Below are 56339 nucleotides of genomic sequence, written 5' to 3'. Positions count from 1 at the left end.
TGGTCATGGATCGCGGCCGGCTCGTCGCCGAAGGCCCTCTCGGCGAGCTCCTCGGCGACACCGACACCCTCCGGTTCGAGGTCGACGCGCTCGATCGCGCGGTGGCCGTGCTGCGCGATCTGCCGGGTATCACCGCCGTCGCCACCCGCGACGGCGAAGCCGTCGTGACCGCACCGGGCGTGCCGGCCAGCGACCTGGTCCAGTCGCTCGTGACGGCGGGCATCCGCGTCGCCGGCGTCCACCGGACCGGCAGATCGCTGGAGGACGCCTTCCTGGCCATGACCGAACCCACCTCGAGCACGGGAGAATCTGATGCTGCGCGTTGAACTGCGAACCCAGATCCTGCGGCTGCGCACACTCATCGCGCTCGGCTGCCTGGTCGCGGTACCGATCGCCGCCGGCCTGGCAACCGCCTCCTCCGCCGGCCATCGGTACAACAACCAGGACGGCCTGTTCGGCGCCTCTACCTACTCCGCCCTGAACCACGCGATGGCGAGTCTGCAGTTCACCGGGCCGCTACTGCTGCCCGTCGTGGTGGCGGTGCTGGCCGCTGCAGTCGCCTCCGCAGACCGGGACTGGGGCATCCTGCGCTACCTCTACGTCGCGCCGGTCACCCGCGGCCACCTGCTGGCCGGCAAGCTCGGCGCCGTCGTGGTGGCCGTCGCGGTGGCCGTCGCCTGCGACCTGCTCGCCGGCGTGCTCATCGGCCTCGCCGTGTTCGGCTGGCACCCGTTCCACATCATCGGCGCCCCCGACCTGTCCACCGGGGCGACGATCGGCCGGGTCCTGGCCGCCGCCGGTTACCTGACACTGTGCATGCTCAGCATCGCCGCGATCGCCTTCATGCTCGGTCTGCTGCTGCCGCGCGGCGCCGAAGCGGTTGCGGCCGCGATCGGCTTCGTCGTTGTCGCGAGCATCCTCAACGGGCAGGCGACCGGCCGCGGCGGCGTCCTGCACGCGATCGCGATCGCCCTCCCGGTCCGCTACTGGCAGAGCTGGCCGCGGCTGCTCGAGCGGGCCGGCTCGCCCGACGTGGCCTCGCTCCCGGGCCTCGGAACGGGTATCGCGGTGCAGATCGCGACCATCGGCGTCAGCATCGCGCTCGCCGCGCTGGTGCTGCACCGCCGGGACCCGGCGGCCTGAGCATGCCCATGCCCAGGCGATACGAGCACCGGTCACAACGGTGCCGGGGATGGGTCGGGCCGGTGCGGGCTCATCACCCGACCGACCGCCTTATAGCACGTCGCACCCGAACGTGCTGCGACGTTTCGAATACGACTCGCCGATGCATTACCACCCCCCATTCAAAGAAGACTCGCCGATTCCACCACGACGTCTTCAGCAAAAACTCAGCGCCGCCGACCTACCGTCCGATCCCTATTGAACCGACGTCTGACTGACTGTCGTAAGGGGAGAGCTGTGTCCGTTGCCGCTGGTCGGCCCATGACTTCGCGCGATTGGCTGACGAAGGTACCGGCGATCACCGCCGTGTTCTGGGTCATCAAGGTACTGTCGACAACAATCGGCGAGACATTCGCGGACTATCTGGCCGTGAATGTCGGTCTCGGCCCCGCGGTGACCGACGTCATCATGCTGGCGCTGCTCGTGGGCGCGCTCGTCGTGCAATTCCGGACGCGGCAGTACACTCCGTGGATCTATTGGCTGTGCGTCGTGCTGGTGAGCATCGTCGGCACCCAGCTCACCGACTTCTTCACCGACACGCTGGGCGTGAGCCTATACGTCAGTACCGCCGTCTTCACGGTCGTCCTCGCCGTCGTGTTCATCGTGTGGTACCGGCAGGAGCGCACGCTCGCGATCACCTCCATCGACACACCTCGCCGCGAGGCGTTCTACTGGGGCGCGATCCTAACCACGTTCGCGCTCGGCACTGCCTCCGGTGACCTGGCGACCGAGGCGCTCAACCTGGGCTTCCGCAACGGCGTGCTGATCTTCGGCGGGCTGATCCTGGCCACCTGGATCGCCAACCGCGCCGGGGCCGGTCAGGTGCTGACGTTCTGGATCGCCTACGTGCTCACACGGCCGCTCGGCGCGTCGCTGGGCGATCTGCTCACCCAGGACAAGGACCTCGGCGGGCTGGCGCTCGGCGCGAGCGTCACCAGCATATTGTTCTTCGCCGCCATCCTCGTGCTGGTCGCCCGTGAGCAGGTGCTGGCGAACCGCTATGGTGTCGTCGCCAAAGGCGCCGGACCGCTGGGCGGCCACCGTCAGGACTACGCCTGGGCCGGAGCGGCCGCCCTGGCCGTCGCCGTGATCGGCTTTGGACTCAGCATGACCCACACGTCCCAGCCGGCCACCGATCTCCAGGCCGCAGCCGACCAGAGCAGCGTCACCGTGGGTCAGCAGGGCAGCGGCACCGCGACCCCGGTCCGTCAGGCACACCCGACAACCAAGCTGGGTGACCTGAGCAAGTTCGCGGTGATCGTCGGTGACGTCCAGACCAAGGTCACGAAGAACGACCTGGCCGGAGCGAAGACCCGAGTGAAAGACCTCGAGGTGGCGTGGGACGACGCCGAGGCCGGGCTCAAACCGCGCGACGCCACGAAATGGCACCAACTCGACAGCCAGATCGACGACGCGCTCACGGCCCTACGCACGTCAACACCGAAGCAGACCGACTGCGCCTCCACACTCGCAACCCTGATGCACACCCTGAACAAGTTCGACGGCATCTGACCGTCCGTTCCGGCGCTCCGGCGTGCGGCGGCCCGCCGCGGACAGCGGCGGGCCTACCCCGTGGTGCTATACGGTCGCGAGCTCCGGCTCGGGCAGGTGCTCGTGCGCCCGGCCCTCGACGTGCAGCTCGGGCAGGAGCCGGCCTAGCCGGGCGGGCATCCACCAGTTGACCCGGCCGAGGATGTGCATGACCGCCGGGACCAGCAGGAGCCGCACGACCGTGGCGTCGAGCAGGATCGCCGCGGCCATGCCCACGCCGATGACCTTGAGGACCAGGTCCGGGCTGGGTACGAAGGCCGCGAACACGGCGATCATGATGGCCGCCGCGGCGGTGATGACGCGGGCGGTGCCGGCGAGGCCCTCGGTGACCGCGCGGCCGTTGTCCGACGTGCGGGTCCAGACCTCGCGCATGCGGCTGACCAGGAACACCTCGTAGTCCATCGACAGACCGAACAGCACGGCGAACATGAGTACCGGGACGAATGCCGGCAGCGGCGTCTCGGTGTCGATGCCGATCAGCCGGCCCGCCCAGCCGCCCTGCAGGACCAGCGCCACCACGCCGTAGGAGGCGGCGACGGAGAGCAGGTTCATGGCGGCAGCCTTCAGCGCGACGGTGATGCTGCGGAACGACACGAGCAGCAGCAGCATGGACAGCAGGACGACGCCGCCGATGAGCAGCGGGATCCGCCGGGCGATGTTGGCGGTGCTGTCGATCGCCGTGGCCGTGACACCGCCGACGTGCACGACGGCGCCGGATCCGGCGACCGCCGCCGGCAGGGTGTCACGCAGCCGCTCGACGAGGTCCTTGGTCCGCTGGTCCTGCGGGCCGGTCTTCGGCAGGACCGTGATGACGGCGGTGTCGCCGGCCTGGTTGACCTGCGCCGGCATGGCGAGCGCGACGCCGTCGGTGCGCTGCAGGGCCGTGGCGAGGGCGTCCAGCGGCCCGCGGCCGCCGGGCAGTTCCACAGCGAGGACGAGCGGGCCGTTGGCGCCGGGGCCGAAGCCCTGGGAGACCAGGTCGTACGCCTGCCGGGTGGACGTCTCGGCCCGGTTGTTGCCGGCGTCGGGGAACCCGAACCGCACGCCGAGGAACGGCGCGGCGAGGGCCAGCAGGATCGCGAGGCCGGCGAGGGCGGAGACGAACCGGTGCCGCTGGACGAAGGTGCTCCAGCGCAGCCAGGCGCGGCTCGGCTCGATGTGGCCGCCGGCGGCGACGGTGAGCGCCGCGCGCCGGCCGAGCGGCAGCCGGAGCCGGTCGACGTGCCGGCCGAGGTACCCCAGCAGCGCCGGGAACAGGGTCATGCTGGCGACCAGGGTCACGAGCACGCCGAGGATGGTGACGAGGGCCGCGCCGCGCATGAACGACAGGCCCATCGCGAACAGGCCGAGCATGCTGACGATGACGGTGCTGCCGGCGACCATGACCGATCGGCCCGCGGTGTCGAGCGTCGCCACGGTGGCGGCCTCCGGATCCAGGCCGGCGGCCCGCCACTCGCGGAAGCGGGTGACCATGAGCAGCACGTAGTCGATGCCGATGCCGATGCCCATCATGGTCGCCAGCGAGGTCGACCAGTCCGGCGCGTCGACGAACAGGATGAGCAGCGCGGTGAGGCTGCTGCTCACGGCCAGCCCGGCGACGGCGACGAGCACCGGCAGGCCGGCCGCGACGACCGAGCCGAAGGTCAGCAGCAGGATGATGATGGCCGCGGCGAGGCCGATGCCCTCGGAGCCGATGGCGCCCTGCTCGGCGCGCTGGATGCTCTGGCCGCCGAGCGCGACGGTCAGGCCGGGGTGCTCGGCCGCGTGCGCGATGTCGAGCAGCCGCTGGCTGTCCGCGACGGGCATGTCGTCGGGGTTGGTGACGTCCAGGCGCAGGTTCGCGACCAGGGTGCGGCCGTCGGCCGCGATCGCGCCAGGCGCCTGGAACGGGTCCTCGGCGCCCGCCACGTGCGGCGCCGCGGTCAGCGACGCGAGCAGCGCCTGTACGTCGCCGCGGAGGCCGGCGACGCCGCCGTCGGCCCGCACGACGACCGAGACGGTCGCGCCGGACTGGCTGGGGAAGCGCTGCTCCAACAGCTCCAGGGCCTGCTTGGAGTCGGAGCCGGGCGCGGAGTAGTCGGCCTTGAAGTCGCCGCCGAAGAACGTCGAGAGCACGACGGCGGCGGCGAGGGCGGCCACCCAGGCGAGCACCGTCACGCCCCGGCGCCGGTAGGACAGGCGGGCCAGGCGCCCGAGCGGGCCGAGTTTCGGCTGCGGTGCTCCCGGGCTTGCCTCGTCCGGGAGCGTCGCGAGGTCGGTCATGATTCCTGCCTCAGGTAATGTCAAGTTATCAGCGTTACGACTATTAACCAACATGACGAGACATCACTTGTCAAGCCGCTTCACGTCTGTAACGATGCTTAACAGAACGTTCATCTGGAGGAAGCACCATGGGCATCGCCCCGCGCTCGGCGCCCCGGCGGGAGAAGGCGCGCGCCGCGACGATCGAGGAGATCAAGCGGACGGCCGTCGCCCTCATGCGCGAGCACGGCACGGCCGATCTCAAGTTCGCCGACATCGCCCGCGCCATGGACATGACCGCGCCGGCGCTGTATCGCTACTTCGCCGACCGCGACGCGCTGCTCAGCGATCTGATCGCCGATGCGTACAACGACCTCGGCGACGCAGTGGCAAAGGCGCGCGACGCGTTGCCGGCCGACGACGTCGGCGGGCGTTTCCTGGCCGTCGCGCAGAGCTACCGGCGGTGGGCCCGGGAGGAGCCGCAGCAGTTCGCGCTGATCCTCGGCCTGCCGATCAAGGGGTACACCGCGCCCGAGGACGGCCCGACCACGGAGGCGGCGCAGCGGGCGATGTCACAGCTGTCCGCGCTGTTCGTGCAGGCCCTCGCGGCCGGCCGGCTCGCACCGCCGCGGGTGCGCGAGGTGCACCCCTCACTCGTCGCCTGCGCCGAGCTCAAGAGCCACGACCTGCCCGTGGCCATCCCGGCCGACACCTTCCAGGCGATGCTGCAGGCGTGGTCGGCGCTGCACGGCTTCGTGTCGCTGGAGGCCTACGGTCACTTCGCCTGGATCGACGAGGCCGGCCGCGACGCGCTGTTCGAAAGCCACGCCCGGCTCACGGCGCAGAACGCCGGGCTGCCGCTGGACTGAGCGCTGCGGCCCGCGGCTCACGGTCCGATGCCACGGCGTCGCCGAGATCGCTGAGCGCAGGCCGCGTTCGCGCGAGCGAGCGCCGGGACAGCAGACATCCGGTCAGCGCGGCGGCCAGGCCGGCCAGCCCGGCCGCCGCGAAGCCGCCCGCCGGCACGGAGAGGTCGATCGCCACCCCGACGAGCGGTGATCCGAGCGCGAAACCCGCGCTCAGCGCCGAGGATTGCAGACCGATCGCCTCACCCCGCACGCTGGCCGGCGCCAGCCGGCTCACCGCGTCGGCCACCGTGGAGAGGGTCGGCGCGGTGAGCAGCCCGGTGCCGACCATGGCCACGCACAACCAGGGCCAGTCGTGTGCGAGCCCGGCGGGGATGGTCACGAGCCCCAGCAGGCCGAGCAGCAGCCACGTGGGCAGCGGCCGGGACAGCGCGCCATAGATCAGTCCGCCGGCGACGGACGCCACGCCGAAGACGGCCACGACCCCGGCGGCCCAGGACACCTGTCCCGCCGCTCGGAGCGTGGCGACGATGGCGAGGTCGACGCCGCTGAGCAGCGTTGTGGCGCCGAGCGCCATCGTGAGTACCGCAATCATGCCGGCGCCCAGCCACTCTCGACGCGGTGGTCGTCCGGCCGCCCCGGCGTCCGCCTCGTTCGCGGCTCGCACCGGCGGGTTGAGCAGGGCGATCCCGGCCCCGCCGAGCGCGATCGCGGCGCCGACTCCCCACGCCACCACACCGGGGGACAGCGCCGCCGCGCACAGGATCACCACCGCCGGCCCCACGATGTACGACAGCTCGCCCTGCACCGATTCCAGCGCGAACGCGGCCCGGCGTTGCGTCGCCGTCGTCATCGCGGTGATTGCCTGCCTGGTCGCCGACTGGGCCGGCACCATCAGCAGGCCCGCCGCGAAGGCGGCGCCCAGCAGGATCCCGTACGGCAGGATCGGCACGCTCAGCCAGAACACGACCTGCAGCACGACGGTCGCCAGCAGCACGGTACGCAGCCCGCGCCGGTCGATCATGCGGCCGAGCAGCGGCCCGCCCAGCGCCACCCCGGCGGTCAGCGCCGCCGCGACGCCACCCGCTGCCGCATAGGTCATGTGCAGGCCCAGCACGATGTACATCGTCAGCGCCATCACGTCGGCCGTGATCGCGGTGCGGGCGAGCAGCGAGACGCCCAGGAGCGATGCCATCCCTGGCAGGGCGAGCACCTGCCGGTATCCGGTCACATACGTGACGCTAGATCGTCCGCGACGTTATAGGAACGCGTAATTTGCTGAGGTCAGGCATAATGAATTCTTATGCCCCGGGACCTTGAGACCGCGTTGCTGCGGGCGTTCGTGACCGCCGTGCGCTCGGGCAGCATCAGCCGCGCCGCGACCGTGCTCGGACACACCCAGCCCGCGCTGAGCCAGCAGTTGCGCAAGCTCGAGAGCGTGGTCGGCCGCCCATTGCTGCACCGCTCGCCGGCCGGCGTCTCGCCGACCCGGGCGGGTGACGAGCTGCTGCCCTACGCCGAACGCATCCTCGCGCTCTCCGCACAGGCACTCACCGAAACCGGACGCGCGCTGACCGGCCACTGCGGCGTCGGACTGCTCGAAGACCTGGCCGCGTCCCAGCTTCCGCAGGCCCTCGCCGACCTCGCCCGGCTGCATCCCGGCGCGACGCTGGAGGTGCTCAGCGTTTCCAGCGCCGCGATGCGGGAGGCCTACGACGGGGGCCGCGTCCACCTCGTGCTCGACGAGGTACCGGACCTTCCCGGCCCGCCGCGCTGGACGGTGCGCCGCCCGCTGGTCTGGGCGATCGGCCAGGGTGTGGACGTGGCCGCCGATCCCCTGCCGGTGGTGCTGTTCTCGAACACGTGCGCCTGGCGCACAGCGGTCGTGGAGACGCTGGACCGCACCGATCGGCATTGGCGGGTGGCGTTCGAAAGCAACAGCCTGGTCGGTGTGCTCGCCGCGTTGCGGGCCGGGCTCGGCGTCGCGGCGCTCATGCCCGCGAACCTCGAACCGGTCATGGCCTGCCACGACGCGGACGCCCTGCCCACCCTGCCGGACGTCGAACTCGGTCTCGCACGGCACCCGCGGACCAACGGCGATCCGCTGATCGATGCCGTGGAGACCGCGCTACGGCGCACGATCTGAGCTCAGCGGCCGTCCAGCGCTACGGCCTGGCGGATGTAGTCGGCCACGGCGTCGTTGTCGATGCCGCCGGCGCTCTTCAGCTTGATGTGCCTGGTGGTCTTGCCCGTGCCTTCGAGCAGCCCGTGGCTGTCGGTGAACGCCGCACCCCGGCCGAACGCCAGCGTGAGGTGCGTCTTGCTGCGGCTGATGATGGCCAGCAGGCCGCGGCCGGTCCACGCCGGCGAGCCGCGGCTGATCACCAGCTGGGCGTGCGGGGCGTGCCGGCACATGAGTTCGCGCAGCGACTCGAAGATCTCGCGGTGGTACGGCTCGAAGTTGGCGTTGACGTAGGCATCGACGTCGCCGGTCATGGCTCGGTGTCCGTTCTCTGGGTGAGGTGCTTGTCCGAGATACGGTGCGCCGGGCGCCTTACCGTTTCTTGACGGTCGCAGGTGAGTCGGCTGTGCCGATGACGAGGTCGCCGTAAGGAAACCGTAAACGGCGTTGGGCAGCGTGGGCGGTGTCGCAGGAACGGCACCGATCCGAGGGAGGCCCACGATGCCGGAACGTCGAGCGCTGCGCGTGGTCGTCATCGTCGGCAGCACCCGCAGCGGCCGGTTCGGGCCGACCATCGCCGCCTGGTTCATCACGCACGCCGAGCGGCGTGGCGACCTGGAGGTGGACCTCGTCGACCTCGCCGTCGCCGGGCTGCCCGAGACGCTCACCGACGACGAGGAGCCGCGACCGGCCGCGGTACTGGCGCTGGCGCCACGGCTCACGGCGGCCGACGCGTTCGTGGTGGTGACCCCGGAGTACAACCACAGCTTCCCCGCCCCGTTGAAGAGCGCGATCGACTGGTACGTCGAGGAATGGCGGGCCAAGCCGGTCGCGCTCGTGTCCTACGGCCGCGAGACCGGCGGACTGCTTGCGGCCGGGCAGCTGCGCCAGATCTTCAGCGAGCTCGACGCGGTGCCGATCCGCGCCGCCGTGAGCCTGCCCCGCTACTGGGAGCAGTTCGCCCCCGACGGCAGCTGGCCGCGGCACACCGCCGAGTGCAACGCCACGGCGAAGACGACGCTCGACCGGCTCACCTGGTGGGCCACCGTTCTGCGCGACGCCCGCACCACCTACCGGTACCAATGAGCAAGGGACTGATGATGGGAACACGTGAAGCCGCCCGCGAGCTCGGTTCGCGGATCGCCGGGCGGGTGCTGCTGCCGGGGTCGGCGGACTATGACGGCGCCCGGCATGCGCGCGATCCGGCCCTTGACCCGCACCCGGCACTCATCGCCGAGGCGGCCCGGATCGAGGACGTCCCGGCCGCGCTGCGGGTCGCCCGGGAGCAGGCGCTGCCGTTCGCGGTGCAGGCCACCGGGCACGGCACGCTGCGCGCCGCCGACGGCGCGCTGCTGCTGAAATCGACATCGCTGGACGGCATCGACATCGACGCCCGTCGTCGGATCGCGCGGGTCGGTCCGGGCGCCCGGTGGGCCGCCGTGGTCGCCGCCGCTGCGGCACAAGGGTTGGTACCGCTAGCAGGATCCTCGGGCGACGTCGGCGTGACCGGCTACACGCTCGGCGGCGGACACAGCTGGCTGTCGCGCCGGTTCGGCCTCGCCGCCGACAGCGTCCTGAGCGCCGAGATCGTCACCGCCGAGGGCGTCACGGTCGCAGCCGACGCCGACAGCCACCCGGACCTGTTCTGGGCGGTGCGCGGCGGCGGCGGGAACTTCGGCGTCGTCACGGCGCTGGAGTTCCGGCTGTTCCCCATTCCTGAGGCGTACGGCGGCACCGTGTGGTTTGCGCCGGAGCGGGTCGGCGAAATCCTCGCCTGGTACCGCGAGCACGCCCCGGGCCATCCGCCGCAACTGAACGTCGTGGTGGTCGTGCGGCCCGACGGGGTCGCCGTCCGCGGCCTGCACCTCGGCCCCGCCGCCCGGGCGGAGCGCCTGCTGCGTCCACTGTGGAACGCCGCGGGCCGGCCGGTGCGCGGCGGCTTCGCCGCGCTGGGCGTCGAAGCGATGTTCGCCCTCGGCGACGTGGCGCCGCGGCATGCGGAGCTGTTCGCAACGCTGCCCGACACCGTGCTCAAGCAGGTGGTGTCCGCCGTCGCGGACGGCGCCGACCCGGCGGTCGGCGCGGTCGAGGTCCGGCACTGGGGCGGCGCCATCGCCGAACCGGGCGGCGACGTGGGACCCGCCGGGCACCGCGACACGCCGTATTCCGTCGTCCTCGACGCGGCCGACGACGCGTTGGCGTCGGTGCTGCGCCCGCACGCCACGGGCGGATCGTTCCTGAACCTGCTCAACGACCCGGCCCGCGTCGCGGCCGCGTTCACCGGCGCGAACCTGCGCCGGCTGGCACGCGTCAAGCGGGCCTACGACCCGGACAACGTGTTTCGGTTCAACGCCAACATCCTGCCCGATCCTGCCGAAGGAGTGCTCCATGCGTAAGGTCATCGCCTCGGTCTTCACGACCCTCGACGGTGTGATGGACAACCCGCAAGACTGGTCGTTCTCCCATGTGAGCGACGGCTACCTGCGCTACGCCCGCGACCAGCTGTTCGCGGCGGACGCGCTGCTGATGGGGCGGGTGACCTACGAGGGCTTCGCCGGGTCGTGGCCGTCGCGGACCGGCGACGAGTTCTCGGACCGGATCAACAGCATGCCCAAGTACGTGGCGTCCACGACCCTCGGCAGCGTCACGTGGACCAACTCCCGCCTCCTGGCCGGCGACCTCGCCGACGCCGTCCGCGCACTCAAGCAGCAGCCGGGCGGAGACCTGCTGATGTACGGGTGCGGCCCGGTCGCCAAAACCCTCGCCGCGCACGGTCTGCTCGACGAGGTGCGGCTGTGGGTACACCCGGTCGTGCTCGGCACCGGCTCCGGGCCGTTCACCGGCTGGCCGCAGACCCAGCTGGCACACGTTGCCACCCATCCGCTCGACAAGGGCGTGCTGATCCTCAGCTACGCACCGAGCACCGTCAGCCAGCCGTGAACATCTCCAGGGGGAACACCGTCATGTCAGCACTGCAGCAGCAGGTGCAGTCCGTCGTCGACGAGCTGGTCGAGACCGGTGCCGAGCGGGGGTTGCAGGTCGCGGTGTACCGCCGCGGCGAGCCGGTCGTCGATGCGGTGGCCGGCGTCGCGGACGCGGCCACCGGCCGGCCCGTCACGTCGGGCACGCCGTTTCACGTCACGTCGACCGGCAAGGGTGTCACGGCCACCGTCATCCACGTGCTCGTCGAGCGTGGCGAGCTGGGCTACGACACGCGGATCGCCGAGCTGTGGCCGGAGTTCCGCGCCCACGGCAAGGATCGCGCCACGGTCCGGCACGCGTTGACCCACACCGTCGGCGTGCCCGGGGTGCCGGTGGACACCACGCCCGAGGACCTGTGCGACTGGGCGGGCATGTGCGCCGCCATCGCCGACGCCGCGCCGTGGTGGGAGCCGGGCACGAAGCAGGGGTACCACCCGCAGACGTTCGGCTACATCCTCGGCGAGGTCGCTCGCCGGGCCACCGGCCTGAGCATGTCCGAACTGCTGCGCCGGCACGTCGCCGGCCCGCTCGGGCTGGTCGGCGAGCTGTACTTCGGGGTGCCGGCCGCCGAGCAGCCGTCGGTGGCCCGGATGGAGGAGGCCGACGAGGCCGCGCAGATGACGCCCGAGATGTTCGCCGCGCTGGCGGAGCAGGTGCCGTTCTTCCGGATCGTCGACGGCTGGACCGCCGCCCCGCCGCACGCGATGCCCACCGCCGCGTACTGCAACCGGGCCGACGTGCTGGCCGCCGACATCCCGGCCGGCGGGGTGATGTCCGCCCGCGCCCTCGCGCGGATGTACGCCGCGCTGATGGACGGCGTCGACGGCGTCCGGCTCGTCGGCGCGGACCGGCTGCGCGAGGCGACGGCGCCGGCGATCAGCGGCGTCGACGAGGTCGTCGGCTTCCCCGGCACCCGCAGCCTCGGATACAGCCTCGGCTTCCCGGGCCCGCTGGACAGCCCGACGCTGTTCGGGATGGCCGGCAGCGGCGGCACGGCGGCCTACGCGGACACGGCCACCGGTCTCGCGGTCGCGGTCTGCAAGAACCGGGTCAGCGCCGGCGACTACAGCACGTTCAACCGGATTGCCGAGACGGTCGCGAAGACAGTGAGCTGAACGCGTCCTCCGCGCTCAGCTCGCGGCCCTGCGTCACCATCGCGTGGTAGTCGGCGTCGCCGAGCACCGACCGGGCCGCCGCGGCCGTGCGGTCCAGGTCATAGCGCTCGGCGACGCTGACCGGCATGCCGAGCCGATCCCGGGCGGCGGCAACGGCACCGAGGATGCGGGCGGCCCGGCCGGCGCCGGGCCGCCCGCCGTCCAGCGCCTCCACACCGGCCAGCCCGGCCAGGGCATGCACGGCGTCGCGGGCCGCGCCGAGCCGCTGCGCGATGGCGTACGACTCGGCGTGGCTGCGCCGGGCCGTGATCGCATCGCCCCGCTGCTCGGCGAGGTATCCCCATTCGACCAGCACACTGGGCACGTGCAGCGGCTGGCCGGCCTCGCCGTCGCGGTCCGCGGCGGCGGCGAGCAGGCTGTGCAGGTGCGCGTCGGCCGCCTCGAGGTCGCCGGCCCGGCGGGCGGCGAACGCCAGCCCCATCTCGGCGAAGATCGCGTTGAGCGGGGAGCCCTGCTCCTGCGACAGCCGCAGCGCGCGGGCGCTCAGCTCACGGGCCGCCGCGTAGTCGCCGCGCTGCAGTGCGCCCCATCCGAGCCAGGACAACCGCCCGGCAACCTCCGGCCACAGCCCCAGGTCCTCGGCGATGCGCAGGCCGTCCTGGTGCAGGTCGGCGGCGCGGCGGTGATCGCCGGTCAGCTCGGCGTGCGCCGCCAGCCACTCCGAGGCGTGCAGCAGGCCCCACCGGTCGCCGAGCCGGCGAAACAGCACCACGCTGCGCCCGGCGTCACCGGCCAGGGCGTCGAGGTCGCCGGTGATGTGGGCGTGCTTGGCCCGCAGGCTCAGCGCCGCCGCGACGCCCCACCGGTCGCCGATCTCCTGGAACTGCGCCAGTGCCTGTTCGACCAGTGCGCTGACGGCGGGCACGTCGCCGAGGTCCGTTTCGGCGAACGCCAGGAACCACAGCGCTCGGGCCCGGGCGCCGGGATCGTCGACCTCGTCGAGGCCGCGCACCGCGGCCGCGTGCCGGGCGGGCCAGTCCGCGATGTCGCCAAGCAGGAACACGATGCCGGTCAGCCAGGCCGATGCGGTGGCCCGCAGCGCCGGCCGGGTCGCGCCGGCCCCGGCCAGCGCGGCGCGCAGGGCTCGCTGCGCCTCGGTCAGCCGGCCGCGCAGGAACCAGTACCACGCCAGGGCGTTGGCCAGCCGCAGCGGGAGATCGTCGCCGGCGCGGTCCAGGGCGGTCCGCAGGTTGGCGGCCTCCGCGTCGAGCCGGCGCAGCCACTCGCGCTGACCGGGCCCGTAGAGCTGCGGCGCGGCCGCCTCGGCCAGCTCGGTGTAGTAGCGCCAGGCCCGCCGCGCGATCGGCTCGGCCTCACCGGCCTCGGCCAGCCGCTCGGCCCCGAAGGCGGCCACGGACTCCAGCAGCCGGTACCGCGGACCACCGCCGTCGACTCCCTCGGCCACGGCGACCAGCGACCGGTCGACCAGACGGCCGATCACGTCGAGGACCGCCGCGCCCGACAGTTCGCCGTCGGCGCACACCACGACCGCGGCCTCGCGCGTACAGCCGTCGGCATGCACCGCGAGCCGGCGCAGCACCAGCTGCTCCGGCCCGGTGAGCAGCTGCCAGCTCCAGTCGATCATCGCCAGCAACGTCTGCTGGCGGGGCGGGGCACCGCGATGCCCGGTGGCGAGCAGCCGGAAGCGGTCGTCGAGGCCGGCGACGAGGCCCTCCACGCCGAGCGCCCGCACGCGGGTCGCGGCCAGCTCCAGCGCCAGCGGGATGCCGTCGAGGCGCCGGCACAGCAGCGCGACGCCGGCCGCGTTGCCCGGCGTGAGGGCGAAGCCGTGCGCCGCGGCGGCGGCCCGGGCAACGAAGAGCTGCCCGGCGCCGGTCTGCGCCACCGCCTCGGGATCCGCGCTCGCCGGCACGTCCAGCGGCGGTACCGGCCACACCGTCTCGCCCGGCAGGCCCAACGGCTCGCGGCTCGTCGCCAGCAGCCGGACGCCGGGCGCCGCGCCCAGCAGCCGTCCGGCGAGCCCGGCGACCTGGTCGGCGAGGTGTTCACAGTTGTCCAGCACCAGCAGGAGCTGCCGGTCGCGCAGCACGGTGACGAGGCGCTCGACCGGACCCTGCGGTGCGCCCGGACCGGCGCTGTCGTGCACGTCGAGCATGTCGAGCACCGTGCCGGCGAGCAGCTCCGGCGGGTCCGTCGGGCCATGCGCCGCGAGCTCGGCCAGCCACACCCCGTCGGGACAGTCCGGTTCCAGGCGGCGGGCGACCTCGATGGCGAGGCGGGTCTTGCCGACACCGCCGGACCCGGTGAGCGATACCAGGCGGTGCTCGCCCACCAGGGCCCGCAGCGCGTCGACGGCGGCGTCACGGCCGATCAGGCCGGTCACCGCGGCCGGCAGGTTCGTCGCCGGGCGGTTCCTGCCGGCCCGGCCCGGCCCGGCGGGCAGGGACAGCGCCGGGTCCTGCCGCAGGATCGCCTGGTGCAGCGCGGCGATCTCCACGCCCGGCTCCAGGCCGAGCTCGTCCTGCAGCTGGACGCGCAGGCGCGAGTAGCCGTCGAGTGCCTCGGCCTGCCGGCCCGCACGGTACAGCGCGAGCATGTGCAACGCCCGCGGTCGCTCGCGCAGCGGGTGCTCGGCCACCAGCTCGGCCAGCTCGCCGGCGACCACGTCGTGCTCGCCCACGGCGAGCCGGGCCTCGGCGAGGTCCTCCCATGCCACCAGCCGCTGCTCGTCGAGGCGGGCGGTCACCGGCCGGGTGAAGTCCTCGTCACGGAAGTCGGCGAACGCCGGGCCGCGCCACAGCGCCAGTGCGTCGGCCAGCAGCGCGGCGCGCTCGGCCGGCGCGGGTGTCGCGCGCGCCGCCGTGGTCAGCTCCGCGAACCGGTGCACGTCCAGCGCGCCGCCGTCGACGCACAGCACGTACCCGGGCGGCGGCGACAACACCAGCCGCCGCGCCCCCGGCTCGGCGTCGTCGAGCACCCGACGCAGCTGCGAGACCTTCGCCGACAAGGCGGCGGGCGCGTTGCCCGGCGGGCGGTCGCCCCACAGGTCTTCGATGAGCCGGTCGGCGGTCACCGGCCGGCCCGCCTCCAGCAGCAGCGCGGCGAGCAGCGCGCGGACCTTGAGACCCGGCACCGCGACCGGCCGGCCGTCGTCGTTCCAGACCGTTACCGGTCCCAGCACCCCGAACTGCATGTCTCCCCCGAGTTTGTCGCGCGCTTTGCCAGCCGAAGACTATCGCCGGTCGGCCGCGTCATTGCGGGGTAGCGACCCGGGCCAGGACGATGCCGCCGACGATGAGGGCGAGCGCCGCCATGCGGGCGACCGTCACCGACTCGTCGTGTACCACGATGCCCAGGCCGATCGCGCCGATGGCGCCGATGCCGGCCAAGGCCGCCGGCGTCGGCCGGGCCACGCTGTACCGCCGGTACCCCGATCCGGCCACGGTCGCGGTGGCCCTGCTCGACGAGCACGAGCGAGACCTGCAGCAGCGGCTGCTCAGCGGGCCGCCGCCGCTCGGTCCCGGCGCACCGCCGCTCCAGCGGCTGGTGGCCTTCTACGCGGCGATGGTCGCGCTGCTCGAGCAGCATCTGCCGCTCGCCGAGACCGGCAGCGCGAGGTTCGCCGTCGGCGCATACGGGTTCTGGCGCGCGCACGTGCGGCACCTGCTCGACACCGCGGGCATCGCCTCGTCCGACGGCATCGTCGATGTGCTCCTGGCGCCATTGGCCCCCGAGTTGTACCGCTACCAGCGCTTCGAACGCCACCAGTCGGTCGATGAGATCGCCGAGGGTCTGGCCTGGCTCGCCCGACGCGTCCTGGCGCCCGACGCCGGGTAGCCACGCACGGCGACCCTCAGCGCTGTTCGGGCCTGGACGTCTGATGCGTCGCCGCCCATCCCCCGAGGGCGGCCAACTGGTCCCGCAACGACGCGCCGAGCTCGGTCAACGCGTACTCGACACGCATGGCCTTCCCGCCCCGAACCGTGCGGCTGACGAAGCCCTCGTCCTGCAAGCCGCGCAGCGTGCGGGTCAGCATGCGCCGGCTGATGCCCTCGATGGACCGGTCGAGCTCGTTGAACCCGTGCGCGCCCGTGGCCAGCAACCGGATGACGACCGGGCTCCACTTGTCACCGACCCGGCGCAGCAGGCGCGTCACCGGGCACGCCTCGTGCTCGGCCACGGTGACGAAGGTGCCTTTCGACGCTCGCGCCGCGTCAGTGGACATCAATGTGCCTTCTTTCCTCGGGCGTGGCAGGCCGTCGAGGATCAGGCTATGCACACCATTGAGCTGGGCGGCGTCTCGGTGACGCGGATCGCGGCGGCACCGGGCAGCACGTCCCGGCCTTTTCCAACGCCAGGTACCTGTTCGCCCAAAGCGATGTCGAGTTCTTCCGCGACCGCGGCGCCGCTTTCACCGAGTCGGTCGAGCCGATCCTTCGCGCTGCTCAGGCCGTCGTCTGGGACGGCACGTACACGATCGACGAACACCTTCGCCTGACGCTCGCGCCCGGCCACACCCCCGGGATTTCTTCCCAGTAGCAGCGGTACTGCTCGAGCCAGTCGGCCGCCGCCTTGAGCGGGCTGGCCTCGAGCCGGCACGGTCGCCGCTGTGCAGCGCGGCCGCGCGAGATGAGTCCGGCACGTTCCAGGACCTTGAGGTGTTTGGATATGGCGGGCTGGCTCATGTCGAACGGCGCGGCCAGCTCCGTCATCGTGGCCTCGCCCGCTGCCAGCCGGGCGAGGATCGCTCGGCGCGTCGGATCGGCGAGCGCGGCGAGCGTCACGTCGAGCGGCTTCGGGCTCATGCTTCCGTCAGGTCGAAGGGCTGGCAGCTACCGCGGCCGGCTGTCCATGCGTAGCCGCACCGCGATTGTCGTGAGCCATGCCGAAGTAGCCACTGCCACGCCCAAGAGCGGCAATCCGCCTTTGCCGGTGGCCGAGAGTCCCATGCCCGCAAACAGGAGGATGGGCGTGCCCAGTGCGGTCGCCACACAATAGTTTGCCCAAGCCCTCAGCTTGAGTGCGCGAAACCGGCGGGCGTACACGAAACACGCTGCGATCACCGCGAGGACCAGCCCGAAGAATGCGAGGGAGTGCAACGTGGCGTGTCCGCTGATCGTGGAGCCCGCGCCTTCAGGGGAGCCGGGTGGGAAGCCGAATGCGGGGTCGGGTTTGCAGCAGGCGGCGGCGATCAGCAGCACCCCGTACGCGCCGATGAGCAGCGATCCCCAGTGCTGCAGCCGCCATACCCCGACAGCAAAAGCGATGGAAAGGAGACCGGTCACACCGAAATTGGCGAACTGTACCCAGCCGGAATCTCCGAGGAGAAGCAGGCTGATCGCGTGGGTTGTGAGTGAGAACCCGCTGCGGGTCAGGGCCTGGACCAGCGATGCGCCGATGAACAGCGGGCCCGCTATGACGCCGCACAGGACAAGGCGTCTGGCAAGGGTTTCGCCGCTTTCTACCTGTTGGCCCATGGAGGTGATATTCATACTGCGCTCCTCGTAGTGGTGTCCGTGCTCAGCGGTGCGGCGGCGTCCACTCCGGATCGCGGCCGATGAACCCCAGCAACTTGGTCTGCGCGTCCGCGTCGTCCTTGACCGGGACCCGGACGCCGTAGTGTCCGGACGATCGGATGACCGCTTCCATCGACTCCATCCCGGCGAACAGCTCGGCACAGAAGTCCGGGTCCAGCCGGTCGTCCTGGCCGGTGGCCCGGGCGAGATCCCAGGTGTGCATGAAAACGTCCGTCGTGTAGAACTGGTCGATCGCGCCGTCCAGCGGCAGCTCGCCGATGTGCGGGTGGGCGAAGACCCGTTCGGCGGTCGCCGGATCGTCGAGCACCGCCTGCACGGCGTCGCAGTGGTGCTGCCACGCACCGACCGGGTCGTCGTCCACCGCCGGTCCGGGTGGCAGCTCGATGCCGGTGCCCGCGGTGAGGAAGGCCGGGAACAGCTTCGGGTCGGTGTGCGCGCGGAACAGTTGCTCGGGCGTGGCCGCGAAGTCGCGGGTCAGCCGAATGACCGGCACCCTCGAGTCGGCCTCGATCGTGGTCTCGGCAATGGTGTTCATGCCGCGCTTCCGTTCTGCTCGTCGGTTTCGTTCGTTGTCGCTTCGTCCATCGCGGCCAGGACCGTGTCGAGGCGGCGGTAACGCTCCTCGGCCTGGCGCCGATAGCGCTCGATCCACTTGTCCATCAGGTCGAACACCTCCGTCTCCAGGCGCACCGGCCGCGGCTGCGGCGCCGGCGGCCGACTCACCAGCCCCGCGTCCTCGAGCACTCGCAGGTGCTTGTACACCGCCTGCAGCGTCATCTCGTAGGGCTCGGCGAGCTGGTTCACCGTCGCGTCGCCCGCGGCGAGCCGGGCCACCATGTCCCGCCGGGTCGGATCCGCGAGAGCGGCAAAGACCCGGGACAGCGCGTCTGCAACCATCGGCACCTCGTTTCAACCCATTGGTTGAAAGTCACGATAGCCAGCCCACCTGTGCCAGTCAACCGTCAGGTTGAAAGAGCTGCTCAGTCTGGGTCAAACGCTCACCGCCGGTCGGAGATGAGGAAGATCGCCTGCGGGCCTGGCAGAGCACGATCGCCGAGTAGCCGTGGGAGGTGTCCTGAGCCGTCTGCCGGACTTCGATCGAACCATCGAACGGTTCGAACTCGGCTTGGAGCACCGTGCGGAGATCGTGTTCGTCGATGTCCGCCCCGGGGAAGAGCTTTCCCTCGACGGTGTACCCGCGGCAGCGGTGCAGGGCGGCGGTGACGAACAGGCCGCCCGGCTCGACCAGGCCGGTGATGTGGCGCATGAACAGCTCCCAGGTCGCGCGGTCGCCCGTGGCCGAGTCCGCGCAGTACGGGCTGATCACCGTTGCGTAGGGGCGGTCGACCGGACGGGGATGGTGGGCGTCGACCCGGACCAGTTGGGTGATCTTGCTCCTGGTGAGGTCTTCACGGGCGGTGACTTCCGCATCGGTCGGATGCGCGATCCCCTCGCACTGCAAGGTGTACCGCACGAACGGGCGCCAGTCGTGAGCACCGGGCCGGCGGTCGATCCACCGCCGGATCTCGGTCAGGTTCGCGGGGAGATAGTCGCCCAGGTGGATCTCCGATGCGACCTCGGCCGCAGCGAATACGTGGTGGACGGTGGGCCCGACCCCGAAGAACAGTATCGGCCGGTCGCGTTCGGCGCGCCGGATCGCGGCGACGAAGAACGCGATGGTGGCCAGTTCGTCCGGTTCCACGGTGCGGTAGTAGCCGGCGAGGTACTGCGCCGGCACCCAGTCGGTCTCGAAGGAGGCGTACCGGCGGGGGCGGCGGCGACGGAGGAAGGCACGCGTGAGACGGGCGAGCCCGTACTCGTACAGCGCGGCGGCGAGGTTGGCACCCGCGAGGAAGATGACGGCCTCGTCGGCGGTGATCGCATCGCTGACGGTCGCGGCGCCGAAGGCGCCCACGTAGTAGGGCACCTCCGCTGCGACCTGGGTGCCGGCATAGCCGGCGGCCGCCGCCAGCCGCGGTGCGCGGGCGTTGCTCGTGGCGTGCCGAGTAAGGTCGTAGGCCGCCTTGGACAGGACACTGGTGCTGGTCCCGGTGGCCACCAGCAGGGTCCAGTTTGCCCGCAGGTTGACCCACAGGCCGGACCCCCAGGCCGCATAGCTCACCACCAGCAACGCCACCGCCCACGGCTGGGCGAGGCCGGCGAGCAGTCCCGACGTGACCAGGGCTACCCCGGCGACCGCCGCGCAGGCGTCCAGTGCGTAGTTCGACGCCACGGTTGCGGCGAGGCTGAAGGCCCAGGTCCTGAGCCCGGTGGCGATGCCGCCACCATCGCCGGGACTCATGAGCGGGACACGCTCGGGGTGTGCTCAACGCCGGTCGCGTGGCCGGCCTGGCGGGCGGTGAGCCGACCTGTGCGGTGCAGCCATCGGATCGTGTCGCGGTAGGTGTCGCTCAGGGGGCGCGGCTGGATGCCGAGCTCGCCGCGAGCGCGGGAGTCGTCGCAGCGGGTGTCGCTGTGCACGAACACCACGCCTTCGTGGTCGACCGGGAGGTGGAACGGCGTAACGCGCTGGAGCGTGGACATCGTCCAGCTGAGCGGCAGCATGGCCGCGGAGGACACGATGAGCGATGGCAGGCGGCGGCCGGTCAGCGCGCGCAAGGTGGCGAACATGGTGTCGCCGTCGACGAAGTGTCCGGGTACCAGGTATCGACGCGGTCCGGATCGAGGCGTGATCACGGCCGCGTGGACGCGGGCGACGTCGCGGACGTCGACGACCTGGAGACCTCCGCTGGGCCACACCGGATAGCGACCGCGCAGGATGTCCCGTAGCCGGCGGGCCTGGTCGCCGCAGTACGGGTCGTCCGGGCCGAGCACGGCGCCGGGTTGCACGATCACCAACGGCGCGCCGGCGTCCTGCAACCGGCGGGCCACGGCCTCGGACGCGGCCTTCGACCGAATGTACGGCCCCGGTGTGCTCGACAGCGGCGAGTCCGCAGTGACGGTGGCCCGCCGGCGCAGCAGCGCGGCGGTGCTGGAGACGTGCACGACCGGGTCACATCCGGCGTCGACGGCGGCACGAAGCACCGTTTCCGCGCCGGCCGCGTTGGTACGGGCAATCGCCGGACGGGCGCGCGCGTCCAGGCTGTACACGGCGGCGGCATGCAGAACCGCGTCGCAGCCGCGCAGCGCCCGTTCGACCGAGTCGAGATCGGTGACGTCACCGACCGTGTGGTCCACCGCGGTGCTCACACCGAGTGGTCGTAGGGCCGGGCCGATGCGGTCCGGCGAGCGGACCAGGAGCCGGACGTCGTGGCCGGCGGCGATGAGCGCCGCCGCACTGTGTGCGCCGACAAAGCCGGTGCCGCCGGTGACAAGGACTCGCATGGATCGTCCCTTCCTGATGTGACGGTGCCGAGCCGGCCCCGCGGGCCGAGGAGGTGAGGATCGGACGGGGCTGCGCTCACTTGCCAGGTCAGATAGTTGTTAAACGCTGTCCAAATCGGGGCGCGGCGATGGACAGTGGAGCCGGCGGACGCGCAGCGAGCCCACGCTGGAGGTGACGACGTGTCGACGTCTCTTGGCGACGTGTTGGAAACCGCCCGGCGGCAACGGTTCGTGGGGCGACGGGAGGAACTCGCCGGTTTCGACGCCGCTGTCGGCGGGCACTCGACGCGGCGGGTGCTGTTCGTGCACGGACAGGGCGGCATCGGCAAGACCACGCTCCTGGCGGAGCTCGGCGGCCGGGCACGTGCGGCCGGCCGGACCGTGATCCAGGTCGACGGGCGCGACGTCGACCCGTCCCCGGACGGTTTGCGCACGGCCATCCAGGACGCCGCCGGCCGGCAAACCGACGCCGCACCGCTCGGGCCCCTGCTCGCCGGCGGCGTCCTGCTCGTGGACGGCTACGAGCAGCTCACCCCGATCGACGGGTGGCTGCGCGAGCAGCTCATCCCGAGCCTGAGCGCGGACACCGTGGTCGTGCTGGCCGGTCGCGAGCCGCCCACCGTGCCGTGGCGCTCCGACGCCGGATGGCGGGAGCTGGTGACGGTGTACCGTCTCGACCACTTCGACCCCGACGAGAGCGGACAACTGCTCGCCCACGCCGGCGTCGAGCCGTCCGTGCGGCCGCACCTGGTGGCGCTCGGCGCCGGGCATCCGTTGACCTTGGCGCTGCTGGCCGACGCCGCTGCCCGCGGGCAGGTGCCCGACACCCTCGCTGACGCACCGGATCTGATCTCGACACTCTTACAGTCGTTCCTCGGCGGGGTGCCGACCCAGGCCCAGCTGACCGGCCTGGCCACGTGCGCGATCGCCTGGGTGACCACGGAGGACCTGCTTGCCCACATGGTCGGCGCCGACGCCCCCGCGGTGTGGCAGTGGCTGGCCGGGCGCCCGTTCGTCACCTGCGGCCCGCGCGGACTGTCCGTCCACGACCTGGCCCGCGACGTGCTCAACGCCGAATTTCAGCGCCGCGTCCCGGAGCAGTACCGGACCTATGACCGTCGCATCTTCGACCACGCGGTGGCCGGTCTGCGCACCGCCACCGGCCTCCACCGGGAACCGGGCGCGCACCAGCTGCTCTTCACCCATCGCCGCGGCCCGTTCAGCGCGGTGATCTCGGCGCTGCGGGCGCGGGGCTCCGCCGCGGTGGTCCCGGCCCACCCCGACGAACACGACCAGGTGTGCGCGACCATCGAACGCTTCGAAGGACCGGCCAGCGCCGAGCTCGCCCGGGCCTGGCTGTCGGAACAGCCGGAGCGGCTCTACGTGGTCCGCACCGGCGAACGCGTCGCCGGGTTCGCCCACCACCTGCTGTGCCCGAGCGGCTCGGCGCTGGAGGACCGCGATCCGGTCGTGCGGGCCGTGCTCAACCACGTCGCGCAGGAAGGACCGGTCCGCCCGGGGGAACGCGTGTTCATCAACCGTTTCGCCAGCGGAGTCCGCGAACACCAACGCGACCCGTACATGATGGCGGCCGGGCCGGTGTCCAGCGTGATCGAATGGTTCGCCCGGCCGCTGGCGTGGTCGTTCGTCGTCGTGGTCGACGCCGAGTTCTGGGCGCCGAAGTTCGACTACCTCGCCTTCGCACCGCTGGTCCGCATCGACGTCGGCGGCCTGCGGCACGTCGCCTTCGGCATCGACTGGCGCCGCCTGCCGCTCGGCCCCTGGCTCGATCTGATGTACGAGCGGGGGCACGCCGGCGGCTCCGGACCCGCACCCGCCGCGCTGCTGCGCCCACCGGCGCTGGACCGGCACCGGTTCGAAGCGGCGGTCCGGGCGGCGCTGCAGACCCTGCACCGGCCCGACCTGCTCGCCGGCAACCCACTGCTCGGCTCCGCCCTGGCCGCAACGAGCGGCGGGCCCGACGCCGCGCAGCTGCGGGCCACGATCGAGGACGCCGTCGCCCAGCTCGGCAACCTGCCGAAAGGTCCGCAACTCCAGGCGGTCCTGCACCGCACCTACCTGCGCCCCGCGGCCACGCAGGAGGCCGCTGCGGAGGTTCTCGACCTACCGCTGAGCACGTACCGCCGGTACCTGGCCCGGGCCATCGAACACCTGACCGACATCCTCTGGGCGGTCGAGATCGGCGAGGTGCGGCCCACCCCGGTTCAACCGGCGTGAGGACCGTCGACGCGGGCCCGCGGACACTGCCCGGACCCCTCTCACGGCGTAGGCGTAGAGGGTGACCATGCAGATCAGGCTGGCGGTCGAGCCGGTGAGCAGGCCCCAGGCGGCGCCGCGCAGGCCGCCGAGTTCGGCGCCGAGGGTGAGGCCGCTGAGGGAGACGACGACGAAGATGACGTATTGCACGAAGAGCATCCGGGCGCGGTGCATGCCGCGCATGGCGGCGGTGAAGGGCACCTGGAGCAGGTAGAGCGCGCATTGCAGGGCGATGGGCAGGACCAGCGGGGCGGCTTCGGCGAACTTGTGGGTGTGGACCAGTGCGTAGGAGACGACGGGCCAGACGGTCAGCACCATCAGCGCGCCGACGACGGCGAAAGCGATCGCCAGCCGGCGGGTCTGGCGGCGCAGGGCGAGGGCGGCTCGGGCGCCTTCGGGCCCGGGTTCGGCGGCGTCGGCGGCGTTGCGGGAGACGCTGGGAACCAGCAGGCTCTGGACGGCGGTGACCAGGTTCTGCACGGGTTGGAGCTGGACGGTTTGCACGAAGCGCAGGTTGGCCAGTTCGATCTTGGACAGGCGGCCGGCGACGATGAAGCTGATCGCCAGGACCTGGACCTGGGCCACGATGGCGGTGACGGTGAACCAGCCGGACAGGTGCCTGGTGTCGGCCAGCCAGGCCGGCGGGCTGCCCTGCCAGGGCAGCCGGCGTTCGCGGACGAGGTAGACGGTGATGCCGGCGGTGGCACCGAGGCCCCAGGCGGTGAGCAGCCCGCCGGCGCTGGAGGTGTGGGTGAGGATCATGATGACGACCGCGACGGCCTGGGTGCCGGCCCAGACCAGGTCGATGCCGAGGGCCTTGTCCGGGCGGCGGTCGGACAGGTAGTCGAAGCGGGCGGTGTCGTGCAGCACGATCGGGACCATGAACGGCGCGAGCCAGATGAGCTGGCGCAGGTCGATCTCGCCGCGGCCGGGACAGAGGGCCCACAGGACCACGAACACGACGGTGGTGATCAGGCCGGAGCACAGCGCGGTGGCCAGGCCGTTGCGGGCCAGGCGCGCGCGGGGCTCGCCGTCGTGACGCGATGCCAGCGCGAGCAGCACGTCACCGACGATCGCCCGATTGAGGCACGTCGCGAAGTAGCCCACCGCCAGCGCCAGGGCGAGCGCACCGAACCTCGCTTTGGGCAGCAGGATCCCGCCCAGGAGGGTGTTCGCCGAGTTGGCGGCCGCGATGACCACCTGGTCGAGCAGCCCGGCACCGACGAGCCGGCCTCGGGCGCGCGCAACGCGCGTCCGCTCAGGCGTCGTGGGCCTGGCTGGCATGGTCGACCAGCCTCGGCAGCTGCCCGTCGGTCCGGCTCGCCGGCACGGTGGCGGGGGCGGGCGCAGTGAGCACCGGCTCGTCGTAGTGACGCTCGCCGCGGACCGTGGTCAGCACGGCGCGGACGAGCAACTGCAGGTCGAGCCGCACGCCCTGGTGCTCGATGTAGGCGAGGTCCTTCACCAGCCGCTCCTGCGGCGGCATGTGGAACTTCTCGATCTGGGCGAGGCAGGCGATGCCGGGCCGCACCGTGTGCCGTTCGGTGTAGCCGGGTACCGCCTCGAGGTGCTCGCGGACGAGCACCGTGCGCAGCGGCCGCGGCCCGACCAGGCTCATCGAGCCGCTGAGCACGTTGATCAGCTCGGGGAGCTCGTCGAGGTGCCAGCGACGCAGCCGGCGACCGACCCTGAGCGTGCGCGGGTCACCGGCGGGCGACACGACCGGTCCCGTGAGTCGCTCGGCGCCGTAGCGCATGCTGCGGAACTTGAACTGGCGGAACGTCCGGCCGCCGCGGCCCACGGAGTTCTTGGTGAAGAAGATCGGCCCGGGCTCCTCGAACCAGATGAGCAGTCCGATGATCGGCCACAGCGGCAACGTGAGCACCAGGCCGACGAGGGCACCGGTCACGTCCAGGACCCGCTTGCCCCGCGGCACCGGGCGAACGATGCAGGCCGTGTGGTACCCGAGGACCGCGTGCTGCACGGCGGGCGACGGCGGCGCGTTGTCCTCCACGATCCCGGCGGTGGCGCCGCTGAGCACGATCCCGCCGGCGAACGATCCGGTGATCAGGATCATGGCGACCCGTGCCGGCACCTCGTGGCCGAGGCGCAGCCAGATCCACGGCGCGGCGATCAGCGCCACGGTGACGAGGAAGGCGACCCGGCAGGCCCAGGCCCGAACCCGCGGGGGGACGGAGGAGGTGAGGACGACGGTTGGCAGCAAGGCCAGCAACAGCGGGAACAGCAGCCACCAGATTCTCACGGGATCTCGTACCTCCAGGGCAGGCGGGCGGGCGCCGTCGTCATCGGTATGCCTTCTCCTGCTCGGCCCACATGGTGAACAGCAGCAGGATCCAGATCTCACGTGCGTGTTCGGCCGCGCCGCTGAGGTGGCGCTCGACGATCTCGTTCACCGGGTCGAAGCGCAGATAGCCCTGCCGCCGCAAGACGTCCCGGCTCAGGTACTCGCGCACCAACGGCCGGAACTCGCCGCGCAGCCAATGCGGCAGCGGGGCGTTGAAGCCCTTCTTGCCCATGGCGAGCGTCCGCGGCGGCAGCAGGCCGGCCATCGCCTGCCGCAGCAGCCACTTTGGTTGCCGGCCCGGGAGCTTCATCGAGCCCGGCAACGAGAAGGCGAACTCGATCATCGACGTGGCCAGCAGCGGGACCCGTACCTCCAGGGAATGCGCCATGCTCACCCGGTCGACCTTCGTCAGCACGTCGTCGGGCAGGTAGACGTGGGCGTCGGTGTACTGGAACCGGGTCAGCCGGTCGAAGCCGGCGCCGGCTTCGTAGTGCGCCTCGTGCGTGTCGTACGTGTCGCAGAGCTCGGCGAGCACGTCCGGCTGCAGCAGCCGCGCCTTGTGCGCCTCCCGGAACACGACCCGCCACAGGTAGTGACTGCGGCCGGGCTCCTCGAGGGCGTTCTCGGCGAAGCGACGAGCCTTGAAGTCGAAGCTCGCCCTGGCGCTGGAGCGCGGCAGGAAGCGCAGCAGGCCCGGCACGATCCCGGCCGTCACGGCGCGCGGCAGGTGGCGGTAGTAGCGGGCGTACTTGTCGGCCTGGTACGTGTGGTAGCCGGCGAAGAGCTCGTCACCGCCGTCGCCGCTCAACGCCACCGTCACATCCCGGCGGGCGAGACGGCACAGGTAGTAGGTGGGCACCATCGACGGGTCGGCGAACGGCTCGTCGAAGGCCGGCAGGATGCCATCCACGACGTCGTCGGCCGCCGGTTCGACCACGAGCTCGGTGTGGTCGGTGCCGAACCGGTCCGCGGCGAGGGCCGCCTCGGTGCGTTCGTCGTACGACCGGTCGGCGAAGCCCACCGAGTAGGTCTTCAGCGTGGCGTCAGGCAACGCGCGCCGGGCGGCCGCGACGACCGTACCGGAGTCCATGCCGCCGCTGAGGAAGAAGCCCAGCGGCACGTCGGCCGCCAGTTGCTGGCGGACGCATTCGACCGTGAGGTCGCGCAGGATCGCGCACGCGCGGGCGGCGGTGAGGTGGGGCCGCTGCGGCACGTCGGCGAGCGCCCAGTAGCGCTGCAGTGTGCGGCGGTTGTCCTGCCAGACCAGCGTCGTGCCCGGTTCGAGCTTGCGGATCTCCCGGTACATCGTCCGCGGCGCGGGAACGTACATCAGCGACAGGTACGCGCTGAACGCCTGCAGGTCCGGTGTCCGATCGGGGATCGCGCACAGCACCGCCTTGATCTCCGAGCCGAACACGAGGCCGTCGGGGCGCTCGGCGTAGTGCAGCGGCTTCACCCCGACCCGGTCGCGGCACAGGACCAGTCGGTGGTGGGCGCTGTCGTACAGGGCGATGGCGAACATGCCCTCCAGGTGTCGCGCGAAGTCGTTGCCGAACTCCTCGTACAGGTGCGGGATCACCTCGGCGTCGTTGCCGGAGCGGAAGGTGTGGCCGCGCGCGGCGAGGTACTGCCGCAGCCTTTGATGGTTGTAGATCGCGCCGTTGAGCACCGCGTGCACTGTGCCGTCCTCGGACCGCACCGGCTGCCGGCCGTGCTGCACGTCGATGACCGCCAGCCGCCGCACCGCCAGGCCGGCGGTGGCGGTGATGAAGAAGCCATCCTCGTCCGGGCCCCGGTGTACGAGGCTGCCGCACATGGCGCGCAGCCGATCCTCGTCCACAGCATGCCCGTCGTTGGCCACTACGATTCCGGCGATTCCGCACATGAGTCCTCCGCCTCGGTCTCGGTCGATCGATGAACAGGCGAGCGCGGTCAGACCGGTGCGGGTTCGACCGGCCGGTGCGAGGGCACGGGCACGGACGGCTCCCACAGCCCCACCTTCTGCGCCGACAGCCGCACGAGGTACCGGGGACCGAGGACCAGGTAGCGTCGCCACAGCCGGCGCGGCTCGAGGGCCAGCCGCCACAGCCAGGCGAGGCCGTTGCGTTGCATCCAGCGCGGTGCGTAGCTCAGCAGCCCGGCGTGATAGTCGAAGGCGGCCCCGACGGCCAGCAGCGGCATGGCGAGCAGCGGCCGCATCGCGTGGACGAACGACTCCTGCCGCGGGCAGCCGAGACCGACCAGGACCAGGCGGGCTCCCGATGCGTTGATGCGTTCGGCGATGCGCGCGTACTCCCCCGGCTCGGCGTCACGGAACCGCGACGGTTCGGCGCCGGCGATCCGCAGCGTCGGGACCGTCCGGGTCAACGCCCCGGCCAGCCTCGCGACGGTGCGCTGCGTGGACCCGTACAGGTACACCGGCAGCTCCTCGGCGGCTGCGCGACACAGCACCCGGAGGGTCAGCTCCGGCCCGCTCACCCAGTCGCGCAGCTCGGCCTGGTGCAGCAGGTTCAGCGCCCATCGCACCGGCTGGCCGTCCGGGACGACCACGTCGAAGGCGTTGAGCCGGGCGTTGTGCCGCCGATCGGACACCCCGGTCATCACGCCGTGCACGGCCAGCGCGGTCAGGATGAATGGGCGCTGCTGCTGTGCGGCCGCGAATACCTTCGCGATCGCCGCGTCGTAGTCGATGACGTCGACCAACACCCCCATGACGCTGCGTTTTCCCGCGTCGACCAACGATCTTCCTTTCCTCTCGTCCCGCCGGCACGTGCCGACCACGCCGACCGGCTCGAGGCGACGAACGCCGGCCTCAACTGCGGGATGCTGAGCGCGCCTGTACCCATGCGTTTGCCGAAAAACGTGGCTCGGCGGCAAAACGGAGGTGACTTGCGGAGTGGGGCGGGCGCATGAGCGCGACGTCCTGCCGATGTGTCCCTCGGCCCCGCCCATCTGCGTTATCACCTGCGGACACGCCGCCCGGCCCGGTGCGGGCCTTTTATGCTTGCGAGGTCACGCAGATGTCGGCTCCCGGCGCACCCGGTTCGAGGACAGTAGACACGTTTATGGGCGATCCAATTCCTGAATCCGGCGCCGGTGATGACCGACCCAGAGCGAGCACGGGCGGTCCCGTCGGGCGACCTCGCGGCCGGGTGATGGCGCGGGCCAGCGTTCCGCCGCACGCACCGTCCGCCGGCGACGTCACCGGCCGGCCGCGGCCGCCCGGCCGGAGTCCGCGCTGGGCCCGGCCGCTGATCGTCCTCGGGGTGCTGCTCATGCTGGGCAGCGCCGCCGGCTTCGCCGGTTCCCGGATGCTGCTGCACCGCTACACCGACTCGATCGGCCAGGAGAGCCTGCTCGGCGACGCGGCGGCCACGCATGTCAGCATCGACGGGCCGATCAACCTGCTGCTGGTCGGGATCGACGAACGGAACAACGATCCGGACGCCGACCGCAACGCGGACTCGATCCTGATCGTGCACATCCCGGCGAGCCACGACGCCGCCTACCTGGTGTCGGTGCCCAGGGACTCGTATGTGTCGATCCCGGCGTATTCGAAAAGCGGATTCGGCGGCGGCGACGACAAGATCAACGCGGCGTTTCCCGACGGCTACCGCAACGGTCCCGGGCGGGCGGGCGGGTTCGAACTGCTCGCTTTGACGATCAGGCAGTTGACCGGAATCTCGTTCAACGGTGGCGCGATCGTCGACTTCTCCGGGTTCAAGTCATTGGTGGCCGCCCTGGGCGGGGTGAATATGTGCGTGGACGAGCGAACCGTCTCCGTCCACATCGGCCACGACGCCCGCGGCCAGTACCAGATGCCGTATCAGATCACCGACGACGGGCCGGTTCCCGTCCCCGGGGTCACCCCACAGGTCTACCAACCCGGCTGCCAGCATCTCACCGACTGGCAGGCCCTGGACTACGTGCGGCAGCGGGAGCTGCTCCCGGACGGCGACTACGGGCGGCAGCGGCACCAGCAACAGTTCCTCAAGGCGGTGCTGAAACAGGCCACCAGCAACGGTGTCCTCACCAACCCCGTCAAGCTGGATCGTGTACTGCGCGCCGCCGGCCAGGCACTGACGTTCGACAGTGGCGGGATCTCCGTCCCCGACTGGCTCTTCGCGCTGCGCGACATCCGCTCGGACGGCGTGACCATGCTGAAGACCAATGGCGGCACCTTCAACTCCGAGATGATCGACGGCAAGGACACCGAGATTCTCAGCGACACCAGCCTGAAACTGTTCTCCGCCATCCGCCACGACAACCTGCCCGCGTTCGTCGCGGCCCATCCCGACTGGGTGTCCCCCGACGCCCCATGATCCGGCCTGCCCGGTGCCCCGGACGCCAAGGTGGATTCGCAGGTCAGCGGGCCTGTAAGCTTCGCGTCCCGGCCAGGGCTCGACCGAACCTGTCCGGCAGCGCGATCCCACGACGCCGTGGGCTCGCCGGTCACGCAGCGCAGCAGCGCACGTCACACCGGAGGGACCCTTGCGGGCACGGACCAGGCTTGAGTCGATCTTCACCGCGGTGGTGCACCGCAACCCGGGCGAAGGGGAGTTCCACCAGGCGGTTCGCGAGGTGCTCGACAGCGTCGCGCCCGCGCTGGACAAGCACCCCGAATACGCCGACGCGAAGATCATCGAGCGGATCTGCGAGCCGGAGCGGCAGATCATCTTCCGGGTGCCGTGGGAGGACGACAGCGGCGAGGTGCACATCAACCGCGGCTTCCGGGTCGAGTTCAACTCCGCGCTCGGGCCGTACAAGGGCGGGCTGCGGTTCCACCCTTCGGTGTACCTCGGGATCGTGAAGTTCCTCGGCTTCGAACAGGTGTTCAAGAACGCACTGACCGGGATGCCGATCGGCGGCGGCAAGGGCGGGTCGGACTTCGACCCGAAGGGCCGCTCCGACCGGGAGGTGATGCGGTTCTGCCAGTCGTTCATGACCGAGCTGTACCGGCACCTCGGCGAGCACACCGACGTGCCGGCCGGCGACATCGGCGTGGGCGCCCGGGAGATCGGCTACCTGTTCGGGCAGTACAAGCGCATCACCAACCGGTACGAGTCGGGTGTGCTGACCGGCAAGGGGCTCGGCTACGGCGGCGCCCAGGTGCGCCGGGAGGCCACCGGCTACGGCGCGGTCTTCTTCGCCGAGGAGATGCTGCGTGCCGTCGGTGACAGCTTCGACGGCAAGCGGGTCGTGGTGTCCGGCTCCGGCAACGTGGCGATCTACGCGATCGAGAAGGTGCACCAGCTCGGCGGCGTCGTCGTGGCCTGCTCCGACTCCTCCGGCTACGTGCTCGACGACAAGGGCATCGACCTCGACCTGCTCAAGGACCTCAAGGAGGTCCGCCGGGCCCGCATCGCCTCCTACGTCGCCACCCGGCCGCACGCCACCTTCGTCCCCGGCCGGTCGGTGTGGGAGGTGCCTTGCGAGGTCGCCGTGCCGTCGGCGACGCAGAACGAGATCAGCGCGGCCGACGCCGACGCGCTCATCCAGGGTGGCTGCAAGATCGTGGTCGAGGGCGCCAACATGCCGACCAGCCCGGCGGCGATCCGCGCCTTCGAGCAGGCAGGTGTCCGGTTCGCACCGGGCAAGGCCGCCAACGCCGGCGGTGTGGCCGCCAGCGCCCTGGAGATGCAGCAGAACGCCTCCCGCGACTCGTGGACGTTCGAGTACTCCGAGCAGCGCCTGCACGCCATCATGCGCGACATCCATGACCGCTGTCACGCCACCGCCGAGGAGTACGGCGTCCCCGGCAACTACGTCGCCGGCGCCAACATCGACGGATTCCGCCGCGTCGCCGAGGCGATGCTCGCGCACGGTCTGATCTGACCGGGCCCGTTCACACCGTGGCGCAGGTGACGTGCACCCGGCTCCACGCCGTGTTCATGTACCCCAGCGGGTTCCAGACGTGTTCGACACGTTCCGGCTGCGTCGAAGCGCTGGTGTCCCATGCGCGGGCAACGATCTGCGCGGGTCCCGGTGGCAGCTGCACGGTCAGCCGCCACAGCCGCCAGGCCCACGGCTCCGCCGCGGTATCCAGGTCGGCATGCTGCCAGTGCCGGCCGCCGTCGATCGAGACATCGACCCGGGCAACGCCGCGGTCGTCCCCGGCGGTCGCATAGCCACTGACCTGCACCGGGCCGGCGGGCACCGTCTGCCCCTCCTCCGGACGCAGAATCGCGGTGTTGAGGGCTGCCACACCGAGGCGCAGCCCGCGTCCGCGCGCGGCTTCGGCCGGGTCCGCGTCGTCCGGGAGCAGAATGTAGTCCTTGGCCTGGTAGAAGTTGTCGGAGGGACGCGCCTGTGCCGTGACCCGCTGCAGCCATTTGACGCTGCGGGCGCCGATGTACCCGGGCACGACGACCCGAAGCGGCCCACCGTGCACGTCGGGCAGCGCCTCGTCGTTCATCCGCCAGGCGAGCAGCACCTCGCCGGCGGTCGCCTTGGCGACGGGGATGGACCCACCGAACACCGGCGACTCGCTCGGCCTCGATGCCACGTCCGCCTCTTCGAACGCCACATGCTCGGCTCCCGGCTGCAGCCCGGCGCGAGCGAGCACGTCGGCAAGGGTGACACCGGTCCACCGCGCGGTGGAAATCGCGGCGGCCCCCCACGGGACCTGGCCGGGGATAGGCCGCACGGCCGCCAACTCGGCGCGGCGGTTGCCCGCGCACTGCACCGTGGCCACCACGGTGCGCTGCGGGAACCGGTCCCGCAACTCGGGCAGGGACAAGCTGAGCGGATGGTCGACGAGCCCGTCGACCTGCAGCCGCCACCGGTCCGGATCCGCGTGCTGGATGGGCCCGTGATTGCGGCAGTAGAAGGTGTCCAGCGGAGTGAGCGGCCGTCCGTCGAGCGCGGCCGACGTCGGCTCGGCGTTCAACGGGTACTCCTGATGGACGATGAAGTCGTCACGTTTGCCCGATACCGCCACAGTACGAGCGTATTCCCGGCGACCGCGGATGTGGGCGGACAACGACGCCTGAGTCAGGAACGGCCCCGATCCTCACCCGTTACCATTCAGTGCGCTCTAGTGAGCACGCGGTTGGTAGTCCCGCCTTGCGGTGGGACGGTTCCGGTCTGACCGGCGGATGCCGTGCCGGGTTGACGCTTCGCAGCCACCTGCCCGCTGGGGCGGGTCTTCTGGTCGGCTCCGCGTCCTGCCACCGGGCCACTCCCGGCGGTGTCGTACTCGGCCGCGAGGGCGGCGAGGTTGCGGGCGGCGTTGAGGTCTCGGTCCAGGACCAGACCACACGTGCCGCATTGGTATTCGCGCTCGGACAGGGCGAGCTTGATTTTCACCGCGCCGCAGCCCGAGCAGGTTTTGGAGGACGGGTACCAGCGGTCGGCCACGAGCAGCCGGCCGCCGTTCCATCCGGTCTTATACGTCAATTGGCGGCGGATTTCGGCGAACCCGGCGTCGGCGATGTGCCTGGCGAGGCGCCGGTTGGCGAGCATGCCGGTGACGTTGAGGTCTTCGACCACGATCGTGCCGTACCGGGCGGCGAGGCGGGTGGTGAGCTTGTGCAGCCCGTCTCGGCGCAGGTTCGCCACCCGGGCGTGGGCGCGAGCGAGCCGGTTCGCGGCGCGCTGCCACCGGTTCGACGGGCGCCGGCCGGTCCGCCGGTCCGGGCCGGTCTTGCGCGACAGGGCGCGGCCGAGCGCTCGAAGGTGGCGCCGGGCGTCGTTGAGGTGGCGCGGGTTGTCGACCAGTTCGCCGGTCGACAGGACGGCGAGGTGTGTGATGCCGACGTCCACGCCGACCACGGTGCCGGGCTGTGCCGGGGTCCGGTCGGCGCGCTCGATCTCGACGCAGAACGCGACGTGCCATCGTCCGCCGTCACGGCGCACGGTGGCGGACATGACGCGTGCGGTGCCGTTGTCGAGGCGCCGGGCGAGCTTGCGGGCCGACTCGTGCAGCTTCAGGCGGCCCAGCCGGGGCAGCACCACATGCATCCGGTCCGGCTCGACCCGGATCGTGCCGGTGGTGAACCGCACGCTGGGTGTGGTGCGGCGGCGGGACTTGAACCGGGGAAACCCGACCGGCCGGCCCTTCCGCTTGCCGGTGCGGGAGTCGGACCAGTTCTGCAGCGCCCGGGCGAGGGCGTCGAGGCCGGTGTTGTATGCCTCCTTCGAGCACTCCCGCCACCACGGCGCGGCGTGTTGCTTGGCAGCGTTCCACGCTTTGCGTAGCGCGGGCAGCGACCACGACACGGCCGGGGTCAACTGCTCGTCCGGGATGTCGTAGGTGCGTTCGGCGGTCCGCTGGTCCATGACCGCCTTCACCCGGCCAAGCGCCCAGTTGTGGGCGACCCGGACGGCTCCGGCATGGGCGAGTACGTCACGCTCCTGCGCCGGGGTCAGGTCCAGGGCGTACCGGTACGCCTGCACCACCTTCATGCTGCGCCGTCCTGCGCAGTGGCGGCGTCGATCGCTCGGCGGGCACGGTTCGCGGCGCCGCGGCGGCCGTACAGGCGGGCGCACAGCAAGGTCAGGATCTCGGTCACGTCGCGTACAAGATCGTCGTCGACCTCGGCCGGGTCGACCACGAGCAGGCGCCGGCCTTGCGCGGCGAGCGCGGCCTCGACGTACTCGGCGCCGAAGCGGGCAAACCGGTCGCGGTGCTCGACCACGATCGTGGTCACGGCCGGGTCGCGCAGCAGGCCGAGGAACTTCTTGCAGTGGCCGTTGAGCGCCGAGCCGACCTCGGTCACCACGCGGGACACCGGAAGCTTGCGCCCGGTCGCCCACACAGTGACACGGGCGACCTGGCGGTCCAGGTCGGCGCGTTGGTCCGCCGACGATACCCGGGCGTAGACGACGACCTGTCCGGCCTGCGGTACTGCGGGCAGCGGTTCGCCGACCATGATGAGCCGGCCGAGCCGGTACGTAGGAACGGGCAGCGTCCCGGCCGCGTACTGCCGCCGCGCGGTGATGTACGCAACGCCCTGCGACGCAGCCCATTCCTTCAAATTCACCCGAGCATCATAGCCCGCCAGAGACATCCAAAGATTCCTGACACGCAACCAGTCAACTACCCCATCCCAGGGAGCTCAACCGATCACGTCAGGCGCCGGACGTCCTCGAGGTACGGCCCCGGGATCTCGCCCGAACCGCGGGTGATGAGCTGGGTTTCGACGAAGTGCGTGGTCGGCTCCCAGGTCTCGCCGTCGAGACGGCGGAAGATCAGGGATGCGGCGACCCGGCCCATGGTGAACGGATCCTGGGCCACCACGGTTACGGCCGGTTGGAGCAGATCGGCGAGCGGAAAGTCGTCGAAGCCCACCAATGCGACCTGTTGGTGACGGTCCAGCTGTGGTCTACACCATCAACGAGCCGGCCGCGGTCGGCGCGCAGAAGGCCCTCAAGGCCGCGAACGTGCAGGGCGCGATCGTCGTATCTATCGACGGCGGGTGCAACGGTGTCCAGCAGGTCAAGGACGGACTGATCAACGCCACTTCCCAGCAGTACCCGGTGAAGATGGCCGAACTCGGCGTCAAGGCGATCAAGACCATCGCCACGGGCGGACAGAAGCCGCAGGTGACCAGCGGACTCGATTTCTTCGACACCGGCGTGGCACTGGTGACCGACAAGCCGGCCACCGGTGTCGAGAGCATCACCAGCACCGAGGGCGCGAACCTGTGCTGGGGCAAGGCCTGACATAGCAGAGCGGCCGATGCGCCACCGCGTGACATGACGCGATGGCGCATCGGTTCAACCACCCGAAGCCCATTACCACCAACGGCATGGGAGCCGTCGTGACCACCACTGCACCACCGGCCGGTACCGCCGCCGAGCAGTTCGCCTTGCGCCGCCGGTCACCGCTGCAGCGCATTCAGCATCTGCTGCACTCCCGCCCTGCGATCAGTCCGTTCCTCGTCCTGATCATCTCCTTCGTCGTCTTCGCCACGATCAACCCGCGGTTCGCCTCGCCCAACTCCCTTTCCCTGGTACTGCAACAGGTCGCCGTGATCGGGGCCCTTGCCGTCGGGCAGACCCTCGTCATCCTGACCGCCGGCATCGACCTCTCGGTGGGCGCGATCACGATCCTGTCCATGATGGTCGCGGCGAAGGTGGCCGAGGGCCACGGCGTCCCCGGCGTCGTCGCGGTGCTGATCGGCATCGGCCTCGGGCTCGCCGGAGGTGCCCTCAACGGCGCACTGGTCACCCGCATCGGGCTACCGCCGTTCATCGTCACGCTCGGCACCCTCAGCGTCTTCACCGCCGTCGGTCTGCTCTACACCCGGGGTCAGAGCGTCCAAGCAACCGACCTGCCCGACCTGCTCAACTGGACCGGCGAGTCGTTCGCGGTGGGACGCTTCCGCATCACCGTCGGCGTGGTCCTCGTCGCCGTCCTGTACATCCTGGTGGGATTCGCCCTGGCGAACACCGCCTGGGGGCGCCACGTCTATGCCGTCGGCGACGACAAGGAAGCCGCGAGGCTGGCCGGTATCCGGGTCGATCGGGTCCTGCTCAGCGCGTACCTCGTCGCCGGAGGCATCTACGGCCTCACCGCGTGGATCCTCATCGGCCGGGCCGGCGCCGCCAGCCCCAACGCGATCACCGACGCCAACCTGGAAAGCATCACGGCGGTCGTCATCGGTGGAACCAGCCTGTTCGGCGGCCGGGGCGCCGTCCTGGGAACGCTGCTCGGCGCGCTCATCGTCGGATTCTTCCGCAGCGGGCTGTCTTTGGCCGGCGTCGATGATCAGTACCGGGTGCTTGCCGTCGGCCTGCTGGTGCTCGTCGCCGTCGCGGTCGATCAGTGGATTCGGAGGGTGAAGGCATGACCACCACACGGGTCCCGTCTGCCGGAGGCGATGCCCCGGACACGAAGGGACAACAGCAGCCGGTGCTGTCCGGGCGGGGCCTGGTCAAGACCTTCGGCCGGGTGGTCGGTCTCGACGGCGTCGACATCGATCTCTACCCGGGCGAGGTACTGGGCGTCATCGGCGACAACGGCGCCGGCAAGTCGACCCTCATCAAGTGCCTCACCGGCGCCCTCGTGCCCGACGCCGGCGAACTGTTGCTCGACGGGCGGACGGTCCACTTCAAACGGCCGCAGGACGCCCGGGAAGCCGGCATCGAGACGGTGTACCAGACGCTCGCGGTCGCACCCGCCCTCGACATCGCCAGCAATCTCTACTTGGGCCGGGAACGCCGCCGACCCGGGCTCCTTGGCTCGCTGCTGCGCATGCTCGACAAGAAGGGCATGCGCAACGACGCCGGCAAGGCCCTGTCCGACCTGGGCATCGGCACTCTGCAGAACATGGCCCAACCCGTCGAGACCCTCTCGGGTGGCCAACGACAGGCCGTCGCCGTCGCCCGCGCCGCCGCCTTCGGCAGCAAGGTCATCGTGCTGGACGAGCCCACGGCCGCCCTCGGCGTGAAGGAGTCCAACCAGGTTCTGAGGATGATCGGCGAGGTTCGCGCCCGCGGGCTGCCCGTCATCCTGATCAGCCACAACATGCCGCACGTGTTCGAGGTCGCCGACCGCATCCACATCCAGCGGCTCGGCCGATGCGCCGCTGTCATCACCCCAGACTCGCACACGATGTCGGAGGCGGTCGCCATCATGACCGGCGCCACCACACTCGCCGAAACCCCAGGCCGCACGGCCACCTGACCCAACCGTTTCCGACCTGCCTACAACGCAGTCCGGAAACCAGCCCCGGAAAGGCAACGCGTGATTACGGTTGTCGGCGAAGCCCTGGTGGACCTGATCGAGCGTCCACCGGGGACCGTCGTTGCGCATCCGGGCGGCAGCCCGGCCAACGTCGCGGTCGCGCTCGGCCGGCTGGGCCGGCCCACGAGCCTGTTGACCCAGGTGGGCACCGACCCCTACGGCCGGCTCCTGATCGAGCACTTCCGGGACAACGGCGTGCGACTCGCCCCGGGTTCCCTGCTCGACTGCCCCGTCACCAACGTCGCCCGCACCAGCCTGAGTCCGGACGGCCAGGCCGAGTACACATTCGACGTCGCCTGGCGCGCGTTCGCCCCACCGCCCGTGCGCCAGGTGGAAGCGAACTCGACCTGTCTGCACGTCGGCTCCATCGCCGCCGTTCTTGAGCCCGGTTCGGTCAGCATCGATGCCCTGATCAACACGGCTTCCCGGACCGCGACGATCAGCTACGACCCGAACTGTCGACCGTCGTTGATGGGCAACCCCGCACGTGTTCGCCACCGGGTCGAGGGCCTTGTCGCCGTCAGCGACATCGTCAAAGTAAGCCTCGACGACCTGGCGTGGCTGTATCCCGGGCAGCAGCACAGCGAGGTCGCCAAGGCGTGGCTCGACCTAGGCGCCCGCCTGGTGGTGATCACCCTGGGCGCGGACGGCGCCTGGGGCTACACCCGGCACCGCGCGACGCGGATCGACGCGGTGGCGGTCGACGTGATCGACACCGTCGGCGCCGGCGACGCCTTCATGGCCGGCCTGATCTATGCGTGCGGCGAAGCGAACCTGCTCGGGACACACAAACGGGCCGAGCTGGCCGCCGTCGACGACGCCGTCCTCGTCGACATCCTGCAGTTCGCGTCCCGCATTGCCGCGGTCACCTGCGGTCGCCGGGGCGCCGATCCGCCGACGTTGGCCGAGCTCGTTCCGCGTTGACCGGAACAGGCCGGTGGTACCGAATGCCGCTCTACGCTTCGCCACCCGCGTGGCGGCGCTGACCTGCACACGACCCGGCGCGGATCCGCCGTTGCTGGAGGCGGTTGCTTTGTAAAGACCGGCCGATGCACCCGGCCGCACAACAGTTTCGCCACCACACCGCGCCGGGCCCAACATCGACCCACGTCCCCTGTCGCGCCCTGGCCCTGGCATGGCGCGGCCCACCCGACCACATGAGGTTCGGGTGGGCCGCTGCACCGTAAGTTGGGCTGTCGTCCGCTTTCGACTCAGTTCCGCGCCCGTCGATCCATCCAGGTCACTGCACGCGGGTCGAGCTTTCGTGAATGTCGAGCGTGAACGGGACGGTGACGTCGCGGGGCGGGTCGTCGCGGTGCTCCATGTGCTGGCGGATCAGGTCGACGGCCGCATCCGCGATGGCCGGCTTGTCGGGCAGGATCGTCGTGAGCCGCGGGGCGCTGTAGCGACCCTCGTCGATGCCGTCGAAGCCGACCACGGCGAGATCCTCGGGGATGGCGATGCCGCGGTCGCGAGCGACGCTGAGGGCGCCGATGGCGAGCAGGTCGTTGAAGCAGAACACGGCGTCCGGCGGTTCGGCCAGGTCGAGCAGGTGGTTCATGGCGGCCGCCCCGCCGGCCCGGCTGTAGCTGCTCGACGCCACGTTGAGCCGGGGGTCGGGCGTAAGCCGGGCGGCCCGCAGCGCGTTGTGGTAGCCGGCGAGGCGCAGCGTGGCGGTGCCATTCTGCCCGGGCTGGTCGCCGATCGCCGCGATCCGCTTGCGTCCCAGGCCGATCAGGTGTGCGGTCGCGAGCTCGGCGGCCTTGACGTTGTCGATGGCGACGTGGCTGGCCGGGGCGTCGAGGGCGCGCTCGCCGAGCAGCACCAGCGGGGTGGCGCCGCCGAGCTGCGCGATGTCGGAGGGCCGCACGCCGATCGGGCTGAGCACGACGGCGTCGACGAGTGCGCGGTGCGCGGCGTTGACGACGGCCAGCTCGCGCTCGCGCACTCCTGCAGTCTGTTCGATGAGGACGGTCCAGTCGTGCCGGGCGGCTGCGACCATCACCAGGCTACAGAGCTCCGCGAAGTACGGATTGGACAACTCAGGAACGGCCAGGGTCAGGAACCCGGTGCGGCCGCGACGCAGGTTGCGGGCGCCGATGTTCGGGATGTAGCCGAGCGACTCGATGGCCTCCTGCACTCGGCGGCGGTTGTCGGCAGTGACGAACGAGTAGCCGTTGACCACATTGGACACGGTCTTGACGGAGACGCCGGCGTGCGCGGCGACGTCTTTGAGGGTCGCGGGCATCCACGGTCCTTTCCTAGCCGCAGCCGACGATACAACGATGTAACGACTTTGGGAAGCTGCCTTTACAACGTCGTTCCAACGATGCAACATGTGCTGACCCTGTCCCGCCGCAGGTCCGGCGGGCGCGTCCTCACATGAGCCGGGAGACGGAAGGTCGACCCAATGGGACCCATAACGAAGATCGGCACCGGGCTCGTCGCCGCGTTACTGCTGGCGGCGGGTTGCAGCAGCGGCGCGCAGTCCGACCCCAATGCCGCCGTCGAGCTCAGCCTGTGGACCGGGTTCACCGGTCCGGACCGGCCCGCCTACGAGGCCTTGGTCAAGCAGTTCAACGACACCCACCCCAAGGTCAAGGTCACCATGGACGTGCAGCCGTGGGACACGATCGGCCAGAAGCTGCCCGGCGCCTGGGCCACGGGTCAGGGCCCCGACCTGGCCACCCCCAACTTCGACCCGGGCGTGCTGTTCAACTACGTGAAGACCAACTCCGTGCTGCCGCTGGACGAGACGGTCGGTACCGGCGACGGCAAGCTCAACAAGGACGCCTTCCCGGCCACCGTGAACACCGCGTTCACCATCGACGGCAAGCTCTACGCGGCGCCGGCCAACATGGCGACGCTGGTGCTGTACTACAACAAGCAGATGCTCAGCACGGCCGGCGTCGCCGAGCCCAAAACGGCGGACGACCTGGTCGCGGCCGCTCGCAAGCTCACGAAGATCGAGGGCGGCAAGGTCACGCAGTACGGCATCTCGCTGGCCGACCACGCGACCATCCAGATGTGGCCGATCTTGCAATGGATGAACGGCGGGGACATCGTCGACGCGAATGGTTGCGCCGTCATCGCGTCGCCGGCCAGCGTCCAGGCGCTGCAGACCTGGGCCGACCTCGTGACGAAGGATCAGGTGAGCCCGGTCGGCCAGACCGGCAGCGACGCCGACACCCTCTTCTCGGCCAAGAAGGCCGCCATGGAGATCAACGGGCCGTGGGCCGTGGCCGGGTTCAAGTCGGCCGGCATCGACCTCGGGATCGCGCCGGTCCCGGTCGGCGCGGGCGGCCCGGTCACGCTCGCCTCGACCGTGCCGCTCGCGGTCGGGCGCCTGACCAAGCACAAGGCGCAGGCGTTGGAGTTCCTGAGCTGGTGGACGGGCAAGACCGCACAGGCGTCCTTCTCCGAGGCATCGGGCTTCCCGGCGGTACGCACCGACGTCACGGTGAACAACGCGACGGTGGCGCCGTTCGCCGCCGGCCTGCCCAACGCCCGGCTGTACCTGCCCGGCCTGCCCACCTCGACGAAGATCGACTCCGACGTGTACGTCCCGCTGATCGGCAAGATCACCCGTGGTGAACCGGTCCAGGCATCGGCGCAGGCCGCGGCCGGGGCCATCAACAAGATCACCGGCTGCAAGAGCTGACCGGGCGTCCGGCCCGCCTTACGGCGGGCCGGACCGCGCCGCGAAGGGATGAACCATTTCATGATCACGGCCACTCGAGCGCTGCGGCGGCTCAACCCGGCCTACCTCTACCTGCTTCCCAGCCTGACGCTCATTGCGGTGTTCATCGCCGAGCCCATCGCCGGCTCGGGCTGGATGAGCCTGCACGACTGGACGATCGGCGAGGAGACGCACCGCTGGATCGGGCTCGACAACTACGTCGAACTCTTCGGCGACGAGCGGTTCCGCAACGCCCTCACCGTCACGTGGCTGTACACGGCGGTCGTGGTCGTCGGCCAGGTCGGGCTCGGCTTCGCCCTGGCCCTGTGGCTGCGCCGCACCACGTGGCTGACGAAGGTGCTGCGATCGGCCTTCTTCTTCCCGACAGTGGCCTCGTTCGCCGTCGTCGGCGTGGTGTGGAAGTTCCTCCTCGATCCCCAGGTCGGTCTGGTCAACGGCTGGCTGGGACGGATCGGGATCGTCGGGCCGACCTGGCTGACCGACACGAGGCTGGCGCTGCCGACCGTGATGGCGATCGGCATCTGGAAGGGGGCCGGCTTCAGCATGATCGTGCTGCTGGCCGCGCTGCAGGACGTCCCGCGAGAACTCATCGAGGCGTCCACACTGGACGGTGCCGGCCGGTGGCAGCAGCTGCGCGCGGTCGTCCTCCCCGCGGTCCGGCCGGCGCTGCTGTTCACGGTCGTGATCGCGACGGTCACGTCCCTGCAGCTGTTCGATCTGGTCTACGTCATGACCTCAGGCGGGCCGCTGTTCCACACCGAGTCGATCGTGGCGTACCTGTACCAACGCGGGTTCGTGGAGTTCCGCATGGGGTACGCCAGCGCGATCGCCTGGGTGTTGTTCCTCATGATCCTCGCGGTGTCGTTGCTGCAGCTGCGCATTGGTGGCCGCGATGACGACGATTAAGGTACTGCGCCGCACCGGCCGGATCGCGTCGTGGCTCGTGCTCTGCGTCGCCGCGGCGGCCACGATCCTGCCGTTCGTGTGGATGCTCAGCGTGGCGGTGCGGACCCCGGCCGACCTGTACGGCCATCCGGCCGGGCTGTGGCCGGGTGAGTTCACGGCGGCCGGGTTCAAGGCGATCCTCACCGACCTGCCGTTCGCGCGGCTGGCGTTCAACACGTTCCTGTTCGCCGGCGGGACGACCGTGCTGCTGGTGCTCTTCGACTCGCTGACCGCGTACGCGCTGGCCAGGCTGCGGTTCCGGGGGCGACAGGCGGTGTTCGTCATCATCCTGGCCACCCTCATGGTGCCGTTCCAGGTGACCCTGATCCCGGTGTTCCTGACCCTGTTCCATCTGGGCTGGCTCAACACGTTCCAGGGCCTGATCATCCCGAGGGCCACCAGCGCCCTGGGCATATTCATGCTGCGCCAGTTCTTCCTCACCATCCCCCGGGAGCTCGACGAGGCCGCGCGCATCGACGGCGCCAACTCGTTTCACATCTACCGGCGGATCATCCTGCCGCTGGCCAAGCCGGCGCTTGCGTCACTGTTCGTCATCCAGTTCATGGCCCTTTGGAACGACTTCCTCTGGCCGCTCGTCGTCTCCAGCACCATCGAGATGCGGACACTGCCGTCCGCGCTCACGCTCTTCCAAAGCCAGTCCGGCGTCGACCACGCCGCCCTCATGGCCGGCGCCGCGATCTCGCTCGCGCCGCTGGCCGTCGCATTTCTGCTGGCCCAGCGCTTTTTCGTGCAGGGCGTCGCCACCACCGGTCTGAAGTAGATGGGACCCACCGTGCTCAACTGCCACGTCACGCTCGACCCCGCATTCCGCATCGGCCCCGTCGACCCGCGCCTGTTCGGCTCGTTCGTCGAACACATGGGCCGCTGCGTCTACGGCGGCATCTTCGAGCCGGGGCACGACCACGCCGACACCGACGGCCTGCGCCAGGACGTGCTCAAGCTCACCCACGAGCTTGGCATCACCTTGGTGCGCTACCCCGGCGGCAACTTCGTCTCCGGGTACCGCTGGGAGGACGGCGTCGGCCCGGTGGGCGAACGACCCCGCCGGCTCGACCTCGCCTGGCGTTCGGTGGAGACCAATGCCTTTGGCCTCAACGAGTTCATGACCTGGGCACGGCGGGCCGAGGTGGAGCCGATGATGGCGGTCAACCTCGGCACGCGCGGCATCCAGGAGGCGTGCGACCTGCTCGAGTACGCGAACCACCCGGGCGGCACCTACTGGTCCGACCTGCGCATCGCGCACGGTGTCCGGGAACCGCACGGCATCAGGCTGTGGTGCCTGGGCAACGAGATGGACGGACCATGGCAGGTCGGCCACAAGAGCGCCGAGGCGTACGGCGTGCTCGCCGCCGAGACCGCCAAGGCCATGCGGCAGGTCGATCCCGAGATCCGGCTGGTCGCCTGCGGCAGCTCGAACGACCGGATGCCGACCTTCGGCGCCTGGGAGGCGACGGTCCTCGACCACACCTTCGACCACGTCGACTACATCTCGCTGCACGCGTACTTCGAGAAGGCCGGCGACGACCGCGCGAGCTTCCTCGCCTCGGGCCTGGCCATGGACCGCTTCATCGACGGGGTGGTCGCTACCGCGGATCACATCGCCGCCAAGAAGCGGTCCCGGCGGAAGCTCCTGCTCTCCTTCGACGAGTGGAACATCTGGTACGAGAGCCGGTTCGCCGGTCACACCAACCTCGACTGGGCCCAGGCCCCGCGCCTCATCGAGGACGAGTACACCACCGAGGACGCGGTCGTCGTGGGCTCGCTGCTGATGAGCCTGCTGCGCCACGCCGACCGGGTGGGCGTCGCCTGCCTGGCGCAGCTCGTGAACATCATCGCCCCGATCCGCGCCGAGTCCGACCGGCCGGCATGGCGGCAGACCATCTTCCACCCCTTCGCCCTCACCGCCCGCCACGCGCGCGGCGACGTACTGCGCGTCGAGCCGGTCACGCCGACCTACGACACACCGCGCCACGGCGACGTGCCGGTCGCCGATGTGGTCGCGACCCACGATCCGGCCACCGGCGAGGTCACCGTCCTCGCGGTCAACCGCAGCGAGACCGAACCCGTGCTGCTCCAGGCCGTGGTTCGCGCCCTGCCCGGGCTGCGCGTCGCCGACCACCAGATCATCGGTGGCGTCGCCGACGAGCTCCTGCTCACCAACCACGCGGACGCCCCGGAACGGGTCGGCCCGCGTCATGGACACGGCGCCGCCATCGACGCCGGCACCCTCGCCGTCGAGCTGCCCCCGGTCTCGTGGAGCATCCTCCGCCTCGTCCCCTGACCGTTCCGTACCACCCGCACGGTCTACCTCGGGTCGGTGCACCTGCCGGCAAAGTACCGCCACCCGATGAGCATCCGACCAGCAGAACGATCTACGCCTCAAAAGAGGAACGTCAGTCGTCGGAGAGCTCGGCGACCAGCTCGGGGGTGAGGGCCGGAAGCGTGCCGGTCGGCGCCTCCGCGATCGCCATCTTCGCCGCCGACTGCGGCGGGACCGAGCGATCCCGGAGCGCGTCGAGCGCCGCCGCGTCGCCGACGTCGCGCCCGGCCTGCTCGCTGAGCAGCCAGCGCACCTCCAGCAGATCGCAGTACGCCTGGATCGGGTCGCCGAGCCCGCCCACCGCCTCGTGTGCCCGCGCCATCCCGGGCCGGAGCACCCCTTCGAGCCAGCGTTGCGCAGCGCGCGCGTCGGTGAGCTCCGGATGCGCCTGCCGCGCGTACGCCTGGTATGCCCGCAGATCACCGAGCAGGATCCGCGCCTGGCCCTCCCCCACGTCAAGGCTCGTCAGGTCGTGCAGCTGGGTGGCGTGGAACCGGTGGGCGGCGACCGCCACCTTCAGCCGCACCTTCTCGCCGCTCTCGCCGGCCGACTCCAGCTTCACCTCGTCGACGGCGAACCCGAGGTCGTGCAGCCTGCGGATCTGCCCTTCGATCTGGTACCGGTCGCCGAAGGCAAACACCGGCTGAGCGTGCAGCACGTCCCGCAGCGCCTGATAGCGGGTGGCGACGCTGCACGCCTCTTCGATGAGCAACTCCTCGACCTCGGGCGGCTGCTCGAGGCGGACCGCAAGGTCCATCATTCCGGCGGCGACATTCTCAACGAGGATGTCGATGTCGTACTGCCGCTGCCCATCGCTGAGCTGCGGATGGATCTCGCTCGTCTCCGCGTCGACGAGGAACGCCTGCAGGATCTGCCCGTCGCGCGAGAACAGGGTGTTCGCAAGCGAGCAGTCGCCCCAGAACACCCCGTTGCGGTGCAGATCCACCAGGAGGCTGGCCATCGCGTCGAGCAGCCGCTCCCGGTGCTTCGAGGCATCCGGAGGCAGCCGCATCAACAACCGACGATATTGCCACGACCGGTCCAGGTAGCGGGTGACAAGGATCGCGGTGTCCTCGTGCGGCTGGATGACCAGACCGGCGGGGCGCACCGCTGGAAGCGAACGGCGCTCCAGGTCGCGCAACACCGCATATTCCTTCGCCGCGATGCGCTGCGGCAACTCCTTCAACGCCCAAATCGCATCGTCGGTCTCAACGAACCGCACGAGGCCGGCTCGGGCCGACCGGGAAGTCGCGGAACGGCACCTCAGTGGCGTCCCACTCCTCCAGCGGCTCCAGCCACGGCAGCGCGATCAGCCCGGGCGTGGCGACACGCAGACGGAGCTCCAGGGGTTGCACGGCGCCACCCTACGGCCGACCGGCTCCCCGCCGCCATGCTCGGCGTCACTACGCAGGACGCAGGGAGCTGGTCGCGGCGGACCGCAGCGATGCGCGCCTGCTAGACAAACTCACCTGGCGGCCGACCCGCACCTCCGGGCAGTCCCAACGCGTGTTCAGATCCGAATTCAGCGATGCCCTGCTCGCCGCTGCCCGTCCCGGTGCAACAACGGCAGGTCCACGTCAGCAGCGAGGCGACGCCGAAGCTGAACAGTCGAACCCGGGGAACGCCGGCTTTTCTCCGCTACGTGCACCACGCAGCGGTTGGCCGACATCAGGCGGTGCCGGTGTCGTGCGTCGCGCGATTGGCGAACACGTCGTCCATGTGCGTCTCGGCCCAGGTCTTGAGGCCGCTCATCATCTGATGCAAGGAAAGACCGAGCTCGGTCAGCTCATAAGAAACCGTGACGGGCACGGTCGGCACTACAGTACGGCTGATCAGCCCGTCACGCTCCAGCGAGCGAAGCGTCTGCGTCAGCATCTTCTGGCTCACACCGGCCAGCAGGCGAGACAACTCCGAGTAGCGCATCGGCCGCGGCTCGCCGGCGCAGTCGGGGCCGCTGCCCAGAGCGGCCAGGATCAGCGCGACCCACTTGTCGGAGATGCGGTCGAGCAGCTGGCGGCTAGGACATGCCGCCAGGAAGGCGTCATATTCGGCCTTCGCCTCCGCCCTCTTCTGGGCTGCTGTCGTCGTCGCCATCGGCGGCTCCTCCAACCGTTGGGTGCCTAACGAACCTGGAAGTGCCTACTTCCCGCAAGAGAGTTACTTCCCAATAGTGGAGCAAGCACCCGACGAAAGACAGAGGTACGAGCATGGTCTCCACTTCCCTTCCCGGCGGTACCTGGCCGCTGGGAGACCTGACCGTCACCCGGTTCGGCTACGGCGCCATGCAGCTGGCCGGCCCCTGGGTGATGGGGCCGCCCGCCGACCACGACGGTGCCCTCGCCGTCCTCCGCGAGGCCGTCGACCTCGGCATCACCCATATCGACACCGCCGACGCCTACGGGCCGCGCGTCACCAACCAGTTGATCCGCGAAGCGCTCCACCCGTACGCCGAGTCGCTGCACATTGTGACCAAGGTCGGCGCGACCCGGGACGAGCAAGGCGGCTGGCCGCCGGCCCGGGACCCGGAAAGCCTGCGCCGGGCCGTCCACGACAACCTCGAAACGCTGGGCCTCGAGGTGCTCGACCTGGTCAACCTCCGGCTCGGCAACGCCGAGGGACCTCAGCCCGGCTCGATCGCCGAGGCATTCGGAACGCTTGTCGACCTCCAGCGACAGGGCCTGATCCGGTACCTCGGCGTGAGCAACGCGACAACCGAACAGGTCACCGAGGCGAAGGCGATCGCGCCGATCGTGTGCGTGCAGAACATGTACAACCTCGCGCACCGCCAGGACGACGAGCTGATCGACGCGCTCGCCGAAGAGGGCATCGCCTACGTGCCCTTCTTCCCGCTCGGCGGCTTCAGCCCGCTGCAGTCCTCGGCACTCTCGGCCGTGGCCGTCCGGCTGGCGGCGCCACCGATGTCGGTCGCCCTGGCCTGGCTGCTGCAGCGCTCGCCGAACATCCTGCTGATCCCCGGCACCTCCTCCACAGCCCACCTGCGCGAGAACGTCGCCGGCGCTGGCCTCTCGCTCTCCGCCGACGACCTCACCGAGCTGGACAAGATCGGCCACTGTTGAAAGGTTTCGGACCTTTGGTTCACGACAGACGCCGGATGTCCTCGAGGTAGCGCAGAACCGCGGCGACGCGGCGGTCCACCTGGTCGGTGGGAGACAGGTCCAGCTTGGCGAAGATGTTGCGGATGTGTTTGTGTACCGCGCCGTCGGTGACGACGAGGCGTTCGGCGATGGCGCCGTTGCCGAGGCCCTCCGCCATCAGGGCCAGGACGTCGCGCTCACGCGGGCTGAGCCTTTCCAGGCGGGGGTCCTGCCGGGAGCGGGTGAACAGCTGCGCCACGACCTCGGGGTCGATGGCGGTGCCGCCGTCCGCCACGCGCCGCAGCGCGTCCAGGAACTCCTCGACCCGGCCGACCCGTTCCTTGAGCAGGTAGCCGAGGCCGCCGACACCGCCGGCGAGCAGATCCGTGGCGAAGGACTGCTCGACGTATGCGGAGAGCACGAGGACGGGCAGGCCGGGCCGGCGGCGGCGAGCCTCGACGGCCGCGGCGATCCCCTCGTCGGTGTGGGTCGGTGGCATCCGTACGTCGAAGATGGCAACGTCCGGTTGGTGTTCCCCGATGGCGTCCAGGGCGTCCTCGGCGTTGCTCGCGGTGGCCGCCACGTCGTGTGATTCGGCGCGCAGCAGCAGGGCGAGCCCTTCGCGCAGCAACGGGTCGTCCTCGGCGATCACAATCCGCATGCAAGTTCCGCCTCAAGGATGGTCGGACCGCCCGGTGGGCTGGTCAGCGTCATGGTTCCGTCGTGGGCCTCGATGCGGCGGCGGATGCCGGTGAGCCCGGACCCGCCGCCCTCGTCGGCACCGCCGCGCCCGTCGTCCTCGACGCGCAGCCGCAGCCGGCCGCCGCGGCTCGTGGCCGTGACGGTGGCGTTGCGGGCGCCGCTGTGCTTGGCGACGTTGGTGAGGGCCTCGGCCACGACGAAGTAGGCGGTCGCCTCCGCGGACGCGGCGCAGCGTTCGGGTACGTCGACGTCGATACGGCACGCAACCGCGCAGTCGGCGGCCAGGCCGGACAGCGCGCCGGCCAGCCCCCGGTCGTCCAGCACCGGTGGCAGGATGCTCCGGGCGACCGTCCGCAGCTCGGCGAGCGCCATCTCGGCGGCGGTCTGGGCGCGCTCCAGGAGCTCATCGGCGCCGGCCGGGTCGCGGGCCACCATCCGGCGGGCGGCGCCGAGCAGGATCGTGACGCTGACCAGCCGGTTCTGGGTGCCGTCGTGCAACGACCGCTCGATGCGCCGCAGCTCGACCGCGTGCGCGTCCAGGGCGGCGGCGCGGGTGGCGGTGAGCTCTGCGACGCGCCGGGACAGGTCCGTCTCGGGCCCGGCCGTGAGCAGCTGCGCTCCGGCCCGGGACTGCAGCCGGGCCATGCCCGGCGCGAGCCCGAGGATAACGGCGATCCAGCCCAGGCCGAGCAGTGCGACGGCGGCGGCGCCGGCCCAGCTGTGCACAGTGCCGATGCCCACAGCGGTGGCATTGGCATCCTCGGGCACGAAGCGCCACCACAGCGGGAAGGTGCCGTCGCGGACGGCGAAGGCGGGGAGCAGCACCCCGAGCAGGCCGAGGATCAGGCCGACGGTAGCGTGCCGGACCAGCCAGCGCAGTTCCCGCCGGGTGGTGGGGTCGGCGAGGGCCAGGCGCAGCTGGGCAGGCGGAGGCTCCGGGGCGAACACCGGCCGGCCCCAGCGGGCGAGCCGGAGGCGTTCCCGGCCCGCCAGGGCGTGCAGCGCGCGCAGCACGGCGGGCGCCATCAGCAGCCCCACCCCGACCAGGCTCGTCACGGCGGTGACGACCAGCCACAGCAGCACCAGCAGGGCCAGCACGCTCGTGCCGAGCCCGGAGGCGAGCTGTCGAACGGCATTGGCCGCGGCGCGGAGCATCCCGGTCCTCCCCTGCCGCCGAGTACAGCCTGCTGTACCTCAACTGGGCGGCCTGCGGGATCGTCCGGAAAGGGCCTGATCCATACGTTGGTGACACAAGTCTCCCGGCGCCACACAGTACCCCAGGAGGGCTCCTGCCATGCCGTCCGCCATCACGCTCGCCCAGGTCAGCAAGGAGTACGCCGGCGGCGTACGCGCCCTGCAAGACGTGTCCCTGAGCGTGGAACGCGGCACGTTCCTCGCCGTGATGGGGCCCTCGGGCTCTGGGAAGAGCACGCTGATGCACTGCGCCGCCGGGCTCGACTCCCCGACATCGGGGAGCATCCGCATCGATGGCCAGGAGATCGGCGCGCTGAACGAGACCCGCCGTACCGAACTGCGCCGGGAACGCGTCGGTTTCGTGTTCCAGGCGTACAACCTGATCCCGTCGCTCAGCATCGAGGACAACATCACGCTGCCGCTGCGGCTGGCCGGACGTGCGCCGGACCGTGACTGGCTGCGGACGCTGGTGGACCGGGTGGGGCTGGCGGACCGGCTGCACCACCGGCCCGCCGAGCTTTCCGGCGGCCAGCAGCAACGGGCCGCCATCGTCCGGGCGCTGGTGGCCAAGCCGGCCGTGGTGTTCGCCGACGAGCCGACCGGCGCGCTGGATCTGCGCAGCGCCCATCAGGTGCTGGATCTGCTGCGCGACCTCGTGCGCGAGATGCATCAGACGGTGGTGATGGTCACCCACGATCCGGCCGCCGCGGCCCGGGCGCACCGGGTCCTGGTGATGGCCGACGGCCGCGTGGTCGAGTCCCTCGACCGGCCTTCCGCCGCCGAACTCGGCCGCCGGCTCGTCGCGTTGGGCGAGGCCTGAGCCATGTTCCGTCTCGCGCTGCACATGGCAGGGCACCGGATCACGGCGCTGATCGCCGTGGCCTTCGCGGTGCTGGGCGCCGCCGCCCTCATCACCGCCACCGGGGTGCTTGCCGAGTCCGGTCTGCGCTCCCACCTGCCCGCCGGCCGGCTTGCCGGTGCGGACGTGGTGGTCTCCGCCGACCAGGGGTTCCACCCCAGCGGGGATCTGCCGATCGCCCTTCCGGAACGCCGTACGGTCCCGGCCAGTCTGCTCGCCGAGCTCTCCGGTCTGCCGGGGGTGACGGCGACGGTCGGGGACCTGAGCTTCTCGGCCGCGGTCGTCGACGCCGGCGGCCGTGTCGTAGTGGTCGGGGATCCGCGCACGGCGGGACACGGCTGGTCCTCGACCCGGCTGACGGACCCGGGGGTCGACGGCGCCGCGCCCGCGGGTTCCGGCGAGGTCGCCGTGGACGGCGCCACCGCCGCCGCGGCGGGCGTACGGGTTGGTGACATGGTCACGGTCGCCGCCGCCGGCCGGCCACCTGCGCCGTACCGTGTCTCGGCCGTGGTCGACGCACCGCGCGGCGGGATCCTCTTCGCCGATGCGACGGCGCGAGTGCTGTCCGGCCGCACCGGCGAAGGACCGCGCGCCGGGACCGTCGACCTGATCGCTCTGCGTACCGCACCGGGCGCCGCGGATTCCGTGGCCACCGCCGCCCGGGAACGGGTGAAGGGCACGGGACTGGTCGTGACGACCGGTGCGGGCCGGGGGGATATCGCGTCGCCCGGTGCGAGCGCGTCGCGCTCGCTGCTGGTGTTCCTCGCCGGTTCACTCGCCGGAGTTGTCCTGCTGGTCACCGGGTTCGCCATGGCGAGCGCGCTGGCCGTGTCGATCGGCGGGCAGCGCCGCGACCTCGCGCTGATGCGGGCCGTCGGGGCGACCCCGAAGCAGATCCGTCGCCTCGCCGCCGCCCAGGCCACCCTGATCGCGGCGGTGGCGCTGGTGCCCGGTGCGGCGCTGGGCTATGTGCTGGCCGGGCAGTTGCGTCGGCTGCTGGCGGACCGCGGCGTCGTACCGGCCGAGCTCCCGCTGACCATCAGCCCGTTACCCGCCCTCGCGACCGTGCTGTTGACGGCGCTGGCGGTGCAGCTGTCGGCCCGCGGAGCGGCCTGGCGCACCTCCCGGATGCCGGCCACCGAGGCGGTCGCCGAATCGCGCAGCGAACCCCGCGACCCGTCGAAGGCCCGCACCCTCGCCGGGCTGGTGGTCATCGCCGCCGCGACGGCGCTGTCGGTCGTACCCCTCGTCTCCCCCACAGTGCTCGGCTCGGCCAGCACCTCCATCGCGGGCATCATCTCCGCGATCGGCCTGGCCCTGGCCGGGCCGGCCCTGGTTCGGGGCGTCGGCGCCGCTGCGACCCGCCGCACCCGGTCCGGCAGCTCCGCGGCGACCTGGTTGGCGATGTCCAACTTCCGCGCCTACGCCCTGCGCAACGCGGGCATCGTCAGCGCCCTGGCCATGGCGGCCGTGTTCGTGCTCACCTACACCCTCACCCAGACCACAGTGCTGGCCGCCACCGCGCAGGAGATCCGCGACGGCACCCTCGCCCAGCAGCGGCTGAGCGCGCCGGGCCTGGGCGCGGTGCCTACCGGCGCCCTCGACGCCGTACGGGCGATACCCGGCGTACGGGCGGCCGCGCCGGTCAGTACCACCACCGTGGTGTGGTCCTACCAGCTCTTCGACGACACGCAGAGCGAGTCCGGATCCGCGCTGATCCTCACCCCGGACGCCGCCGACGTCCTCGACCTCGACGTGCGGGACGGCAGCCTGGACCGCCTCACCGGCGCCTCCATCGCCGTTAGCAGCGATGTCGCCCGCTCCCCAGGAGCGCAGCCCGGCCGCAAGGTGGGCCTGGTCCTCGGCGACGGCGCCCGGGTCGAGGTCACGGTCGTCGCCGTGTACGCCCGCGGTCTCGGCTTCGGCACGGTCGTCCTCTCCCGCGACCTGGCCGCCGAGCACACCACCACGGGACTGGACCAGAGCATCCTCGTGCGCACCGACGGCACCGAGAACGCCCGGCAGGGCCTGACCGCCTTCGCCGCCGCTCACCCCGGGCTGACGCTCGAGAACACCGGCGCCGAGCCGGGCACCGACTCCGGCGCCCGCCTCAGGGACGCACCGCCGGAGGTGTGGATCAACCTCGCGACCATCGTGGTGCTCCTCGTCTATCTGCTCCTGAGCATCGCCAACAAGCTCGTCGCCGCCACCACGCAGCGCCGGGTCGAGATGGCGGCCCTGCGTCTGAACGGCACCACACCACGACAGATCCGCGCGATGATGCGCCGCGAGGCCGCGGTGACCGCGGCCACCGCGCTGGTCACGGCGCTCCTGCTGTCAGCGGCTCCCCTCGCCCTGCTGGGTCAGGGTTTCCTCGGCCGCCCGTGGCCCGCGGGCCCCGCATGGCTGCTGCCCGGTGTCGCCCTGACGGTCACGGTCACGGCCTTCCTCACCATCGAGCTCCCCACCCGCCGGGCACTGCGTACACCTCCCGCCCACGCCATCCACGGCCTCCACTGAACGTCGGCCACGGCGGTGAGGAACGCGCGTTTCAGGTGCGTGGCGGTATTCCCTTGGGTGTTTGGCGCCGGTGGCGCTCGACATGTGCGGCCGCGAGGATGAGGTAGGCGCTCGCCGTCCAGGTGTAGGCGCGGTCGCGCAGGCCGGCGCCGGTGCGGGCGTCGAAGTTCTCGGCGAAGCCGGACCGTTCGCACAGCGCGCGGAAGCGGACGCTGATTTCGTCGGCCAGGTCGATGTGGCCGGCGCGGCGCAGCCCGTCCTCGATGAGCACGGTCGACGGTGCCCAGATCGGGCCTCGCCAGTAGCCGTCGTCCTCGTAGAGCCCGGACGTCGGCCGCTCGGTGGCGAGGCCGTGCTCCGTGAGGTGTTCGCCGATCCGTTCGGCAAGGCGGGTGCGGACGAGGGCGGGCAGTTCGCGGCCGAGGACGATCGGCATGAGGTACAGCAGGCTGTCGGTGCTCCACGTGTGCCCGGTCTCGCAACTGCGCGCCACGAACCGGTCACCGGCCCACAGCCGCTCCAGCAGCGCCGCGCGAAGCTGGTCGGCGCAGCCGGTCCACACCTGGGACTCGTGGTCGAGTCCCAGGTGTGCGGCGAGCGCGGCGAGCTCGCGGGTCTGCAGGACGAGGAACGCGGCGAGGTCGGCGCTCTGCACGACCCGGCCCGGGTCGAACAGGGTGGCGTTGTCCCAGCCGCTGTCGTTGCCGTGGTGGTAGTGCGGCAGGTCCTCGCCGGGGGCGCGGCGCACGGTGAGCCAGAAGTTGGTCCAGCGCACGAGGTGCGCGTACGCGCTCATGAGTTCGGCCCGGTCGAGGTCCGGCAGCCGCTCGCGCAGGCGGGCCAGCGCCCAGCCGTGGATGGGTGGCTTGACGAAGTTGTAGAGCACCTCCGAGTGGGCGATCGAGTCGGGCAGTCCGCCGGCGTCGTCCTGGTGGTCGAACACGATCCGGAACTGGTCCCAGGCGAGCTGCGCCCGGCCGGGCGCGAGGGCCAGGGCGTTGAAGCAGTGGTCCCAGCTCCACACCTTGTCCATCCAGTGCTTCGACATGAGCACGGCCGGGCGGGTGACGAACCCGGCCGGGGCGACGGTCGCCGACCAGAGCACGTAGGCGGCGAGCTCGGCCGCCGGGGTGCTGCCGTCCCGCCACGGCGCGACCGCGTCGGCGAATGCCACGAACCGCGCGTCCGCGGCCTTGACGGCCTCGTCGAAGCCGAGCGCCGGCCGGTACGGCGGGCGGTCGCCGGCGTACTCCTCGACGGCGATCTCCCAGGGCCCGGCGCCGAGGACGACGCCGCGTTCGGCGGTGCCGAGCGCCTGTGCGCCGCGCACGTCGATGTCGTCGCCGGTGAGCACCGTGATGCGGTACCGGCGGCCGGTCCCGTAGTTGGTGAACACGAGCGCGCCGTCGAGCGGGTCGCGGTACAGATAGGTGCCGCTGAACGGGGTGAGGGTGGGCTCGGCCGCGAGCACGGCGAGGCCGAGCCCGGCGCCGCGCAGCCGGACGGTGTCGGGTGCCTCGTAGGTCAGCTCGACGCGTCCGGCGTCGTGCGCCCACTCCAGCCGGGCCGGTGTCGCGGTGACGGTCGCGCCGGCCGTTGCCGGGACGAACCGCAGCACGGCGTGCAGGCCGTTCTGGTGCGACACCAGGTGCAGGTCGTCGGCCAGGGTGCCCTCGGCGATGACCGGCGAGATGCCGAACCAGGATCCGGGGTGGCTGAAGGGAATGTCGCGGATCGCGAACACGGTGCTCATTTCGATGGGGTCAGTCCTTGACGGCGCCCGCGGTGACGCCGGTGGCGACGAACCGCTGGGCGGCGACGAGCAGGATGGTGGCCGGAATGGACGCCACGACGGCGGTGGCCATGATGGCGTTCCATTCCTGGTTGTTGTTGCCGATGTACCGGTAGATGCCGAGGGTGATCGGCCGCTGCGTCCCGCCGCCGTCGAGCGTGCTGGCGAACACGAAGTCCGACCAGGCCCACAGGAACGCGAACAGCGACACGGTCACGACGGCGTTGCGGCTGACCGGCATGACGATCGCGGTGAAGGTGCGCCACGGCCCGGCACCGTCGGTCTTCGCGGCCTGCAGCAGTTCGTCGGGGATGCCGGCCATGAACGCGGTGAACACGAGCACGGCGAACGGCACCGCGAGGGTCGAGTCGGCCAGGATGAGGCCGGGCCAGGAGTTCAGCACGCCGAGGTTGAGGTAGATGGCGTAGAACCCCATCGCCATGATGATGCCGGGGATCATCTGGGCGATCAGGAACGCGAAGCTGACGACGCCGCCGCCGCGCGGGCGCAGTTTGGCCAGGGAGTACCCGGCGGGCGCGGCGAGCAGCACGGTGAGTGCGACGGTGCCGAGGCCGACGAGCAGGCTGGTGCCCAGGTACGGCATCTGCTGGCGCAGGACGGCCCGGTAGCCGTCGAGGGTCGCGTCCAGCGGGAACCAGTTCGGCGGGGTCTTGCGCATGTCCTGGTCGCGGGTGAGCGAGACGTTCACCATCCAGTACACCGGAAACAGCATGACGGCGGTGAGCAGCAGCCCGATCCCGGTTCGCACGCGGCTCATCCGAGCCTCCGTTGCACGCGGATGTAGAGCAGGCCGCAGGCCAGTGCGATGACGATGAGCAGGTTGCCGACCGCGGCGCCGGGTCCGAACTGCGGCAGCAGGTTGCCGAAGCCGAGCCGGTACGACCAGGTCGCGAGGGTCGTCGACGCGCCGTTCGGCCCGCCCCTGGTCATGATCCAGATGATGTCGAAGACCTTGAGCGTGTACACCAGGCCGAGCAGCAACGTGATCAGCGAGACCGGGCGCAGCAGCGGGAACGTGATGCGCCAGAACTGCTGCCGGCTCGACGCGCCGTCCAGCGCCGCCGCCTCGTACAGGTGCCCCGGGATCGCCTGCAGGCCGCTGTGGAGCACGACGAGGTTGAACGGGATGCCGATCCAGATGTTGGCGGCGATGACCGAGACCAGTGCCCAGTCCGGCGACGTGAGCCAGTTGACCGGCGCGATCCCCGCGACGTCGAGGACCGCGTTGACGATCCCCGAGTCGCTGTTGAGCATCCACGACCAGGTCGAGGCCGACACGATCAGCGGCAGCAGCCACGGCACCAGGAACAGTGCCCGCAGCGTCGCCGAGAGCCGGAAGTGCCGGTTGAAGAACACCGCCAGGGCCAGCCCGACCGCGAACTGCGCGGCCAGCGACACCGCCGTGAACACCAGCGTGTGCAGCAGCGCGGGCCAGAAGGTCGGGTCATCCACGACGGTGCGGTAGTTTTCCAGACCGCTGAACGGGGCGCCGCCCTGCACGAACGAGCGGACCGTGTAGTGGCGCAGGCTCAGGTCGACGTTGCGGTACAGCGGATAGGCGTAGAAGGCGAGCAGGTAGGCCGCGACGGGCGCGATGAACGTCCACGCGGCCCACTGCCCGGAGCGCTTGCGGTGCATGACGTCCTTACTTGGTGGCCGCGGCCGCGGAGCTCTGGGCGGCGGTGAGGGCGTCGGCCGGCGACTTCGACCCGCTCAGCGCCGCCTGCACGGCCGTCCACAGCGGTTCGGAGATCTTCGGGTACTTCGTGCCGAGGTCGTCGCTGGTGCGGCCCTTGGCGGCCTTGACCGCCTCGACCCAGACCTTCAGCTCGGCGTTGGCCGCCACCTGCTTGGTCTGCACGGCGTCGGTCGCC

General features: G+C 71.1%; 53 protein-coding genes and 1 pseudogene (1 of these 54 running past the window's edge). 24 read left to right on the top strand and 30 right to left on the bottom strand.

Annotation, left to right across the window (positions count from 1 at the left end; genetic code table 11):
- The 3 genes from ABD901_RS03870 to ABD901_RS03860 all read left to right on the top strand — a co-directional run.
- A protein-coding gene (locus tag ABD901_RS03870; RefSeq protein WP_345121280.1) for an ABC transporter ATP-binding protein crosses the window boundary here: on the top strand, nt 1–326 show its 3' portion. Its footprint begins 598 nt before the window's first position; 326 of the gene's 924 nt are visible here — the last part of the coding sequence; its start codon lies beyond the left edge, outside the window; its stop codon occupies nt 324–326.
- On the top strand, nt 313–1143 hold the full coding sequence (locus tag ABD901_RS03865; RefSeq protein ID WP_345121278.1) for an ABC transporter permease subunit: 831 nt from the start codon (nt 313–315) through the stop codon (nt 1141–1143). Before ABD901_RS03870 ends, ABD901_RS03865 begins: the two co-directional genes overlap by 14 nt.
- Before the next feature lie 237 nt (nt 1144–1380).
- A complete protein-coding gene (locus ABD901_RS03860) occupies nt 1381–2694 on the top strand; it encodes a COG4705 family protein (RefSeq protein WP_345121276.1) in 1314 nt (437 codons plus the stop codon).
- Between the two features lie 66 nt (nt 2695–2760).
- Here the strand turns inward: ABD901_RS03860 and ABD901_RS03855 are convergent, their stop codons facing one another.
- Nucleotides 2761–4995 carry an MMPL family transporter gene (locus tag ABD901_RS03855; RefSeq protein ID WP_345121274.1) on the bottom strand — a complete coding sequence of 745 codons (2235 nt, stop codon included), beginning with the start codon at nt 4993–4995 and terminating at the stop codon, nt 2761–2763.
- A gap of 128 nt (nt 4996–5123) precedes the next feature.
- Here ABD901_RS03855 and ABD901_RS03850 point away from each other — a divergent pair, with 128 nt between their 5' ends.
- The gene (locus ABD901_RS03850; RefSeq protein ID WP_345121272.1) at nt 5124–5843 is read left to right on the top strand and encodes a TetR/AcrR family transcriptional regulator; all 720 of its coding nucleotides are present in this window, start codon (nt 5124–5126) and stop codon (nt 5841–5843) included.
- Here the strand turns inward: ABD901_RS03850 and ABD901_RS03845 are convergent.
- A complete protein-coding gene (locus ABD901_RS03845; protein ID WP_345121270.1) occupies nt 5809–7071 on the bottom strand; it encodes an MFS transporter in 1263 nt (420 codons plus the stop codon). The two genes, ABD901_RS03850 and ABD901_RS03845, sit on opposite strands and share 35 nt — an antisense overlap.
- Before the next feature lie 72 nt (nt 7072–7143).
- On the opposite strand from ABD901_RS03845, the gene ABD901_RS03840 reads away from it, so the two are divergent.
- Entirely contained in the window at nt 7144–7986 is an 843-nt protein-coding gene (locus ABD901_RS03840; protein WP_345121268.1) for a LysR family transcriptional regulator, read from the top strand.
- A 2-nt stretch (nt 7987–7988) separates the two neighbouring features.
- Here the strand turns inward: ABD901_RS03840 and ABD901_RS03835 are convergent, their stop codons facing one another.
- On the bottom strand, nt 7989–8336 hold the full coding sequence (locus tag ABD901_RS03835) for a DUF1801 domain-containing protein (RefSeq protein WP_345121266.1): 348 nt from the start codon (nt 8334–8336) through the stop codon (nt 7989–7991).
- Between the two features lie 187 nt (nt 8337–8523).
- Here ABD901_RS03835 and ABD901_RS03830 point away from each other — a divergent pair, with 187 nt between their 5' ends.
- From ABD901_RS03830 to ABD901_RS03815, 4 genes are read left to right on the top strand one after another with little or no spacing between them, the layout of a single operon-like run.
- Entirely contained in the window at nt 8524–9108 is a 585-nt protein-coding gene (locus ABD901_RS03830; RefSeq protein ID WP_345121264.1) for an NADPH-dependent FMN reductase, read from the top strand.
- A gap of 14 nt (nt 9109–9122) precedes the next feature.
- Nucleotides 9123–10418 (top strand): FAD-binding oxidoreductase, encoded by a 1296-nt coding sequence (locus ABD901_RS03825; RefSeq protein ID WP_345121262.1) that lies wholly within the window; start codon nt 9123–9125, stop codon nt 10416–10418.
- Nucleotides 10411–10962: a dihydrofolate reductase family protein gene (locus tag ABD901_RS03820; protein ID WP_345121259.1), complete on the top strand. Its 552-nt coding sequence runs from the start codon at nt 10411–10413 to the stop codon at nt 10960–10962. The genes ABD901_RS03825 and ABD901_RS03820 overlap by 8 nt, the downstream gene beginning before the upstream one ends.
- A gap of 23 nt (nt 10963–10985) precedes the next feature.
- Nucleotides 10986–12119: a serine hydrolase domain-containing protein gene (locus ABD901_RS03815; protein WP_345121257.1), complete on the top strand. Its 1134-nt coding sequence runs from the start codon at nt 10986–10988 to the stop codon at nt 12117–12119.
- On the opposite strand, the gene ABD901_RS03810 is transcribed toward ABD901_RS03815, so the two are convergent.
- Nucleotides 12079–15321 carry an AfsR/SARP family transcriptional regulator gene (locus ABD901_RS03810; RefSeq protein ID WP_345121255.1) on the bottom strand — a complete coding sequence of 1081 codons (3243 nt, stop codon included), beginning with the start codon at nt 15319–15321 and terminating at the stop codon, nt 12079–12081. The genes ABD901_RS03815 and ABD901_RS03810 overlap by 41 nt on opposite strands.
- A 70-nt stretch (nt 15322–15391) precedes the next feature.
- Nucleotides 15392–15529 (bottom strand): hypothetical protein, encoded by a 138-nt coding sequence (locus ABD901_RS03805; protein ID WP_345121253.1) that lies wholly within the window; start codon nt 15527–15529, stop codon nt 15392–15394.
- Here ABD901_RS03805 and ABD901_RS03800 point away from each other — a divergent pair.
- A complete protein-coding gene (locus ABD901_RS03800; RefSeq protein WP_345121251.1) occupies nt 15519–15977 on the top strand; it encodes a TetR/AcrR family transcriptional regulator in 459 nt (152 codons plus the stop codon). The two genes, ABD901_RS03805 and ABD901_RS03800, sit on opposite strands and share 11 nt — an antisense overlap.
- Before the next feature lie 16 nt (nt 15978–15993).
- Here the strand turns inward: ABD901_RS03800 and ABD901_RS03795 are convergent, their stop codons facing one another.
- The 7 genes from ABD901_RS03795 to ABD901_RS03765 form a co-directional block, all read right to left on the bottom strand.
- Nucleotides 15994–16365: a winged helix-turn-helix transcriptional regulator gene (locus ABD901_RS03795; protein ID WP_345121249.1), complete on the bottom strand. Its 372-nt coding sequence runs from the start codon at nt 16363–16365 to the stop codon at nt 15994–15996.
- Nucleotides 16366–16585: 220 nt separating this feature from the next.
- Nucleotides 16586–16945 (bottom strand): ArsR/SmtB family transcription factor, encoded by a 360-nt coding sequence (locus ABD901_RS03790; RefSeq protein WP_345121247.1) that lies wholly within the window; start codon nt 16943–16945, stop codon nt 16586–16588.
- Nucleotides 16946–16972: 27 nt separating this feature from the next.
- A complete protein-coding gene (locus tag ABD901_RS03785; RefSeq protein ID WP_345121245.1) occupies nt 16973–17632 on the bottom strand; it encodes a DUF998 domain-containing protein in 660 nt (219 codons plus the stop codon).
- Between the two features lie 28 nt (nt 17633–17660).
- The gene (locus ABD901_RS03780) at nt 17661–18212 is read right to left on the bottom strand and encodes a TIGR03086 family protein (RefSeq protein WP_345121243.1); all 552 of its coding nucleotides are present in this window, start codon (nt 18210–18212) and stop codon (nt 17661–17663) included.
- Complete coding sequence (locus ABD901_RS03775) at nt 18209–18574, bottom strand: ArsR/SmtB family transcription factor (RefSeq protein ID WP_345121241.1); 366 nt, start codon at nt 18572–18574, stop codon at nt 18209–18211. The genes ABD901_RS03780 and ABD901_RS03775 overlap by 4 nt, the downstream gene beginning before the upstream one ends.
- Nucleotides 18575–18632: 58 nt before the next feature.
- Complete coding sequence (gene gntF, locus ABD901_RS03770; protein ID WP_345121239.1) at nt 18633–19979, bottom strand: guanitoxin biosynthesis pre-guanitoxin forming N-methyltransferase GntF; 1347 nt, start codon at nt 19977–19979, stop codon at nt 18633–18635.
- Complete coding sequence (locus ABD901_RS03765) at nt 19976–21022, bottom strand: NAD-dependent epimerase/dehydratase family protein (RefSeq protein WP_345121237.1); 1047 nt, start codon at nt 21020–21022, stop codon at nt 19976–19978. The genes gntF and ABD901_RS03765 overlap by 4 nt, the downstream gene beginning before the upstream one ends.
- A gap of 180 nt (nt 21023–21202) precedes the next feature.
- On the opposite strand from ABD901_RS03765, the gene ABD901_RS03760 reads away from it, so the two are divergent.
- Nucleotides 21203–23260, top strand: coding sequence for an ATP-binding protein (locus ABD901_RS03760; RefSeq protein WP_345121235.1), 2058 nt, complete (start codon nt 21203–21205; stop codon nt 23258–23260).
- Here ABD901_RS03760 and ABD901_RS03755 read toward each other — a convergent pair.
- Genes ABD901_RS03755 through ABD901_RS03740 form a run of 4 tightly spaced genes read right to left on the bottom strand, consistent with a single transcriptional unit; the run spans nt 23147 to nt 28316 of the window.
- Nucleotides 23147–24583 carry an MATE family efflux transporter gene (locus tag ABD901_RS03755; RefSeq protein WP_345121233.1) on the bottom strand — a complete coding sequence of 479 codons (1437 nt, stop codon included), beginning with the start codon at nt 24581–24583 and terminating at the stop codon, nt 23147–23149. The two genes, ABD901_RS03760 and ABD901_RS03755, sit on opposite strands and share 114 nt — an antisense overlap.
- Entirely contained in the window at nt 24558–25562 is a 1005-nt protein-coding gene (locus ABD901_RS03750) for a sugar transferase (RefSeq protein WP_345121231.1), read from the bottom strand. The genes ABD901_RS03755 and ABD901_RS03750 overlap by 26 nt, the downstream gene beginning before the upstream one ends.
- Before the next feature lie 40 nt (nt 25563–25602).
- Nucleotides 25603–27489 carry an asparagine synthase (glutamine-hydrolyzing) gene (gene asnB, locus ABD901_RS03745; protein WP_345121229.1) on the bottom strand — a complete coding sequence of 629 codons (1887 nt, stop codon included), beginning with the start codon at nt 27487–27489 and terminating at the stop codon, nt 25603–25605.
- A gap of 47 nt (nt 27490–27536) precedes the next feature.
- Nucleotides 27537–28316, bottom strand: coding sequence for a WecB/TagA/CpsF family glycosyltransferase (locus ABD901_RS03740; RefSeq protein WP_345122364.1), 780 nt, complete (start codon nt 28314–28316; stop codon nt 27537–27539).
- A 443-nt stretch (nt 28317–28759) separates the two neighbouring features.
- Here ABD901_RS03740 and ABD901_RS03735 point away from each other — a divergent pair, with 443 nt between their 5' ends.
- Together ABD901_RS03735 and gdhA are read left to right on the top strand one after the other, a co-directional pair.
- Nucleotides 28760–29926, top strand: coding sequence for an LCP family protein (locus ABD901_RS03735; protein WP_345121227.1), 1167 nt, complete (start codon nt 28760–28762; stop codon nt 29924–29926).
- A 169-nt stretch (nt 29927–30095) separates the two neighbouring features.
- The gene (gene gdhA, locus ABD901_RS03730; protein WP_345121225.1) at nt 30096–31439 is read left to right on the top strand and encodes an NADP-specific glutamate dehydrogenase; all 1344 of its coding nucleotides are present in this window, start codon (nt 30096–30098) and stop codon (nt 31437–31439) included.
- 10 nt (nt 31440–31449) lie between these two features.
- Here the strand turns inward: gdhA and ABD901_RS03725 are convergent, their stop codons facing one another.
- The 4 genes from ABD901_RS03725 to ABD901_RS03710 all read right to left on the bottom strand — a co-directional run bounded on the left by ABD901_RS03725 (nt 31450) and on the right by ABD901_RS03710 (nt 34896).
- Nucleotides 31450–32544: a sulfite oxidase gene (locus tag ABD901_RS03725; RefSeq protein ID WP_345121223.1), complete on the bottom strand. Its 1095-nt coding sequence runs from the start codon at nt 32542–32544 to the stop codon at nt 31450–31452.
- Nucleotides 32545–32630: 86 nt separating this feature from the next.
- Entirely contained in the window at nt 32631–34010 is a 1380-nt protein-coding gene (gene tnpB / locus ABD901_RS03720) for an IS607 family element RNA-guided endonuclease TnpB (RefSeq protein ID WP_345121221.1), read from the bottom strand.
- On the bottom strand, nt 34007–34588 hold the full coding sequence (locus ABD901_RS03715) for an IS607 family transposase (protein WP_345121218.1): 582 nt from the start codon (nt 34586–34588) through the stop codon (nt 34007–34009). Before ABD901_RS03715 ends, tnpB begins: the two co-directional genes overlap by 4 nt.
- An 83-nt stretch (nt 34589–34671) precedes the next feature.
- The gene (locus ABD901_RS03710) at nt 34672–34896 is read right to left on the bottom strand and encodes a substrate-binding domain-containing protein (RefSeq protein WP_380132993.1); all 225 of its coding nucleotides are present in this window, start codon (nt 34894–34896) and stop codon (nt 34672–34674) included.
- A 29-nt stretch (nt 34897–34925) separates the two neighbouring features.
- On the opposite strand from ABD901_RS03710, the gene ABD901_RS03705 reads away from it, so the two are divergent.
- From ABD901_RS03705 to ABD901_RS03690, 4 genes are all read left to right on the top strand, one after another.
- Nucleotides 34926–35270 (top strand): type 1 periplasmic-binding domain-containing protein, encoded by a 345-nt coding sequence (locus tag ABD901_RS03705; protein ID WP_345121214.1) that lies wholly within the window; start codon nt 34926–34928, stop codon nt 35268–35270.
- Nucleotides 35271–35368: 98 nt separating this feature from the next.
- On the top strand, nt 35369–36400 hold the full coding sequence (locus ABD901_RS03700) for an ABC transporter permease (protein WP_345121212.1): 1032 nt from the start codon (nt 35369–35371) through the stop codon (nt 36398–36400).
- Nucleotides 36397–37236, top strand: coding sequence for an ATP-binding cassette domain-containing protein (locus ABD901_RS03695; RefSeq protein WP_345121210.1), 840 nt, complete (start codon nt 36397–36399; stop codon nt 37234–37236). The genes ABD901_RS03700 and ABD901_RS03695 overlap by 4 nt, the downstream gene beginning before the upstream one ends.
- Nucleotides 37237–37296: 60 nt before the next feature.
- The gene (locus ABD901_RS03690) at nt 37297–38220 is read left to right on the top strand and encodes a carbohydrate kinase family protein (protein ID WP_345121208.1); all 924 of its coding nucleotides are present in this window, start codon (nt 37297–37299) and stop codon (nt 38218–38220) included.
- Between the two features lie 316 nt (nt 38221–38536).
- Here the strand turns inward: ABD901_RS03690 and ABD901_RS03685 are convergent, their stop codons facing one another.
- Nucleotides 38537–39544: a LacI family DNA-binding transcriptional regulator gene (locus ABD901_RS03685; RefSeq protein WP_345121206.1), complete on the bottom strand. Its 1008-nt coding sequence runs from the start codon at nt 39542–39544 to the stop codon at nt 38537–38539.
- Nucleotides 39545–39706: 162 nt separating this feature from the next.
- Between ABD901_RS03685 and ABD901_RS03680 the strand changes: the two genes are divergently transcribed.
- The 4 genes from ABD901_RS03680 to arfA are packed head-to-tail and all read left to right on the top strand — an operon-like array spanning nt 39707 to nt 44243.
- Nucleotides 39707–40957, top strand: coding sequence for an ABC transporter substrate-binding protein (locus tag ABD901_RS03680; RefSeq protein WP_345121204.1), 1251 nt, complete (start codon nt 39707–39709; stop codon nt 40955–40957).
- A gap of 60 nt (nt 40958–41017) precedes the next feature.
- A complete protein-coding gene (locus tag ABD901_RS03675) occupies nt 41018–41902 on the top strand; it encodes a carbohydrate ABC transporter permease (RefSeq protein ID WP_345121202.1) in 885 nt (294 codons plus the stop codon).
- A complete protein-coding gene (locus ABD901_RS03670; RefSeq protein ID WP_345121200.1) occupies nt 41889–42722 on the top strand; it encodes a carbohydrate ABC transporter permease in 834 nt (277 codons plus the stop codon). Before ABD901_RS03675 ends, ABD901_RS03670 begins: the two co-directional genes overlap by 14 nt.
- The gene (gene arfA / locus ABD901_RS03665; RefSeq protein WP_345121198.1) at nt 42723–44243 is read left to right on the top strand and encodes an arabinosylfuranosidase ArfA; all 1521 of its coding nucleotides are present in this window, start codon (nt 42723–42725) and stop codon (nt 44241–44243) included. It abuts the gene before it with no gap.
- A 112-nt stretch (nt 44244–44355) separates the two neighbouring features.
- On the opposite strand, the gene ABD901_RS03660 is transcribed toward arfA, so the two are convergent.
- The 3 genes from ABD901_RS03660 to ABD901_RS03650 form a co-directional block, all read right to left on the bottom strand.
- The gene (locus tag ABD901_RS03660) at nt 44356–45468 is read right to left on the bottom strand and encodes a DUF4032 domain-containing protein (protein WP_345121196.1); all 1113 of its coding nucleotides are present in this window, start codon (nt 45466–45468) and stop codon (nt 44356–44358) included.
- 22 nt (nt 45469–45490) lie between these two features.
- Nucleotides 45491–45637, bottom strand: coding sequence for a hypothetical protein (locus ABD901_RS03655; protein WP_345121194.1), 147 nt, complete (start codon nt 45635–45637; stop codon nt 45491–45493).
- 313 nt (nt 45638–45950) lie between these two features.
- Complete coding sequence (locus ABD901_RS03650) at nt 45951–46376, bottom strand: winged helix-turn-helix transcriptional regulator (RefSeq protein ID WP_345121192.1); 426 nt, start codon at nt 46374–46376, stop codon at nt 45951–45953.
- A 113-nt stretch (nt 46377–46489) separates the two neighbouring features.
- Between ABD901_RS03650 and ABD901_RS03645 the strand changes: the two genes are divergently transcribed.
- Entirely contained in the window at nt 46490–47359 is an 870-nt protein-coding gene (locus tag ABD901_RS03645; RefSeq protein WP_345121190.1) for an aldo/keto reductase family oxidoreductase, read from the top strand.
- A 19-nt stretch (nt 47360–47378) separates the two neighbouring features.
- Here the strand turns inward: ABD901_RS03645 and ABD901_RS03640 are convergent, their stop codons facing one another.
- Together ABD901_RS03640 and ABD901_RS03635 are read right to left on the bottom strand one after the other, a co-directional pair.
- Nucleotides 47379–48038: a response regulator transcription factor gene (locus ABD901_RS03640; protein WP_345121188.1), complete on the bottom strand. Its 660-nt coding sequence runs from the start codon at nt 48036–48038 to the stop codon at nt 47379–47381.
- Nucleotides 48026–49234 carry a sensor histidine kinase gene (locus ABD901_RS03635; protein ID WP_345121186.1) on the bottom strand — a complete coding sequence of 403 codons (1209 nt, stop codon included), beginning with the start codon at nt 49232–49234 and terminating at the stop codon, nt 48026–48028. Before ABD901_RS03635 ends, ABD901_RS03640 begins: the two co-directional genes overlap by 13 nt.
- Nucleotides 49235–49373: 139 nt before the next feature.
- On the opposite strand from ABD901_RS03635, the gene ABD901_RS03630 reads away from it, so the two are divergent.
- Nucleotides 49374–50093, top strand: a complete 720-nt coding sequence (locus ABD901_RS03630) for an ABC transporter ATP-binding protein (RefSeq protein ID WP_345121183.1) — start codon at nt 49374–49376, stop codon at nt 50091–50093.
- Nucleotides 50094–50096: 3 nt separating this feature from the next.
- A complete protein-coding gene (locus tag ABD901_RS03625) occupies nt 50097–52652 on the top strand; it encodes an FtsX-like permease family protein (RefSeq protein ID WP_345121181.1) in 2556 nt (851 codons plus the stop codon).
- Between the two features lie 31 nt (nt 52653–52683).
- On the opposite strand, the gene ABD901_RS03620 is transcribed toward ABD901_RS03625, so the two are convergent.
- From ABD901_RS03620 to ABD901_RS03605, 4 genes and pseudogenes are all read right to left on the bottom strand, one after another.
- Complete coding sequence (locus ABD901_RS03620; protein WP_345121179.1) at nt 52684–54405, bottom strand: amylo-alpha-1,6-glucosidase; 1722 nt, start codon at nt 54403–54405, stop codon at nt 52684–52686.
- Nucleotides 54406–54415: 10 nt separating this feature from the next.
- Nucleotides 54416–55222 carry a carbohydrate ABC transporter permease gene (locus ABD901_RS03615; RefSeq protein WP_345121177.1) on the bottom strand — a complete coding sequence of 269 codons (807 nt, stop codon included), beginning with the start codon at nt 55220–55222 and terminating at the stop codon, nt 54416–54418.
- Entirely contained in the window at nt 55219–56103 is an 885-nt protein-coding gene (locus ABD901_RS03610; protein ID WP_345121175.1) for a carbohydrate ABC transporter permease, read from the bottom strand. The genes ABD901_RS03615 and ABD901_RS03610 overlap by 4 nt, the downstream gene beginning before the upstream one ends.
- 7 nt (nt 56104–56110) lie before the next feature.
- A pseudogene (locus tag ABD901_RS03605) lies at nt 56111–56339 on the bottom strand (sugar ABC transporter substrate-binding protein); the annotation flags it as partial.

The sequence above is a fragment of the Dactylosporangium darangshiense genome, from assembly GCF_039537565.1.
GTDB lineage: Bacteria > Actinomycetota > Actinomycetes > Mycobacteriales > Micromonosporaceae > Dactylosporangium > Dactylosporangium darangshiense.
Note: the sequence above shows the minus strand (reverse complement) of the source record. Positions and strands in the feature narration are given on the sequence as shown.

Bases quoted from the DNA above. Each gene is read 5' to 3' on its own strand.
- ABD901_RS03865 (WP_345121278.1), top strand. From the start codon at position 313: ATGCTGCGCGTTGAACTGCGAACCCAGATCCTGCGGCTGCGCACACTC.
- ABD901_RS03855 (WP_345121274.1), bottom strand. From the start codon at position 4,995: ATGACCGACCTCGCGACGCTCCCGGACGAGGCAAGCCCGGGAGCACCG.
- ABD901_RS03850 (WP_345121272.1), top strand. From the start codon at position 5,124: ATGGGCATCGCCCCGCGCTCGGCGCCCCGGCGGGAGAAGGCGCGCGCC.
- ABD901_RS03840 (WP_345121268.1), top strand. From the start codon at position 7,144: ATGCCCCGGGACCTTGAGACCGCGTTGCTGCGGGCGTTCGTGACCGCC.
- ABD901_RS03835 (WP_345121266.1), bottom strand. From the start codon at position 8,336: ATGACCGGCGACGTCGATGCCTACGTCAACGCCAACTTCGAGCCGTAC.
- ABD901_RS03830 (WP_345121264.1), top strand. From the start codon at position 8,524: ATGCCGGAACGTCGAGCGCTGCGCGTGGTCGTCATCGTCGGCAGCACC.
- ABD901_RS03825 (WP_345121262.1), top strand. From the start codon at position 9,123: ATGGGAACACGTGAAGCCGCCCGCGAGCTCGGTTCGCGGATCGCCGGG.
- ABD901_RS03820 (WP_345121259.1), top strand. From the start codon at position 10,411: ATGCGTAAGGTCATCGCCTCGGTCTTCACGACCCTCGACGGTGTGATG.
- ABD901_RS03815 (WP_345121257.1), top strand. From the start codon at position 10,986: ATGTCAGCACTGCAGCAGCAGGTGCAGTCCGTCGTCGACGAGCTGGTC.
- ABD901_RS03800 (WP_345121251.1), top strand. From the start codon at position 15,519: ATGCCGGCCAAGGCCGCCGGCGTCGGCCGGGCCACGCTGTACCGCCGG.
- ABD901_RS03795 (WP_345121249.1), bottom strand. From the start codon at position 16,365: ATGTCCACTGACGCGGCGCGAGCGTCGAAAGGCACCTTCGTCACCGTG.
- ABD901_RS03790 (WP_345121247.1), bottom strand. From the start codon at position 16,945: ATGAGCCCGAAGCCGCTCGACGTGACGCTCGCCGCGCTCGCCGATCCG.
- ABD901_RS03785 (WP_345121245.1), bottom strand. From the start codon at position 17,632: ATGAATATCACCTCCATGGGCCAACAGGTAGAAAGCGGCGAAACCCTT.
- ABD901_RS03780 (WP_345121243.1), bottom strand. From the start codon at position 18,212: ATGAACACCATTGCCGAGACCACGATCGAGGCCGACTCGAGGGTGCCG.
- ABD901_RS03775 (WP_345121241.1), bottom strand. From the start codon at position 18,574: ATGGTTGCAGACGCGCTGTCCCGGGTCTTTGCCGCTCTCGCGGATCCG.
- gntF (WP_345121239.1), bottom strand. From the start codon at position 19,979: ATGAGTCCCGGCGATGGTGGCGGCATCGCCACCGGGCTCAGGACCTGG.
- ABD901_RS03765 (WP_345121237.1), bottom strand. From the start codon at position 21,022: ATGCGAGTCCTTGTCACCGGCGGCACCGGCTTTGTCGGCGCACACAGT.
- ABD901_RS03755 (WP_345121233.1), bottom strand. From the start codon at position 24,583: ATGCCAGCCAGGCCCACGACGCCTGAGCGGACGCGCGTTGCGCGCGCC.
- asnB (WP_345121229.1), bottom strand. From the start codon at position 27,489: ATGTGCGGAATCGCCGGAATCGTAGTGGCCAACGACGGGCATGCTGTG.
- ABD901_RS03740 (WP_345122364.1), bottom strand. From the start codon at position 28,316: ATGGGGGTGTTGGTCGACGTCATCGACTACGACGCGGCGATCGCGAAG.
- ABD901_RS03735 (WP_345121227.1), top strand. From the start codon at position 28,760: ATGGCGCGGGCCAGCGTTCCGCCGCACGCACCGTCCGCCGGCGACGTC.
- tnpB (WP_345121221.1), bottom strand. From the start codon at position 34,010: ATGAAGGTGGTGCAGGCGTACCGGTACGCCCTGGACCTGACCCCGGCG.
- ABD901_RS03695 (WP_345121210.1), top strand. From the start codon at position 36,397: ATGACCACCACACGGGTCCCGTCTGCCGGAGGCGATGCCCCGGACACG.
- ABD901_RS03685 (WP_345121206.1), bottom strand. From the start codon at position 39,544: ATGCCCGCGACCCTCAAAGACGTCGCCGCGCACGCCGGCGTCTCCGTC.
- ABD901_RS03680 (WP_345121204.1), top strand. From the start codon at position 39,707: ATGGGACCCATAACGAAGATCGGCACCGGGCTCGTCGCCGCGTTACTG.
- ABD901_RS03675 (WP_345121202.1), top strand. From the start codon at position 41,018: ATGATCACGGCCACTCGAGCGCTGCGGCGGCTCAACCCGGCCTACCTC.
- ABD901_RS03670 (WP_345121200.1), top strand. From the start codon at position 41,889: ATGACGACGATTAAGGTACTGCGCCGCACCGGCCGGATCGCGTCGTGG.
- arfA (WP_345121198.1), top strand. From the start codon at position 42,723: ATGGGACCCACCGTGCTCAACTGCCACGTCACGCTCGACCCCGCATTC.
- ABD901_RS03650 (WP_345121192.1), bottom strand. From the start codon at position 46,376: ATGGCGACGACGACAGCAGCCCAGAAGAGGGCGGAGGCGAAGGCCGAA.
- ABD901_RS03645 (WP_345121190.1), top strand. From the start codon at position 46,490: ATGGTCTCCACTTCCCTTCCCGGCGGTACCTGGCCGCTGGGAGACCTG.
- ABD901_RS03640 (WP_345121188.1), bottom strand. From the start codon at position 48,038: ATGCGGATTGTGATCGCCGAGGACGACCCGTTGCTGCGCGAAGGGCTC.
- ABD901_RS03635 (WP_345121186.1), bottom strand. From the start codon at position 49,234: ATGCTCCGCGCCGCGGCCAATGCCGTTCGACAGCTCGCCTCCGGGCTC.
- ABD901_RS03630 (WP_345121183.1), top strand. From the start codon at position 49,374: ATGCCGTCCGCCATCACGCTCGCCCAGGTCAGCAAGGAGTACGCCGGC.
- ABD901_RS03625 (WP_345121181.1), top strand. From the start codon at position 50,097: ATGTTCCGTCTCGCGCTGCACATGGCAGGGCACCGGATCACGGCGCTG.
- ABD901_RS03620 (WP_345121179.1), bottom strand. From the start codon at position 54,405: ATGAGCACCGTGTTCGCGATCCGCGACATTCCCTTCAGCCACCCCGGA.
- ABD901_RS03615 (WP_345121177.1), bottom strand. From the start codon at position 55,222: ATGAGCCGCGTGCGAACCGGGATCGGGCTGCTGCTCACCGCCGTCATG.
- ABD901_RS03610 (WP_345121175.1), bottom strand. From the start codon at position 56,103: ATGCACCGCAAGCGCTCCGGGCAGTGGGCCGCGTGGACGTTCATCGCG.